Annotated in this window: 53 protein-coding genes, 1 tRNA gene, 2 pseudogenes and 1 riboswitch (1 of these 57 running past the window's edge); of the genes and pseudogenes, 42 read left to right on the forward strand and 14 right to left on the reverse strand. The window is 58.1% G+C overall.

All coding sequences use genetic code 11. From position 1 onward, the window contains the following. The first annotated feature begins 274 nt into the window (after nt 1–274). Complete coding sequence (locus ABRP66_RS06785; protein WP_284850127.1) at nt 275–1006, forward strand: trypsin-like serine protease; 732 nt, start codon at nt 275–277, stop codon at nt 1004–1006. 156 nt (nt 1007–1162) lie between these two features. On the opposite strand, the pseudogene ABRP66_RS06790 reads toward ABRP66_RS06785, so the two are convergent. After that, nucleotides 1163–2386, reverse strand: a pseudogene (locus ABRP66_RS06790) (IS3 family transposase). 52 nt (nt 2387–2438) lie between these two features. On the opposite strand from ABRP66_RS06790, the pseudogene ABRP66_RS06795 reads away from it, so the two are divergent. Continuing rightward, a pseudogene (locus ABRP66_RS06795) lies at nt 2439–2637 on the forward strand (hypothetical protein). Between the two features lie 264 nt (nt 2638–2901). Here the strand turns inward: ABRP66_RS06795 and ABRP66_RS06800 are convergent. Then, nucleotides 2902–3027: a hypothetical protein gene (locus tag ABRP66_RS06800; RefSeq protein ID WP_284850174.1), complete on the reverse strand. Its 126-nt coding sequence runs from the start codon at nt 3025–3027 to the stop codon at nt 2902–2904. Nucleotides 3028–3091: 64 nt separating this feature from the next. On the opposite strand from ABRP66_RS06800, the gene ABRP66_RS06805 reads away from it, so the two are divergent. Then, complete coding sequence (locus ABRP66_RS06805) at nt 3092–3415, forward strand: DDE-type integrase/transposase/recombinase (protein ID WP_349838501.1); 324 nt, start codon at nt 3092–3094, stop codon at nt 3413–3415. Between the two features lie 166 nt (nt 3416–3581). Continuing rightward, complete coding sequence (locus tag ABRP66_RS06810; RefSeq protein ID WP_284796172.1) at nt 3582–3725, forward strand: integrase core domain-containing protein; 144 nt, start codon at nt 3582–3584, stop codon at nt 3723–3725. 116 nt (nt 3726–3841) lie between these two features. Here ABRP66_RS06810 and ABRP66_RS06815 read toward each other — a convergent pair whose 3' ends face one another. Together ABRP66_RS06815 and can are read right to left on the reverse strand one after the other, a co-directional pair. Continuing rightward, nucleotides 3842–4417, reverse strand: a complete 576-nt coding sequence (locus tag ABRP66_RS06815; RefSeq protein WP_284796119.1) for a TetR/AcrR family transcriptional regulator — start codon at nt 4415–4417, stop codon at nt 3842–3844. Between the two features lie 194 nt (nt 4418–4611). Continuing rightward, nucleotides 4612–7428, reverse strand: a complete 2817-nt coding sequence (gene can / locus ABRP66_RS06820; RefSeq protein ID WP_284819495.1) for an aconitate hydratase — start codon at nt 7426–7428, stop codon at nt 4612–4614. 374 nt (nt 7429–7802) lie between these two features. Between can and ABRP66_RS06825 the strand changes: the two genes are divergently transcribed. From ABRP66_RS06825 to ABRP66_RS06835, 3 genes are all read left to right on the forward strand, one after another. Beyond that, on the forward strand, nt 7803–8279 hold the full coding sequence (locus ABRP66_RS06825) for an Rv1476 family membrane protein (RefSeq protein WP_284785140.1): 477 nt from the start codon (nt 7803–7805) through the stop codon (nt 8277–8279). A gap of 1690 nt (nt 8280–9969) precedes the next feature. Beyond that, on the forward strand, nt 9970–11352 hold the full coding sequence (locus ABRP66_RS06830) for an NlpC/P60 family protein (RefSeq protein ID WP_349838502.1): 1383 nt from the start codon (nt 9970–9972) through the stop codon (nt 11350–11352). A gap of 32 nt (nt 11353–11384) precedes the next feature. Beyond that, entirely contained in the window at nt 11385–12458 is a 1074-nt protein-coding gene (locus ABRP66_RS06835; protein WP_284770646.1) for a ferrochelatase, read from the forward strand. 22 nt (nt 12459–12480) lie between these two features. Here the strand turns inward: ABRP66_RS06835 and ABRP66_RS06840 are convergent, their stop codons facing one another. After that, nucleotides 12481–13254 carry an Rv1486c family protein gene (locus ABRP66_RS06840; RefSeq protein ID WP_284770647.1) on the reverse strand — a complete coding sequence of 258 codons (774 nt, stop codon included), beginning with the start codon at nt 13252–13254 and terminating at the stop codon, nt 12481–12483. Between the two features lie 33 nt (nt 13255–13287). Between ABRP66_RS06840 and ABRP66_RS06845 the strand changes: the two genes are divergently transcribed. Beyond that, a complete protein-coding gene (locus ABRP66_RS06845; protein WP_284796123.1) occupies nt 13288–14127 on the forward strand; it encodes a DUF3097 domain-containing protein in 840 nt (279 codons plus the stop codon). A gap of 26 nt (nt 14128–14153) precedes the next feature. Here the strand turns inward: ABRP66_RS06845 and ABRP66_RS06850 are convergent, their stop codons facing one another. The 3 genes from ABRP66_RS06850 to ABRP66_RS06860 form a co-directional block, all read right to left on the reverse strand. After that, nucleotides 14154–14726 (reverse strand): MarR family transcriptional regulator, encoded by a 573-nt coding sequence (locus ABRP66_RS06850; RefSeq protein ID WP_284610219.1) that lies wholly within the window; start codon nt 14724–14726, stop codon nt 14154–14156. A gap of 29 nt (nt 14727–14755) precedes the next feature. Further along, the gene (locus ABRP66_RS06855; RefSeq protein WP_296089361.1) at nt 14756–15496 is read right to left on the reverse strand and encodes a TVP38/TMEM64 family protein; all 741 of its coding nucleotides are present in this window, start codon (nt 15494–15496) and stop codon (nt 14756–14758) included. A 102-nt stretch (nt 15497–15598) separates the two neighbouring features. Then, a tRNA-Leu gene (locus ABRP66_RS06860) sits at nt 15599–15684 on the reverse strand. Between the two features lie 238 nt (nt 15685–15922). On the opposite strand from ABRP66_RS06860, the gene ABRP66_RS06865 reads away from it, so the two are divergent. Together ABRP66_RS06865 and ABRP66_RS06870 are read left to right on the forward strand one after the other, a co-directional pair. Beyond that, the gene (locus tag ABRP66_RS06865; RefSeq protein WP_023022376.1) at nt 15923–16462 is read left to right on the forward strand and encodes a YbhB/YbcL family Raf kinase inhibitor-like protein; all 540 of its coding nucleotides are present in this window, start codon (nt 15923–15925) and stop codon (nt 16460–16462) included. Further along, nucleotides 16462–16854 (forward strand): hypothetical protein, encoded by a 393-nt coding sequence (locus ABRP66_RS06870; RefSeq protein ID WP_005282983.1) that lies wholly within the window; start codon nt 16462–16464, stop codon nt 16852–16854. The genes ABRP66_RS06865 and ABRP66_RS06870 overlap by 1 nt, the downstream gene beginning before the upstream one ends. A 61-nt stretch (nt 16855–16915) precedes the next feature. Here ABRP66_RS06870 and ABRP66_RS06875 read toward each other — a convergent pair whose 3' ends face one another. Next, nucleotides 16916–18031, reverse strand: coding sequence for a quinone-dependent dihydroorotate dehydrogenase (locus ABRP66_RS06875; RefSeq protein ID WP_284852391.1), 1116 nt, complete (start codon nt 18029–18031; stop codon nt 16916–16918). Between the two features lie 3 nt (nt 18032–18034). Continuing rightward, a complete protein-coding gene (locus ABRP66_RS06880) occupies nt 18035–19087 on the reverse strand; it encodes an NHL repeat-containing protein (RefSeq protein WP_284852392.1) in 1053 nt (350 codons plus the stop codon). 66 nt (nt 19088–19153) lie between these two features. Between ABRP66_RS06880 and ABRP66_RS06885 the strand changes: the two genes are divergently transcribed. The 9 genes from ABRP66_RS06885 to ABRP66_RS06925 all read left to right on the forward strand — a co-directional run bounded on the left by ABRP66_RS06885 (nt 19154) and on the right by ABRP66_RS06925 (nt 28888). Further along, entirely contained in the window at nt 19154–20008 is an 855-nt protein-coding gene (locus tag ABRP66_RS06885; protein ID WP_284852393.1) for an undecaprenyl-diphosphate phosphatase, read from the forward strand. 32 nt (nt 20009–20040) lie between these two features. Further along, nucleotides 20041–21279 carry a cysteine--1-D-myo-inosityl 2-amino-2-deoxy-alpha-D-glucopyranoside ligase gene (mshC, locus tag ABRP66_RS06890; protein ID WP_284852394.1) on the forward strand — a complete coding sequence of 413 codons (1239 nt, stop codon included), beginning with the start codon at nt 20041–20043 and terminating at the stop codon, nt 21277–21279. A 24-nt stretch (nt 21280–21303) separates the two neighbouring features. Next, nucleotides 21304–21687 (forward strand): hypothetical protein, encoded by a 384-nt coding sequence (locus ABRP66_RS06895; protein ID WP_284850136.1) that lies wholly within the window; start codon nt 21304–21306, stop codon nt 21685–21687. A gap of 126 nt (nt 21688–21813) precedes the next feature. Continuing rightward, nucleotides 21814–22536 carry an HAD family hydrolase gene (locus tag ABRP66_RS06900; RefSeq protein ID WP_284852396.1) on the forward strand — a complete coding sequence of 241 codons (723 nt, stop codon included), beginning with the start codon at nt 21814–21816 and terminating at the stop codon, nt 22534–22536. Between the two features lie 43 nt (nt 22537–22579). Next, nucleotides 22580–22843 (forward strand): phosphoribosyl-ATP diphosphatase, encoded by a 264-nt coding sequence (locus tag ABRP66_RS06905; protein WP_005279188.1) that lies wholly within the window; start codon nt 22580–22582, stop codon nt 22841–22843. A gap of 43 nt (nt 22844–22886) precedes the next feature. Next, a complete protein-coding gene (hisG, locus tag ABRP66_RS06910) occupies nt 22887–23732 on the forward strand; it encodes an ATP phosphoribosyltransferase (protein WP_284850138.1) in 846 nt (281 codons plus the stop codon). Between the two features lie 111 nt (nt 23733–23843). Next, on the forward strand, nt 23844–25403 hold the full coding sequence (gene aspA, locus ABRP66_RS06915) for an aspartate ammonia-lyase (RefSeq protein WP_284770659.1): 1560 nt from the start codon (nt 23844–23846) through the stop codon (nt 25401–25403). A 360-nt stretch (nt 25404–25763) separates the two neighbouring features. Then, complete coding sequence (locus ABRP66_RS06920; protein WP_284770660.1) at nt 25764–27071, forward strand: anaerobic C4-dicarboxylate transporter; 1308 nt, start codon at nt 25764–25766, stop codon at nt 27069–27071. Nucleotides 27072–27220: 149 nt separating this feature from the next. Further along, nucleotides 27221–28888, forward strand: coding sequence for a formate--tetrahydrofolate ligase (locus tag ABRP66_RS06925; protein WP_284852397.1), 1668 nt, complete (start codon nt 27221–27223; stop codon nt 28886–28888). Nucleotides 28889–28894: 6 nt separating this feature from the next. On the opposite strand, the gene ABRP66_RS06930 is transcribed toward ABRP66_RS06925, so the two are convergent. After that, a complete protein-coding gene (locus ABRP66_RS06930) occupies nt 28895–29716 on the reverse strand; it encodes a RecB family exonuclease (protein ID WP_349838503.1) in 822 nt (273 codons plus the stop codon). A gap of 46 nt (nt 29717–29762) precedes the next feature. On the opposite strand from ABRP66_RS06930, the gene ABRP66_RS06935 reads away from it, so the two are divergent. The 13 genes from ABRP66_RS06935 (at nt 29763) to ABRP66_RS06995 (ending at nt 45054) form a co-directional block, all read left to right on the forward strand. Further along, nucleotides 29763–31016, forward strand: coding sequence for a M18 family aminopeptidase (locus ABRP66_RS06935; protein ID WP_284852399.1), 1254 nt, complete (start codon nt 29763–29765; stop codon nt 31014–31016). A gap of 28 nt (nt 31017–31044) precedes the next feature. After that, on the forward strand, nt 31045–31881 hold the full coding sequence (locus tag ABRP66_RS06940) for a tRNA (adenine-N1)-methyltransferase (protein WP_284852400.1): 837 nt from the start codon (nt 31045–31047) through the stop codon (nt 31879–31881). Nucleotides 31882–31964: 83 nt separating this feature from the next. Beyond that, the gene (gene arc, locus ABRP66_RS06945; protein WP_284852401.1) at nt 31965–33545 is read left to right on the forward strand and encodes a proteasome ATPase; all 1581 of its coding nucleotides are present in this window, start codon (nt 31965–31967) and stop codon (nt 33543–33545) included. After that, nucleotides 33530–35074, forward strand: a complete 1545-nt coding sequence (gene dop, locus ABRP66_RS06950; protein WP_284852402.1) for a depupylase/deamidase Dop — start codon at nt 33530–33532, stop codon at nt 35072–35074. Before arc ends, dop begins: the two co-directional genes overlap by 16 nt. A 31-nt stretch (nt 35075–35105) precedes the next feature. Next, a complete protein-coding gene (locus tag ABRP66_RS06955; protein ID WP_284637330.1) occupies nt 35106–35297 on the forward strand; it encodes a ubiquitin-like protein Pup in 192 nt (63 codons plus the stop codon). A 2-nt stretch (nt 35298–35299) separates the two neighbouring features. Then, nucleotides 35300–36715, forward strand: coding sequence for a Pup--protein ligase (gene pafA / locus ABRP66_RS06960; RefSeq protein ID WP_349838504.1), 1416 nt, complete (start codon nt 35300–35302; stop codon nt 36713–36715). A gap of 35 nt (nt 36716–36750) precedes the next feature. Beyond that, nucleotides 36751–37737, forward strand: coding sequence for a helix-turn-helix transcriptional regulator (locus ABRP66_RS06965; RefSeq protein ID WP_349838505.1), 987 nt, complete (start codon nt 36751–36753; stop codon nt 37735–37737). A 4-nt stretch (nt 37738–37741) separates the two neighbouring features. Then, entirely contained in the window at nt 37742–38695 is a 954-nt protein-coding gene (locus tag ABRP66_RS06970) for a helix-turn-helix transcriptional regulator (RefSeq protein ID WP_349838506.1), read from the forward strand. A 113-nt stretch (nt 38696–38808) separates the two neighbouring features. Further along, nucleotides 38809–39078, forward strand: a complete 270-nt coding sequence (tatA, locus tag ABRP66_RS06975; protein ID WP_284770669.1) for a Sec-independent protein translocase subunit TatA — start codon at nt 38809–38811, stop codon at nt 39076–39078. Nucleotides 39079–39202: 124 nt separating this feature from the next. Beyond that, nucleotides 39203–40312, forward strand: coding sequence for a twin-arginine translocase subunit TatC (tatC, locus tag ABRP66_RS06980; RefSeq protein WP_349838507.1), 1110 nt, complete (start codon nt 39203–39205; stop codon nt 40310–40312). A gap of 21 nt (nt 40313–40333) precedes the next feature. Continuing rightward, nucleotides 40334–43150 (forward strand): DEAD/DEAH box helicase, encoded by a 2817-nt coding sequence (locus ABRP66_RS06985; RefSeq protein WP_284852407.1) that lies wholly within the window; start codon nt 40334–40336, stop codon nt 43148–43150. Nucleotides 43151–43185: 35 nt separating this feature from the next. After that, on the forward strand, nt 43186–44307 hold the full coding sequence (locus tag ABRP66_RS06990) for a M24 family metallopeptidase (RefSeq protein WP_349838508.1): 1122 nt from the start codon (nt 43186–43188) through the stop codon (nt 44305–44307). Beyond that, nucleotides 44308–45054: an SDR family oxidoreductase gene (locus ABRP66_RS06995; RefSeq protein WP_284852409.1), complete on the forward strand. Its 747-nt coding sequence runs from the start codon at nt 44308–44310 to the stop codon at nt 45052–45054. On the opposite strand, the gene ABRP66_RS07000 is transcribed toward ABRP66_RS06995, so the two are convergent. After that, nucleotides 45051–45878, reverse strand: a complete 828-nt coding sequence (locus ABRP66_RS07000; RefSeq protein ID WP_284852410.1) for a precorrin-3B synthase — start codon at nt 45876–45878, stop codon at nt 45051–45053. The genes ABRP66_RS06995 and ABRP66_RS07000 overlap by 4 nt on opposite strands. Nucleotides 45879–45965: 87 nt before the next feature. Here ABRP66_RS07000 and ABRP66_RS07005 point away from each other — a divergent pair, with 87 nt between their 5' ends. From ABRP66_RS07005 to ABRP66_RS07015, 3 genes are read left to right on the forward strand one after another with little or no spacing between them, the layout of a single operon-like run. Continuing rightward, nucleotides 45966–46577: an FxsA family protein gene (locus ABRP66_RS07005; RefSeq protein WP_284852411.1), complete on the forward strand. Its 612-nt coding sequence runs from the start codon at nt 45966–45968 to the stop codon at nt 46575–46577. After that, nucleotides 46578–48095, forward strand: coding sequence for an apolipoprotein N-acyltransferase (gene lnt / locus ABRP66_RS07010; RefSeq protein WP_296089300.1), 1518 nt, complete (start codon nt 46578–46580; stop codon nt 48093–48095). It begins immediately after the preceding gene. Between the two features lie 14 nt (nt 48096–48109). Further along, nucleotides 48110–49009 carry a polyprenol monophosphomannose synthase gene (locus ABRP66_RS07015; protein ID WP_284770677.1) on the forward strand — a complete coding sequence of 300 codons (900 nt, stop codon included), beginning with the start codon at nt 48110–48112 and terminating at the stop codon, nt 49007–49009. 78 nt (nt 49010–49087) lie between these two features. Here ABRP66_RS07015 and ABRP66_RS07020 read toward each other — a convergent pair whose 3' ends face one another. Further along, entirely contained in the window at nt 49088–49465 is a 378-nt protein-coding gene (locus ABRP66_RS07020) for an RNA polymerase-binding protein RbpA (protein ID WP_005279221.1), read from the reverse strand. A gap of 127 nt (nt 49466–49592) precedes the next feature. Here ABRP66_RS07020 and ABRP66_RS07025 point away from each other — a divergent pair, with 127 nt between their 5' ends. The 3 genes from ABRP66_RS07025 (at nt 49593) to ABRP66_RS07035 (ending at nt 52352) form a co-directional block, all read left to right on the forward strand. Beyond that, nucleotides 49593–49934, forward strand: a complete 342-nt coding sequence (locus tag ABRP66_RS07025; protein WP_042403724.1) for a hypothetical protein — start codon at nt 49593–49595, stop codon at nt 49932–49934. Nucleotides 49935–49937: 3 nt separating this feature from the next. Further along, nucleotides 49938–50639: a YceI family protein gene (locus ABRP66_RS07030; protein ID WP_284852414.1), complete on the forward strand. Its 702-nt coding sequence runs from the start codon at nt 49938–49940 to the stop codon at nt 50637–50639. A gap of 807 nt (nt 50640–51446) precedes the next feature. Beyond that, nucleotides 51447–52352 (forward strand): Dyp-type peroxidase, encoded by a 906-nt coding sequence (locus ABRP66_RS07035; protein ID WP_284796137.1) that lies wholly within the window; start codon nt 51447–51449, stop codon nt 52350–52352. A 14-nt stretch (nt 52353–52366) separates the two neighbouring features. On the opposite strand, the gene ABRP66_RS07040 is transcribed toward ABRP66_RS07035, so the two are convergent. Further along, entirely contained in the window at nt 52367–53680 is a 1314-nt protein-coding gene (locus ABRP66_RS07040; RefSeq protein ID WP_349838509.1) for a class I SAM-dependent methyltransferase, read from the reverse strand. Between the two features lie 201 nt (nt 53681–53881). Here ABRP66_RS07040 and ABRP66_RS07045 point away from each other — a divergent pair, with 201 nt between their 5' ends. From ABRP66_RS07045 to ABRP66_RS07060, 4 genes are all read left to right on the forward strand, one after another. Next, nucleotides 53882–55234, forward strand: coding sequence for an NAD(P)/FAD-dependent oxidoreductase (locus tag ABRP66_RS07045; protein ID WP_349838510.1), 1353 nt, complete (start codon nt 53882–53884; stop codon nt 55232–55234). 103 nt (nt 55235–55337) lie between these two features. After that, nucleotides 55338–55431: riboswitch (TPP riboswitch) on the forward strand. Continuing rightward, nucleotides 55419–56243 (forward strand): hydroxyethylthiazole kinase, encoded by an 825-nt coding sequence (thiM, locus tag ABRP66_RS07050; RefSeq protein WP_284770683.1) that lies wholly within the window; start codon nt 55419–55421, stop codon nt 56241–56243. (Overlaps the previous riboswitch by 13 nt.) Beyond that, the gene (thiE, locus tag ABRP66_RS07055) at nt 56240–56869 is read left to right on the forward strand and encodes a thiamine phosphate synthase (RefSeq protein ID WP_284782822.1); all 630 of its coding nucleotides are present in this window, start codon (nt 56240–56242) and stop codon (nt 56867–56869) included. The genes thiM and thiE overlap by 4 nt, the downstream gene beginning before the upstream one ends. Beyond that, nucleotides 56862–57425, forward strand: partial view of a bifunctional hydroxymethylpyrimidine kinase/phosphomethylpyrimidine kinase gene (locus ABRP66_RS07060; protein WP_349838511.1) — the 5' end (the start) only. Its footprint extends 972 nt past the window's final position; the window shows 564 of its 1536 coding nt (coding positions 1–564); the start codon lies at nt 56862–56864; the stop codon falls past the right edge of the window. The genes thiE and ABRP66_RS07060 overlap by 8 nt, the downstream gene beginning before the upstream one ends.

Raw genomic sequence — 57425 nt, forward strand, 5'->3', positions numbered from 1 at the left:
GAACTCACAATGAACATCCTCTCCTACGGACACAAGATCCGTACTAATAGGGTGTCCACTACTCGAGGGTAACCGCACTAGGAAGATTCAAGATGGTTGGGAGAGGAAATTATGTGGAAAAAGCTGTTGGCCACTGTGGGTGTTCTTCTGATGGCGCTTTCCGTTTACGCTAAGTGGCCGTATGTCGTGACGATTGCTCTAGCAATTTTGGTCATTCTCCTCATATTTGTCCCCTATGGGAAGAAATAAAACCTGAGAAGAGGTAGGACTTTAGATGTACCTACCTCTTCTTTATTTTTATGAATTATTAATTATGAAAAACGAAATCACTCCAATAATGAGCCGTGTAGTCCTCTTCTCTTTGGCTAGTGTATTGACAGCAGCCCCGGCTTCATCAGCATCTATTGCGCAGCAGCAGAATTCTGATCCTCTTTCATACATAGAAAGTGGTGACGAGATACAGGTGGGCCCTCCTCAAGGGGCGGTGACATGTTCTGTAACTATCATTTCCCAACGACGGGCCTTAACTGCAGGTCACTGCGGCGAAAAAGCGGATGAGGTATATTCAAAAGGTAGGCGCATTGGAAGTGTTGGCGAAAATTACTTGTTGAGTAGCCAAGGATCGGATGTTTCAGAAATACTTCTTGATTCCCCTACCAATTACGCTCTCCGAGTCGATAAAGTCAGTGATAAAGAAGTCGAAATCCCTTCCACTATTTTTACCAAAACGTTTCTTGGAGGGAGAATTCAGGGGACTATCGACGACAAGAACCTATATTGTGAGGGTGTTTCCCTAGCGGGGAGGAATTTCCAGGCGCGCACTCTTAAAGCTCAAATAGCTTCAATACCTGGGGATTCGGGTGCTCCTGTCTATAATTCTGCGGGGGAATTGGTAGCCCTTATTGAAGGTGGTAATGGTAAAGGTGATACTACTATTACGCCAATTTCCTTTCTAGAGAAAAGCGTTGAAGACTATCCGACTAATGATTGTAAAACAAATAAATAAACTGTATCAATTTATTTTCTGGTCAAGTCCGATGGAGTGGTGTATCTGTCCTTTCTGAATCGGTGGTTCGGGGACAGTGTCAGGGTCGGTGTTGGGGTCCGGCTCGGGGTTGATGTTGGTTCAATTTGAAGCGTCCTGGGTTTGGTTCCGCTTCTTTTACGGCCCTGTGTTGATGGGCTGGGTGAGATAGTACTCGGTTTCTACTTCCAGTGGGGCGGCGTAGTCCAACGCCTCGTGAAGACGTTTGGTGTTCCACCAGTGTGTCCACCGCAGGGTTGCTAGCTCGACTTCTCCCACTGACGTCCACGGGCCTTGAAAATGGATAAGTTCAGCCTTGTAGAGACCGTTGACCGTCTCCGCGAGCGCGTTGTCATAGGAATCTCCGACTGTGCCAACACTCGGCCGGATCTCGGCTTCGGCCAAAGCAGTGGAGTACTTCAGTGACACTCACTGACTTCCCCGATCACTGTGGTGCACTAGCTGGTCTCCATGGATTCGACCGGCAGTCGTTAATGCATGTTCCAGTGCCTCCCATCGGCAGCGCATCGGTGCGCATCGTAGAGCGGGTGGCAACACCGACTATTTTGCTGCTGCAGACGTCAATGACAAATGCGGTGTACGCAAATCCTGAGAGGGTGCGAACATAGGTAATGTCGGCGACCCAAAGTCGCCCAGGTGCTGCTGCCCGGAAGTGTCGCTGCACAAGGTCCGGACGATGATCCGGAACTTTAGGGCTGATCGTGGTGACCGGGGTTTGTCCACGTCGTCGACCGGACACACCTGCAAGTTTCATCAGGCGTGCGGTCTTGTCGCGGCCGATATGAAAGCCTTCACGGTTCATGGCGTGCCACATCTTGCGAATACCGTAGTCCGAGAAGTTTTCCGCATGGACGCGCTGTATCTTTGGGATGATAAGGCTATCGCTTAAGGCCCTGGCGCTTGGGGCGCGGGTGGTGGCTTTACGGTAGCCGCGGGAGGTAATGAATCCACGATCTGCTTGTTTCAGAACACGGCAGATGGCCCCGGGCCCCAAATTGCTCCTTGTACTCGTCGATGTAGGAGATCATCTGGTCGTGGGTCGGTCGAGTTCCGCTGCGAAAAAGCCGAAGCAGTCTTAAGAATCCCGTTTGCTCGTTTCAACTCGCGGTTTTCCCGGCGCAGACGCTTGAGCTCTTCTTCCATGGTTTCGCCATCTGTTGGTGTCGTCTGCTCATGGGCGAGGCTGTCGCGGTACCAGGCGCGTAACGTGTAGTGGGACACGCCAAGGAGCTCAACGACTTCCTCGTACGCGCGTTGCCGTGAGCAGGACTCCAGACGGACCATCTCTAGGACTTGATGGACCGCCTTCTCCTTGAATTCGGCGGAATACTTTCTGGGCATAGTGCCAATCCTTCCTTAGCAGAGGTAGGAACTAAACCCAGGATGCTTCAAAGTGTCCCAGGTTTTGTTCCGTTTGAGTAGATGGGAAAATCTGGAACATGCCAAGAAAATTTGACCAGGATGCAAAGGACCGTGTGGTCCGTCTCGTGGAAGACCGCATCTTGGCGGAAAATATGTCGATGCAAGCCGCATGCCAGGCAGTAGCTCCAAAGTTGGGGGTTTCATGGCACACGGCTCGTCAATGGACTTAAGCCTGCCCGCCGCGTGGGAAACACCCCAGAACCTGTGCCTGAAGATTTGGCCGCCGAAAACGCGTGGCTACGCCGCGAAAATCAAGAGCTTCGAGATACCAACGAGTTGCTGAAGGCCGCGTCAGCTTTTTTCGCCTCACGACCAGGCCCCAAGCCCCGGTTATGATCCGGTTCATCGATAAATACCGGGATTGTTTCTCTGTCGAGTTCATCTGCACTGGCGTTGAAAAATAACCGGGCTGGTGGGTTCATCACCTCGCGTGGTTATCGCCAGTCCAAAGCCCGAGGGCTTAAGCGCTCGTCGCCTTCGTGACGGCCGTGCTGATTGAACGCATTGGTGCCATTCATCGGGATAATGACGGTGTCTACGGTGTGCGGAAAATGTGGCATGCGCTTGACCGTGACGGAATAGATATCGGCCGTGAGCAAACCACCCGGCTGATGCGCCTGGCTGGTGTTTCTGGCACAGGCAAAGGCAGATCACCAATCACAACGCGCACACCTCAACGTGTCGGATCTGCGCCCAGACTTGGTCGAGCGTGAATTCAAAGCCCAAGGCCCGAACAAGCTGTGGGTGGCCGACATTACCTACGCGCGCACGAAGAAAGGCTTTGTGTACACCGCATTTGTCACTGACGTTTACTCCCGGCGGATCGTCGGATGGGCATTATCGGACTCGATGCGCACCGAGGCATTACCGCTGCAAGCACTCAACCAAGCGATTGTGAGCGCGAGGGAAACAACAGGCCTTATTCACCATTCGGATCACGGCTTATAGTACGTCAGCATTGTCTACAACGAGCGCCTTTCCCAACACGGGATCACTGCTTCTACTGGGACAGTTGGCGACTCCTATGACAATGCTCTAGCTGAAAACGTTAACGGCTCCTACAAGAGGCGAGCTGATCCATACTCGCAGGTGGAATGACGTTATCGAGGTAGAAATCGCCACATTTGAGTGGGTGTCATGGTGGAACGAGGTAAGGCTCCACCAAAGCCTGGGATACCGAACCCCAGCCGAGGTGGAAACCGAATTGTGGAAAAAGAACCCGCAACAGGGAATAATAGAAATCAAGGCAAATGCCTAGGAACAAAACTCGGGGCACTTCAGAACGCAGACAAACATAACCTGCCCCTGCACAGGGGCAGAGCTACGAATCCTGGGTGACCTCAAGCGGTACTGCTAACAACGTAATGGGCTCATTTAGCGCTGTGGCGAGCTAGAACTCCGGATCGATTGCTCCACCAGATCGAGGACACGCTCCAGGCCATCCGTATCCCCTAAGGCGAGCCTATTAATAAACCCATCCATGAAGGTTTCCAAATAGCACACCAGGGTATCTATATCCACGTCATCTCGAAGGCGGCCTTGCTCTGCGTTGGATGCGAGACGGGCGCGGATAGCCTCGTCACGAATGGACTGGTGTTCTTTCCACCGCGCGGCAAACGAGGGGTCAGTGCGCAGTAGAGAAGTGATCTCTAGACGCGTGGCAAGCCAATCGTGGCGTTCTGGGTGACGTAACATTTCACGCATGACCTCGACGAGGCCATTATTAGCCACTACTTCTGCCTGGCGTGCGGCATCTTCGCGGGCTAGGGAAAGAAATAGAGATTCCTTGTCCCCAAAGTGGTGAAAAATGGCGCCGCGTGATTTTCCGGTGGCTTGTTCTAAGAGGCGAACCGTCGCACCCTCATAGCCATGTTCGGCAAAGCAACGCCGCGCCCCAACGAGAATTTCGTGCCGCCGCCGATTTAACTCAGATTCACTCACGATTGGCATAGTGAGGTCGTCTCCTTTTAGGAATGATTAATACTTCAAGTTAAGTATGTTCTGAAACGAACATAGAACGACAATAAAGAAACGCGGGGCCGCAGAGCCCTCTACGGGAGAGAGCGGTGCGACCCCGCGTCTTCAAGCTCAGCGACGAGCACTAAGCCCAAAAAGCTTAGTACTTTTCCGTCGCATTAAGTGGCTTAGTTCTTCACCATCTGGCGCAGCACGTACTGCAGGATACCGCCGTGGCGGAAGTACTCTGCCTCACCCGGGGTGTCGATACGTACGTTAGCGTCGAACTCGACGGCGTCGTCAGAGTCCTGCTTGGTAGCGGTGACGTGAACGGTCTTCGGGATGGAACCGTCGTTGAACTCGGTGATGCCTTCGATGTCGAAGGTCTCCGTACCGTCCAGACCCAAGGACTCGTGAGACTCGCCATCAGGGAACTGCAGCGGGATAACGCCCATACCGATGAGGTTCGAGCGGTGGATGCGCTCGAAGGACTCGGTGATAACTGCCTTTACACCCAGAAGGTTGGTGCCCTTTGCAGCCCAGTCACGGGAAGAACCGGTGCCGTATTCCTTACCAGCGATAACGACCAGTGGGATGCCGGCTTCCTTGTAGTTCTCGCATGCATCGTAGATGTATGCCTGCGGTGCACCCTCTTGGGTGAAGTCGCGGGTGTATCCACCGGTCTCGTCCACCAGCTGGTTGGCCAGGCGGATGTTAGCGAAGGTACCGCGCATCATGACCTCGTGGTTACCGCGGCGGGAACCCAAGGAGTTGTAGTCAGAGCGGGAAACGCCGTTCTCGTCCAAGTACTGCGCGGCCGGGGTGCCCGGCTTGATGGCAGAAGCAGGGGAGATGTGGTCGGTGGTGACGGAATCGCCAAGCTTCGCAAGAACGCGAGCGCCCTTGATGTCCTCAACTGGGTCCGGCTCGGTCGGCATGCCCTCGAAGTACGGAGCCTTGCGGATGTAGGTGGAGTCCTCATCCCACTCGAAGGTCTCGCCCTCTGGAACATCCAGGTTGCGCCATGCGTCGTCGCCCTTGAAGACGTCGGCGTAGTCAGCCTCGTACATCTCGCGAGAGATAGCGGACTGGATGGTGTCCTCGATCTCCTGCGGGGTAGGCCAGATGTCCTTCAAGAAGACATCGTTGCCGTCTTCGTCCTGGCCCAGCGGCTGGTTGTCGAAGTCGAAGTCCATGGTGCCGGCAATAGCGTAGGCGATGACCATGATTGGGGATGCCAAGTAGTTCATCTTGACGTCCGGGGAGATACGACCCTCGAAGTTGCGGTTACCGGACAGAACTGCGGTAGCTGCCAAGTCGTTCTCATTGATGGCTGCAGAGACTTCCTCTGGCAGTGGGCCGGAGTTACCAATACAGGTGGTGCAGCCGAAGCCGGACAGGTAGAAGCCCATAGCCTCGAGGTCCTTCCAGAGGTCTGCGCGCTGGAAGTAGCCATCGACAACCTGGGAACCAGGTGCACAAATGGTCTTAACCCATGGCTTGGAGCGCAGGCCCTTTTCGGCGGCCTTACGTGCAATCAAACCTGCACCCACCATGACGGATGGGTTGGAGGTGTTGGTGCAGGAGGTGATGGAGGCAATTGCCACCATGCCGTGGTCAAGGGTGTACTCGCCACCGTTATCAGGTTCAACGGTGATCGGGTTGGAGTGACGTCCCTTAGCACCAGCGGCGGCGGATTCGCCGTGCCCCTCGCGCGACTTGTTCAAACCACCGGTAACGTCCTCATCGCCAGGCGCGCCGCCCTCAGCGGACATGCGCTTTGCCTCTACGGAGGAGTCATCCACGCATACCTCGTCGGTGGTGTAGTTGGACAGGTCCTTACGGAACTGTTCCTTGGCCTCCGAAAGGAGGATACGGTCCTGCGGGCGCTTCGGACCAGCGATGGATGGCTCAACGGTGGACAGGTCGAGTTCGATGTACTCGGAGTACTCCGGCTCCGGAGTGTCCTCTGCCAGCCACATGCCCTGTGCCTTGGCGTACTGCTCGACGCGGTCGATCTGCTCCTGCGGGCGACCGGTGAGCTCGAGGTACTTGGTGGTCTCTTCGTCGATGGGGAAGATGGCCGCGGTGGAACCGAACTCTGGCGACATGTTGCCGATGGTGGCGCGGTTAGCCAGCGGGACGGACTTGACGCCATTGCCGTAGAACTCTACGAACTTCTGGACAACGCCGTGCTCACGCAGCATCTCCGTAATGGTCAAGACGACGTCAGTTGCGGTAACGCCGGTCGGGATTTCGCCGGTGAGCTTGAATCCGACGACCTTTGGGATGAGCATCGATACCGGCTGGCCAAGCATGGCAGCCTCTGCCTCGATGCCGCCAACGCCCCAGCCCAGGATGCCCAGGCCGTTTTCCATGGTGGTGTGGGAGTCGGTACCGATACAGGTATCCGGGTATGCAAGACCCTCGTTGTCAAAGACAACGCGAGACAGGTACTCGATGTTGACCTGGTGGACAATACCGGTTCCCGGAGGAACAACGCGGAAGTTGGAGAAGTTCTCAGCACCCCAACGCAGGAACTGGTAGCGCTCTTCATTGCGCTGGTACTCGATTTCAACGTTCTTCTCAAGAGCGTCGGTGGAACCAAAGGCCTCAACGATGACGGAGTGGTCAATAACCATCTCGGCCGGGTTCAGCGGGTTAACCTGGTCTGGCGTACCGCCAAGAGCGGACACGGCTTCACGCATGGTTGCGAGGTCGACGACACAGGGAACACCGGTGAAGTCCTGCATGAGGACGCGGGCTGGGGTGAACTGGATTTCAGTATCCGGCTCGGACTTTGGATCCCAATTGGCGAGGGCCTTGATGTGGTCCTCGTTTACATTCTTGCCGTCCTCATTGCGCAGCAGGTTTTCTGCCAGCACCTTGAGGGAGTACGGCAACTTCTCCATGCCAGGAACCGTGTTGATGTCAAAGTAGTCGTAAGACTTGCCGTTGACATCAAGGGTCTTCTTGGCATCGAAGGAGTTCAAGCTTTCAGTCACAGGGAGCTCCATTCCTTGTTGATAAACAGTCTGTTCTGTTTTGTACTCGCCGCCTGCTGGAGATGCGGGATAAGCAAAAGGTGCGCGACCACATAGTGGTCGAGACGAAGCCATGGGGCCCGCAGTGCCAAAGACGGCAAAGAACGCGATGGTTCACCTATTTATTGTAGAGGTAAAAACCTTCCGTTGCTCCAATTGTAACGGGACAAGCGTTCTGTTTAAAGCTTTTTGCCGTACTCGGCGCGTTTACTGTGTAGGCGGCGGCGGTAACCTTTATCTTTAATGAAGAAAGACCAAGGAATATGCGCAAGGCATAACCCCCGATCTCGGGTGCACGAGCCCCGGCTATAATTAAGAAGAGGGAAGAGGATTGAATGGTTCCGGGTGAAGTGGACGTCCCGCAGTTGGCTCAGCAGCTCAAGCAGGACGGCGTAGCTTATTCTGCACCCTCGCTGGAATCGGATGCTCAGCTAAATGCACACGTCGCCGAGCAACTGCGTGAGGGCGACGGGATTGCCGTGGTCGATGTTTCTGTTTTCAAGGCCGCCGACGCGCGCGACATTGCACAAGAGCTTTATGATGCTACCAATCTGCACACCGTCATCGTGCAGACCCCGCGCCATGTCTCCTCGGTTAGCGAGAACTATAGCCGCGCGGATATTGAATCTTCCCAAGCGCAATTAAGGCCAGGACTGAACCAAGTCGATCTTGTGCAGCAGTACTATGCAGGGCTTGAGCAAAGCAGCTTTCCGATGGTCGCCGTCGTCGCCGTCGTCGCCATACTCGCCCTCCTTTTCGGCGGCTTAAGTTATTGGCGTGCCTCCCATCATCGCGAAATTCGGGATAAGTAGCGGCCATTAAGGGGGCTCGATCTGGAGAGAGCGGACGCATCAAGGCGTCCAAGCGTATCCAACTTCTAACTATGTTTGTTCGAAAAAGTAGAAGAAAATTTTCCGTTTTCGGCGCTCGGCGCGCCCCAAAACCATCCGTCGAAGCGAGCTAAATTTTACGGCTGCAAGAGCGTCGTGGCGCACCGCACCGAAGGAACTCGCGGTGCCTACCCTGAGATTTATGGAAAATGATGTTCAGACATTGGCGTAATCCATCGGTTCTTTATGGGCGGCCCTCGGGCGACTCCGGGTCGTTGCGAATGAAGAAAACTCCCATTGCCTAAAAGTGTCAGGGGAGCGGGGGAGGGGCAAAAGTAAAGGCTTAGTGGTTGATTTTCACTGGGGGAGTGGTTCTACTGCGGTGAAATGGCCCCGATTTGGCTGCAGCTCATGACGCACGGCCCTCGGAATATAAAAACCAAAGTGGCGAACATCACAATAACGGGTTGGTAACAAAATTATTGCAGGTTAGGTACGAATGTTGCGTCATGTGGTTTAACTTGACTCCACGTAATTAAGTGGAATGTGTGCGAAAAGGGCGTGTCGTGACGTATGGTTCGAGTGTCGACTCAAGAGACGTGAATATCTTCTTGAGTTCATGGGCTTAGCCTTGACGGTCAATTGAAGATTCGCACGGGTATGTGGGGAAGCACGCCTCGCGGGAATCGAGGAATTGGCGGTTCTTGGAAGTCAATGAACCACGAGGGAACTCTCGAACGGGAGAGTAGAAAAACTTTTCACTTGAGCGATGACAATGTTCGAAAAATAAACATCAACCCACCTTCCTTAAAAGTGGTGAGACGAGTTCGCTAGAGCTCCATCGTGTGGGTATGCGGGTGTGGTTCTTTGTCGAGCCCTTCGATAGTGGATTCTCGGTCAAGCGGAATCCAGATACGAGGTTCGCTGAGAAGCGCAGTCGGGTACGTGCAGAATGAGAGAATGAGGGAACCGGAATCACACTAGGGCCAGCATCGTGTGGCCTGTTCATGGTTTGTGGCCACTTGCCCTCGCACGAATGGGTACACGCATAAAGCTGTACCTCCACTGCGCCGCGGCGAGTCGTGCCAAGGATCATAGGGCAGTTCTCACTGTGCCAAGCGCAGCGTGCGAAAGGGTCTGGACTCTGCCAGCTACCTAAATTCACTGCACGTCACAAGTGGAGCTCGATGAAGATGCGCCAATCTGAGATTGGCACTGCGATGGGAGAGTTGTAAATGCTCCCAGTAGCGTTAGAGCGCTCACGTTCACAATGAACCGCGTAGGACACGTGGAGAAAATGCACCATCCTTGTCGCTGGTATGGGGAAATAGTAGCGATTGTTGGACAGCGTGACGTGAGGCTACTGAGCTCAAGCATCAGTTGCATAGAGCTTTAATTGACGTGCGCACTCCCTAGGTGAAGTCTCTACAATTTTCGGGCTCATGTGCCATGTACATCCTGGGGCCGCGGGCTGCCAGGGCGATAACGCATACCCATAAGCCCATAAGCCTTTGGGTGTGAGCTATCGGATTCGGAATATCGCAAAGAAGACTCTGGGCTTGCTGCTGTGCGAAATGCGCAAGCTTCAGTGTCTCGGGCATTCCTATGCCCAAGTGCGGCACATTGCGTCCCATTCTTTAAAAGGGAGGTGGTCCAAACAAGGAGAATTCCAGTGGCCACCATTCGTCTACCGCGCATCCGACATGTTCGTGCAACTATCGCTGCAGTCATAGGTGTCGCAGCGCTATCGCCCCTGACGTCCATCGCTCCTGCCGGAGCAGATGAGCTCCTCGATCCCGCCCAGGCCGGTGCGGTTGAAGAAGTTCCAAGCACCGATGCAGATGACTCCATTGCCCGCGCCGTATCCAACGTTGATGCTCAGCAGCGGGACGTAGATCAGCTGCGCCAGCTGCTCGACCAGGCGGAGGAGCAAGCGGCGGCCGCGACGGAGCGCATCGCCCAGCTTTCGGCTGATCCTGCGGTTGCGGACGACGCGGCAGAGCTTGACCAAGCTTATGCTGAAAAGCGTGCAGCCGAATCGGCAATGGTCGAGCACCGCCGCAACTTAGCCCAGCGGGAGGCTCAAATGAATGCCACCCGCAACTTCGCTGAGGCCTCTTTTGCCCACCAGCAGCAGGCGGTGGAAGTGACCCAGCAGGGCGACCTTCCAAAGGTACAAAATCAAGATAAAAACCTTGACTTTAGGGTAGGTGCGGATGCGCTTTCCGGCGATACCGTCAAGCCGCAAGGCTTGAATAAGGACAAGGCTCAAAACTTTACCGACGAGATTGTTCCGGATGAAACTGCGCTTCCTGAGGTGACGCACGATGACGCCGTCGTAGAGGGGCAGGCGGACGCGGCCACCCCGAAGGCGGAGTTCGGCACCGCACTTAATCAAGGAGCAACGCCGTCTTTTAACACGGTGGACTACGGTACCGGTTCCTCGGCATCGGATGTTATGGACATCGCAGGCGATCTCGCCGCAGCCGTTGATCAAGACGATATGCGGGCACTGATGGACGGATCTGCAGACCTGTTGGGCATTGGCAGCCCGAATACGGCGCCATCGGCAAGCACTGATCCTTCCGCCACCGGTCAAGGGCCTGGAGCGCCATCTACCCCTGCTCCGGGCAATAGCAGCCAGATTGAGGCGGTGATCGCTCGCGCAGAATCTGTCATCGGAACCCCATACGTGTGGGGCGGTGGCGACAACAATGGCCCAACTGGCGGCCTCCGGGACGGCGGCATCGCCGATAGCTTTGGTGACTACGGACGGAGCGGTTTTGATTGTTCTGGATTGACTAAGTACGCGTTCGCCGCGGCCGGCTTGGACCTTCCGCACTACTCCGGTGCGCAGTACCAAATGGGCAATAAGGTTTCGCGTGACAACTTGCAGCGCGGCGACCTCATCTTCTACGGCGCCGGCGGCAGCCAGCACGTTGCGATCTACTTGGGCAATGACCAAATGATTGAGGCCCCGCAGTCTGGCCAGAATGTACAGGTCTCCCCAGTGCGCTGGGCTGGTGCGACCCCGGAGGTCGTGCGCCTTCTCTAATTCTCAGCCTTGTGGTTGCTACTATTTAGGGCATGACTGACGCACAGCATCCTGCCCAAAATTTCGACGCCCTCCTCGTTCTTTCTTTCGGTGGCCCGGAAGGAAATGAGGAGGTCGTTCCGTTTTTAGAGAACGTGACGCGGGGCCGCGGAATTCCGCGCGAGCGCTTAGAAGTAGTGGGCGAGCATTATTACCACTTTGACGGGGTAAGCCCGATCAACGGCCTGAACCGGGAGATTATCAGTAACGTCGAAGGCGAGCTGAAAAAACGCGGACATAATCTGCCGGTTTATTTTGGCAATCGGAACTGGCACCCCTTTGCCACAGCTACCGCAGAGAAGATGGCGGAAGAAGGGATTCGCAGGGTGGCCGTCTTCGCCACCTCCGCTTGGGGTGGCTACTCGGCGTGCCGGCAATACGATGAAGACATTGCTGCGATGCGGCAACACCTTGCAGATAATGGTCTGCCAGAAATCGAGTTCACCAAGATTCGACAATTTTATGATCATCCCAAGTTCATCGCGGAGATGGCCGATGCCGTCGCCGAGGCCTGGCGGCGTATACCCGTCGAGAAAACGGGCAGCGCGCGCATGCTGTTTACGGCCCACTCGGTGCCGAATGCACACGATAATGTCGGTGGTGCAGACGGGGACAAGAACCTTTATTCCCGGCAAGTAGCCGAAGCCTCCCGCTTAGTGGCCGAGCGCGTCGGAATTTCGGATTACGACTTGGTGTGGCAATCGCGCTCCGGTAACCCGAAGACGCCGTGGCTGGAGCCGGACATCGTTGACCACACCACCGCACTTCATGAAAAAGACGGGGTAGGCGCCGTAGTGGTGTGCCCCATCGGTTTTATCTCCGATCACATGGAGGTCATCTGGGACTTGGACTCTGAACTGCAAGCTGCCGCCGATGAGATGGGAGTACAGGTCGAGCGCGCCCGTACCGCTGGCCCCTCCCAGCGGTTTGCGGACATGGTCGTGGATCTGGTGGAAGAACTCGAACAGGGGAAACCGTGGGAGACCAGCGGGAATGTCACCGTACAAGGGTGTACCACCAACGGCGCGCCCTGCGCTGCAGGCTGCTGCGATATTCGCGCCCACTAAAAGTACTCTGGGCGGGCCTGTTCTAGCGAGCGAATTCCGCTGCTGAATAAGCCACTGCCGTCATCCGCGCTTGCCGGATATGGCGCCATAAGCGGAGGAGCTGCGGATCGAGGCTGTGATCGTTGATCCTATCCGTGACGGTTTCGATGATCGCGGCAACGCGGTCCGCGCGAGCAAAGAGTTTCGCAGCCCGGGGCGGGGTGGCCGGTGGCAGGCCGGGCGTGTCATAAAAATCGCTCAGGGTCCCCACCGTGAGCCGGGGATTAGTCAGCGCGGTGGACTGGTAGCCGGTGACCGTAATGAGATCGGCGGATTCATCCGTCGCCTTAGTTAACAAGGCATCCGCTTCGCCGGGGCTCAGCCATGCCGGTGAAGGTGGCGGCTGATCCTCACGAATCACCTGCCATGCCGTGTGAGCTCGATGGGGATGGGGGACAAGGACGAGCGAAACTTCCGGATCGTTGGTGCGCACAACGATGGCGCCCGCTGAACTTTGCGCGGCCGCACGGGCAGATTCTGATCCTGCGGGAAGCGCCGGCGCTTCACCCGGGCCAGATAAAATAAGCCGGAGAAGAGGCTCCCCGCCCGCGCCTGGCTGAGAAGTGAGCTCCTTCGTTTCGGCGCGCAGCAAGGCGAGCAAATCGATGAAGGGAGATTCATCCAAGCATTCGGGGCGCCCGCCCAGCTCTGTCAGGGCATCGAGCAGCTCATCTGTTGTCTCATGTCCCCACAACCACGCAGCTAGCCAGATGGCAGAGTTTTGGAGAGGGGACCAGACTTCGGCGCGCATATCCATGGCGAGCAAGTGTAGTAGATAGACTATCGGGCCATGAGTTTAGATCCTTATGGCGGAGATATTTTTGCTGGGCACCGACGCAGCAAGCCCACCCAGTACCCAGAAGTGCCCGCAGAACCGGGCATGGTGGTAGAAGTGCGCGGTGATGACTTTGTGGGCGCCGTTTTAGGCGTGGATAAGACCGTCTTTGGTGAGGTCGTACGGCTAGAAGACCGCCACGGCGTCGAGCGAGTATTTAACCTCATTAAAGGCGGATTCTTAGTAGAAGGTCAGCCGGTGACGCTGACGAGGTACGTGCCCAAGCAAGCCCCCCGCAAATCGAATTCGGGTTCTAGGCGGGTAGAAAACGTGGAGGCCAAGGTGGCAGCGCCATCGCGCATTTGGGTCGAAGGCGTTCACGATGCCGCCATTGTAGAAAAAGTGTGGGGGCACGATCTGCGCGTAGAAGGTGTGGTCGTGGAATACCTAGAGGGCTTGGACAACCTCGAAGAAAGACTGGCCGAGTTTAAGCCTGGCCCTACTCGCCGGGTAGGCGTTCTCGCAGATCACTTGGTCAAGGGGTCGAAAGAAACGCGAATGACCGAGTCAGTGGGCGAACATGTTCTAGTCACCGGCCACCCCTTTGTCGATATTTGGGCAGCAGTAAAACCGCAACGGGTAGGGCTGAAAGCGTGGCCGGAGGTACCGCGCGGCGAAGACTGGAAGACCGGGATTTGCCGCCGCGTGGGGTGGTCCGATCCCTCCGATGGGTGGCGGCACGTATATAACGCGGTCCATTCATTTAGGGACCTAGACTCGAGCCTTATTGGTGCGGTCGAGCGGCTGGTGGATTTTGTAACCACACCAGAGCTACACAAATCAGACCTTGTCTAACCCACGGCGAGCCGCACCTTCGGGGCTTAGGCTAGATTAGCGCGTTCAATGAGGTTTACCGCCAATTGCCACCCGGCCATCTCAGCGCTCCAGCCCGCAGCCTGCAGCCTTTGGGACATCGCCTGTTTGGAAATGCCCAATTCTTCTGCGGCCTCATTTTGATTGAGCCCTGCCCTTACAAGGGAGGTTGCCTCGCGGCCCTCGATGGTGCGCTTATTAAGGACATATCCAATGAGCGCGAAGGCAGCGGCGATATCGCTTGCCTCCGCGGAACGGCCGCGCTTATTGAGTTTGGTATAGACCTGCCCCATGCGCGCGGAATTTTTCAGCGCCGCGGTGGCCACGTGGCGCGCGCTATCTTCGTCTGCCTGGTTGCCGGGGCTGATGCCGATGCCGATGGCCCAGTCGCCATCGGCAAGCAAGGCCATGACAACCTCACACACTGCGGTGGCGGAATCGACAACGGCGCAGATATCCTCCACGCCGAGGACATGAAACTCGCCGACGCCATCGAGGGTGGATAACGCAGCGGCCGAGCGCTGTACGAGCTCAGCGCGGCGCACGGAACGCCCACGGTAGCGGGCATGGACAGCGAGCACGAGGATCCTCCTTTATCGCGAGCAGTTCGTTACAGTCTACCGTTTAACCTTGACTGGGCGGGAGTCGGCAGGCGCGAATCGAGTATGAGGCCACCGATCCCGGCGAGGGCAAAGATAATAAAGGCAATGATGATCCCGGGGCTGGCGGTGCCAGTCAGGGCATCACCGAAGAAAGTGCCGATGACCGTGGTGGGAATCGAGCCGATCAGCGTAGCGACCGTAAAGTGGGAAACGCTGATGGGGGTAAGTGCGGCGACATAGTTGAGGAGGCTAAAGGGCACTCCCGCGACCATGCGCAGGGAAGCGATGGCCAGCCAGCCGCGTCGCTCCAAGTGAGCATTGATGGTATAGACCGCGGGGTGGGCAAGGTGCGGCCTAATCCAGTCTCCGAGCAGGCTGCGCACAATCAGCAGCGATAATACGGCCGAGATGGTGAGCGCGAATAGCGAGATAGCAAGACCCTGCCAGGGGCCGAAAAGGATGCCAGCTGCAACCGTCCAGATGGTCCGGGGCAGGGGAAATTGCGTAAATATGACATAACCTAGCGTGAAGGCGACCGGAAACCACGCGCCAAGGCGGGCAGCGGCGGCCCGCATCTGGGAGAGGTCGGGGACATCGAGCCGGATAAAAAGCGCAACTCCAGCAAGTGCGAGTACGAAGATGAGTATCCACCGTCGCGGTGACCACGCACGGATTGAGCTCCAAGCAGAGTGGGTGAGTTGAACGCAGAAGCTACCAAAGCTGTGTATCCAATCCCGGAAAGTGGTCATGCGTTTGTATCGTAGTCGGCTGGGCCGGGCTGATAGAAAAGAGCTGTACTTATAGAAAAATCTCGAGACACCATAGGAACGATGTCTCGAGACTTCACAGTGTGCCCGGAGGGGGACTTGAACCCCCACGTCCGTTAATAGGACACTAGCACCTCAAGCTAGCGCGTCTGCCATTCCGCCACCCGGGCAGGGTGTTGACAACCTCTCGGTTGGGCACCCCGAAACTTTATCGTGTTCCGCTACCGGAATACAAATCGCCAGGTAAATCCTCATAAACCGCACGATTTCAAGGCGGGGAAATACATCCTTGTAACTTGGTAGGCCGCAGCGCCTAGATAGGAGCACGGCCTGACACCAGCCGCACGGTTGTGGGGTGAGTGGGAGGGGCATCGACAAGCGCGTGTGATCTGCGGTACAAAGGGGTACATGACTTCTTATGCAGATGACACTCGATTCCCCGGACCTGACCCCTACGCCCCGCTGCGCGATCTCCCCAGCTTCGGGCTGTCTTCTACCGACTTGGTAGAAGGCGATGAGATCCCAGAAAAGCACCGCGCGCCGGAAAGCGTGTCTCCGCAACTGGCATGGTCCGGGCTGCCGGAGGGAACCAAGTCTTTGGCGGTCACCTGCTTTGACCCAGATGCACCGACTGCTTCCGGTTTCTGGCACTGGGCCGCCTTTAATATTCCGACCGATGTCTCCGAGCTGCCCACCAATGCCGGGGCGGCAGAGGACCTTGGCATCGACGGTGTTATCAGCCTGCGCAATGATTCCGGCAACCGCACCCACTTTGGCGCCAACCCACCGGCCGGCCACGCGCCGCACCGCTACCTCTACGCGGTCCACGCCGTAGACGTAGAAACCCTCGATATCGATCCGGATTCTTCCCCCACCGTCCTCGGCTTCAACCTGCACTTCCACGCACTGGGCCGGGCAATCCTCTGGGGTTGGTACGAGGCCAAGTAATGGCGAGTTCTGCTCCTAAAAACCCAGTGACCCCACCCGCAGCGCTGCGGGTGGGCGGTGCTTTTTTGGTCGTCGCTTTCGTGCTGATCCTCTTCGCCTTGATTTCCGTCTTTAGCGATGGATGGGGCGCACCTTTTGTCTGGACCTACAGTAACCTCGCGATCATTATCGCGGCGGTGATGGTGGGTGCCTTCAGCACAATGAGCAAAGAGCATGCCGGAAGCCGCGCGCAGATTATCGCCCTAGCGGTGGCGGTGGCCTTGATTATTGCTAGCCGCTTTCTGCCGCAGCACGATCTCCTAATTCAACAGCAGTATTGGCTGCTCTTTTATGCCGGCATGTCCGCCATCTGTGCCTTAATTTTGCGGCGCAGCGTCATGGCGACCTCCTAAGCGGGCCTATAAATAAGCAATGCCACGTGGTTCTACACGTGGCATTTGTGCTATCTGGCGGCTAGTTTATTGCCTTCCACGGCAGGTTGGAGCCTACGGCCTCAGAAATATTGTTTAGTCCATGGGCGCGAATTTGCTTGGCGATGCCCCTGTGAATATCCCGAATCCAGTCCGGACCACCGTAGATGAGACCGGTATAGCCTTGGAGGAGGCTGGCACCGGCGGCGATTCGCTCCCAGGCTTGTTCCGGGGTGGTAATCCCGCCGACGGAAATCAGGACAAGCTGCGAGCCCACGCGCGCATTCAGGCGGCGGAGTACCTCTAAGGAGCGCTCGGCCACCGGTGGGCCGGAAATGCCGCCGGCGCCAAGGGCTTCTACCTCCGCGCGGGGAGTGCTAAGCCCCTCGCGGGAGATGGTGGTATTGGTGGCGACGATGCCGGCGAGGCTTAGCTCCACGGCGAGATCGGCGACGGCATCGACATCGGCATCCGATAGGTCCGGCGCGATTTTGACCATGACGGGGACATCGGTGGATTCTTGCACGGCGCGCAGGATGGGGCGCAGCGATTCGACCGCCTGCAGGTCCCGCAACCCAGGGGTATTGGGGGAAGAGACATTGACCACCAGGTAGTCCGCCAGACCGCCTAAAACGGAAGCGGAGCGGCGGTAATCATCCACGGCGCGTTCGGCCGGGGTGACCTTGGTTTTTCCAATATTGATACCGATGACGTCGCTGTACCGGCGCTTGCGCAGGTTTTCTGCCACGGCGGCAGCGCCCTCGTTATTAAAGCCCATCCGGTTTAAGATGGCTGCGTCTTCTTTGAGGCGGAAAAGGCGGGGAGTCGGGTTGCCCGGCTGCGCCTGCGCCGTGACGGTGCCCAGTTCGGCGTAGCCGAAACCAAGCGGCGACCAGGCATCGGCAGCCGCGGCGTTCTTATCAAACCCGGCCGCAAGGCCGAGCGGGCGCGGGAAAGTGATCCCGCAGACGTCTTGTTTCAAGACTGGATCATTGACCGGCAGGAGGCGGCCAAGCGCGCGATTGGCAGGCCCTGCCGCGTGCAGACCGTGCAGGCCAGAGTTGATAATGCCGTGGATGCGCTCGGGGCTTAAGCGAAACATCCCGCGCAGCGCCAGCTGATAGGCGCCTTTGCGCAGCGAATCGAAGGTCGAAACCATGGATTAAGACTCCTTTGCCTTTGTCAGGTGTGGATCCGCCACGAACTGCAGCCCCTGGCCGGATGCGGAGGCAACCACGATGGTGCCATTGGAAAGAGCGGAAATATTTTGGGCATCGGCAAGCGTGGCAATCTCGCCGCGGGATTCGGGAACGCCCTTGTCAATGGAATAGGCGTGTGCGATGTTGTTATCGGTGGTGGTAACCCACGCGAGCTCGCGCGAGTCATCCCAGGCCACCGCCCACGGGGTACCGTCGACCACGCCGTATTGGTGCAGGCGGACGACGTCATCGGAAGTATAGACTGCGATCCGGCCGCCCTCGGTATCGGAGGCGAGCACGACGCCGTTATTACCCACCGCGATTTGGCCGACACCCTGGCCAGCGCGCAACCGGCCGCCGGCGCGGTCATTGGGCCAATCGATATTCTGGATCGTGGAATCCGAACGCTGAATGCGCACAATCCCGTCATCGCCATCCGCATTGGGAACGGCGAGCATCTGGTCCGATCCGGCCTCTACGGAGATTTCGCCGTCCCGCGTGCCATCCTTGTACCGGCCCACCACAGCGGAATCGTCTGCGGTGACAAAGACCTCGCCGGTCGAAATCTGGGTAGCGGCGGTGACCTGGAAGTCCTCATCCATGTTGATTTCTTCCGGTGATTCCGGCGCAGAAGGCTCGATGAGCAAGACCTTGTCCTGGCAAGCCAAGACGAATCCAGATTCAGAAGAGCTTAAATCGCCGCAGGTGGAATCGATATCGATGCTCTTAGCCTTGTTGGCCCCAAAGTCATCCTGGCTGCCAATGTGCACCTGGTCTGCGGTGCGAACGGCAATCGTATCTTTTACCGCAGCCAGATCCGTAATGTCTTCATCGAAATCGATGACCGTGCCGGTAGGATCGGTGTCACTGGGAGATGCGGCCGGGGTGGCGTTGCCCTTTACCGCGGTTTCGGGATCACCGCCTACGCCCACGGTGGAATCGCAGGCGGCCAGCGCAGCAGTGGAGAGTGCTAGCAAGCTGGATAGTACGAGTGTGGAGCGGGATCGTGATTTCACGGATACTTATCCTAACAGCGCGCGTTGTGATTTCCCGAAGCCGTGCGCGACGGTAGTGTATGGCGGGTGATTTCTGATACCGCGACCGAAGCAGTTTCTTGGGCACAAGTTATCGTCTTATCCATTGTGCAGGGCCTTACGGAGTTTCTCCCAGTAAGCTCCTCGGGGCACCTGCGCATTGTTTCTGAGCTCTTTTGGGGCAACGACGCCGGCGCTTCTTTTACCGCCGTTATCCAGCTCGGCACCGAGCTTGCCGTGCTGGTTTATTTCGCCCCGATGATCTGGCAAATCTTATCCGGGTGGTTCCGCGGGTGGACCAATCCCGCCTCGCGCGGGCAGGACTGGCGCATGGGCTGGATGGTCATCGTCGGATCCATTCCCATCGGCGTCATCGGTTTGGTCTTTGAAGACGCCATTCGTGGGGCGCTGCGCAACCTGTGGATCACTGCCACGATGCTGATCGTCTTCTCCTTCGTCTTCATCGCCGCAGAGCGCGTCGGCTCCAAAAAGCGCGGTTTTGAGGAGCTGACGATGAAAGATGCCATCATCATGGGTCTGTGCCAGTGCTTGGCGTTGATTCCTGGCGTGTCACGTTCGGGCGGCACCATTTCCGGTGGTCTTTTCTTGGGGCTCGATCGCGAGGTGGCCACGCGCTTTAGCTTCCTCTTGGCCATTCCGGCAGTGCTGGCGTCGGGGCTTTTTTCGCTTCCCGATGCCTTCGCGCCCGAGGCCGGCCAAGCCGCTTCCGGTATGCAGCTGCTCGTCGGTACCGGCGTCGCCTTTGCCTTGGGCTACGCCTCGATCGCGTGGTTGCTGAACTTCGTGGGCAACCACTCCTTTGCATGGTTTGCGGCCTACCGCATTCCCGTGGGCATCATCGTGATGGTTCTGCTTGTCTTGGGAGTCCTACAGCCCATTTAAATCGACCCATAAAGAAGCGTTAGGATAGGTCCATGCATTCTTGGCCAACACCTTCTTTTAGCCCCGTCCCAGGCGATGCGGCACAGCTCTATCTCTACGATTCCGCGAATCAAACCAAGGCCCCCGTGCAGGTAAAGGGGGATACCGCCACCATGTACGTGTGCGGCATTACCCCGTATGATTCGACCCACTTGGGTCACGCAGCCACCTATCTCACTTTTGACCTGATTTACCGGCAGTTCTTGGATGCAGGCAAGAAGGTCAATTACGCGCAAAATATCACCGACGTCGATGACCCACTCTTTGAGCGCGCGGAGCGCGACGGCGTTGATTGGCGCGAACTCGGCACCTCCCAGATTGACCTTTTCCGCTCCGATATGGCGCTTTTATCGGTCATTCCGCCGCAGCACTTCATTGGTGCCATGGAAGCAGTCGATGAGATCGTGGACATGGTGCAAAAACTATTGGATAACGGCGCCGCCTACGTGGTCGATGACCCTGAGTACCCGGATGTATATGCCTCCATCGATGCCACCGAGGAATTTGGTTATGAATCCAACTACTCGATGGAACAGATGCAGGAATTTTTTGCCGAGCGCGGCGGGGACCCCGATCGTCCAGGCAAGAAGCACCCCATGGATGCCCTGATTTGGCGTGCCCACCGCGAAGGTGAGCCGGCGTGGGAGTCTCCCTTCGGTCCAGGCCGCCCCGGCTGGCACATCGAGTGCTCTGCCATCGCCACCAATTACTTGGGTAGCACCTTTGATATCCAGGGCGGCGGCAGCGATCTGAAGTTCCCGCACCATGAATTCTCCGCCGCGCATGCAGAGGCGGCATTGGGCGTTGACCGCATGGCGCAGTTCTATGTCCACACCGGAATGATCGGCCTGGACGGCGTAAAAATGTCCAAGTCCCTGGGCAACCTGGTCTTCGTGCACAAGCTTGTGGAGCAGGGCGAGGATCCCTCCGCTATTCGCCTCGGCGTATTTTCCGGTCATTACCGCGCCGAGCGGGACTGGTCCGATGAGGTGCTCGACCAGGCCAAGAACCGCCTGGCCACTTGGCGCTCTGCCCTCGAAACCCCTGGGTCCCTGTCGGCTGCGGAGGGTGCGGTAGCGGGGCTTCGCCAAGCACTTGCCGATGACCTCGATACCCCCACCGCGCTGCGCGCCATCGACGATTGGGCAGGCAGCGACCGTGGCGAAGACGAGGAAGGCGCTGCAGAGTTGGTGCGTACAGCACTTAATTCGCTGCTCGGCGTGCAGGCCTAGCCAACTTAAGGCAATATCGACAGCATGAGCATTCGCGCAGATTTCCAACCCACCGTTGATGAGTTCATTGCTGATCTTAAGTCCTTTGCCACCGGCGATTACCTCAAGGACGAGGAAAAAGAGTTCTGGGAGGCGCCGTTTGACGCGGCGGTGCTCCCAGAACTTAAAGGCCATCTCGAGCAGATGTTGGATGGGCTGGACGGTTTGCCGGACGATCCTGATGGCGGCCAGCTCGCCGCGGTATTGAATAAGACCGTGCAAAAAATCGCTACCTTTAATCGCAAACAGCACGATGCCGTGGTGGAGCCGGAGGAAAAGGAAGAAATCGCCGAGCTTATGTACAACGCTTCTGCGGCTACCGGTGCCGATGATGAGGCACTCTCACAGATCCCCGAGTTGGACTTCTAAAAACCTTTACGCCTGCAGCCTACTGTGGGTAAATTTCTACGGTGACGTTGATTGATCACCGCGCAGCGCGAATATTTCCTCCCCGTTGGGCCGTAGTTCTATGCCGGAAAAGCCGGTGGAGTGTGTATGACCACAGAAAGTGATTCCCAGCCTTTGTCCCGTCCCGCGGCGATTTTCTGGGATATGGATGGCACCTTGACCAACTCAGAGCCCTTGTGGGGTGAGGCGACGTACTATCTTTCGGAAGTGCTGGGCAAGCGCCTGACACCCAGGCAACGCATGGATACGGTCGGGGCTACCTTTCCTACGACGCTGCGCATTTGCGCTGATAATGCGGGAGTTTCCTTGGGCGAAGGCGACGTCGAAGCCTACCGGCGCAAGATGTTTGATTATGTGAAGACTCTTTTTGCTGGCCGCCTAGAAATCTTTCCCGGAATCCCGGAGCTTTTAACCGCGCTGCACCAAGACGGCATGCCGATGATGGTCACGACGAATACGGATCGCGACGTCGCGGACGCAGCCATCGCGGTAATAGGCCGGGAGTATTTCGTGGACACTATTTGCGGTGATGAAGTCCCCACCGGCAAGCCCGCTCCAGACATGTACTTGGAAGCGGCTTGGCGCCTTCAACTTGATCCAGCTCAGTGCCTCGTATTCGAAGACTCTCCGGCCGGTATGCGCGCGGCCGTTGCCGCGGGGTGCACCGTTATCGGTTTGCCCGAGGATGAAGGCGTGGAAGTACCGGAGGGGGTAGTGGAGATCTCCCGGCTGCGCGATTCTCGCCACCTTGCGGGCGCACGCCATGTAGATGTCTATGAATGGTTCCGGGCTATCCAGGAAATGAAATAAAACCCTTCGCATTGACCGCTTACCTGTGGAACAATAGGTAGCTGTGAAGGATTTTGAGACACTTTTTGCTGAGCTACTGAACAAAGCAGACCAGAAGCCCGAGGGCTCTGGGACCGTCCAGGCGTTGGAGGAAGGCGCCCATCATATTGGCAAAAAGATCATCGAAGAGGCAGGCGAAGTATGGATCGCCGCCGAATACCAGTCCGACGAGGAACTGGCGGAAGAAATGTCGCAGCTTATCTATTGGACGCAGGTCATGATGATCAAGCGCGGCCTGCGGCCTGAAGATATTTATAAATACCTATAACTTGTTGCTCACCTGCGGTGGAGCAGACTTCCTGGAGAACAGTATGATCAAAATTGCAGTACCAAATAAAGGTTCCCTATCAGAAGCGGCTTTAGAAATCCTTGGTGAGGCCGGATACAAGGGACGCGGTCACTCCAAAACCCTAAATGTGGTGGATCTAGACAATGGGGTGGAATTTTTCTTCCTCCGCCCGAAGGATATCGCAATCTATGTCGCCCGCGGCGTGCTCGACCTCGGGATCACAGGGCGCGATTTGGCGCTCGATTCCAACGCCCAATTTAAAGAAGTCCTCTCACTTGGCTTCGGTGACTCAACATTCCGCTACGCCGCACCCCAAGGAGAAGGGTGGGATATCTCTCACCTTGAGGGCAAGCGCGTAGCAACGTCGTACCCGAATTTGGTCCGACAGGACTTGGCGGAGAAGGGGATTTCCGCCGATGTGATCCGTCTCGACGGCGCGGTGGAAATATCCATCCACTTAGGTGTGGCCGATGCCATTGCCGATGTCGTGTCAACTGGTACTACGCTGCGACAGCAGGGTTTGGCCCCTTTTGGTGAGCCCATCGTCAGCTCGGAAGCTGTCGTCATTAAACGCCACGATGCAGAGGTGACGCCGGAAGAGCAGGTTGTCTTGGGCCGCATCCAAGGTATTTTGCACGCTCGCACCTACCTCATGATCGATTACAACATCGCGGAAGAAAATCTGGACAAAGCAGCTGGTGTTACTCCGGGCCTGACTGGGCCGACGGTTTCACCGTTGGCGCGACAGGACTGGGTGGCGGTGCGTGCGATGGTTCCGCAAAAGGAAGCCAACCAGATTATGGATCGACTTTCCCAACTCGGTGCGGAGGCAATTTTGGCTTCCGATCTCCGTATTGCCCGCTTTTAGGGGGAGTATTAAATTCTTGGTCGTCCCAACTGGGGCGAAACGTGGCTACCATTGGCGCTTGAGATTATTCACTCGGACATCATTCTCGACAGGCAAAGGAGCCGCGCCATCATGGCAAAGTCGTCTAAGAAAGAAGAAAAAGACACTAAGTCTGCCGCAAAGCAAGCGGAGGATAAGCAGGAGGATAAGACCACCCATTCTGCACAGCAAAAGGTAGCTGAGCAGAAGAAACCAAAGACGTCGAGCAAAAACACTCGTACGGAAACCGACCTGATCGGTGATTTGGAAATTCCTGCTGACGCCTACTTTGGTGTCCACACCGTCCGCGCGATGGATAACTTCCAGATTTCCTACGTGACCATTAACACCATTCCGCACTTCATCCGCGGCATGGTGAAGGTCAAGAAGGCCGCCGCGATGGCCAACCGTCGCCTGCACGTGCTGCCGAAGAAGAAGGCAGAGGCCATCATCTGGGCATGTGACCAGATCTTGGACGAGGGTCGCTGCATGGACCAGTTCCCTCTCGATGTATTCCAAGGCGGTGCCGGCACCTCGTTGAACATGAACACCAATGAGGTCGTTGCCAACCTGGCACTTGAGCACTTGGGGGAGGAGAAGGGCTCCTACGACATCATCAACCCCAATGACGATGTCAACATGTCCCAGTCCACCAACGACGCTTACCCAACTGGCTTCCGTCTGGGCCTGTACGCTGCCATCGATGACCTCATCGTGCGCATCGACAGCCTGCGTTCCGCATTCCAGGACAAGGGCAATGAGTTCCAAGACATCCTGAAGATGGGCCGTACCCAGCTGCAGGATGCCGTGCCCATGACTTTGGGCGATGAATTCAAGGGCTTTGCTAATAACCTGAACGAGGAGCAGGCCGTTCTGCGCGACGCACAGAGCCGTTTGCTGCAGATCAACCTCGGTGCAACCGCCATCGGCACCGGCGTTAACACTCCAGCCGGCTACCGTCACCAGGTAACCGCCGCCCTGTCTGAAGTCACCGGCTTGGAGATGAAGACTGCAAGCGACCTTATCGAGGCCACCTCTGACTGCGGTGCCTACGTCTTCTTGCACTCTGCCATCAAGCGCGCTGCCATGAAGCTCTCCAAGATTTGTAATGACTTGCGCCTGCTTTCCTCTGGCCCGCGCGCTGGCCTGGGCGAGATCAACCTGCCCGCCCGCCAGGCAGGTTCCTCCATCATGCCGGGTAAGGTCAACCCAGTTATCCCAGAGGTTGTCAACCAGACCTGCTTCAAGATCTTCGGCAATGACCACGTTGTGACCATGGCCGCAGAGGCTGGCCAGCTACAGCTGAACGTGATGGAGCCGGTCATTGGTGAGGCACTGTTCCAGTCCATCCGCATCATGGGCAACGCGGTCGACGCGCTGCGTGAGAAGTGCGTCACCGGTATTACTGCTAACGCTGATGTGTGCCGCCAGTACGTGGAGAACTCCATCGGTATCGTTACCTACTTGAACCCATTTATTGGCCACCACAACGGTGATGAGGTTGCAAAGGAATCCCTCAAGACCGGCAAGGGCGTCAAGGAACTCGTGCTGGAGAAGGGTTTACTTGATGAGGCAACGCTGAACAAGGTCCTGTCGGTAGAAAACCTGATGCACCCAGAATTTCGCGGTCAGCTTTTCCTCGATGACAACTAAGTAAAGTTCGCGATCCGTAGTGCCGCATGAGGTGGGCGATGCCCATCCTCATGGTGGCGCCCACCATTCCGCACACACCGTGTTTACTTCTCCGTGGAAAGCGGAAAAAGTATTCCATGGTGTGTGCGGTCTCTTACGTGAATGCCTGACTGGTGACTCACGGTTCCATAGTGCAGTGGCATGGAAATATACCGAACGGTTTATAACGCGAGGTAGAACACATGTGGGAAGCAGCACAAACGGGCGGAATATGTAAATAAAGCAACATATTCAGGGCAAAATAGAAGTGTAAGGGTGGTCCACGACCGGCAGGCTAAGGCGGGTCCACCACGTGTAGTTGAGAACGTGTGGAGCGTATCCATGGTTATTATTCATATTGTCATCGTTCTCGCGGCCATTATCCTGGGTGCGAGAATTGGGTCCATAGGCATCGGCATGGCCGGCGGCCTAGGCGTTCTCCTTTTGGGCGTTACGGGAGTTCCCGTAACCAGGGAAGACATTCCGTTCGACGTCATCGCCATTATTATGACGGTGATTGCGGCCATCGCCGCCATGCAAAAGGCCGGCGGCATGGACTATTTGGTTCACGTGGCCGAGAAGTTCCTGCGCAAAAACCCCAAAAAGATTACGTTTTACGCACCCATTGTGACCTGGTTGATGACGGTCTTGGCCGGTACCGGGCACACGTCCTTTTCCACGTTGCCGGTCATCGTAGAGGTAGCCAAGGAAGGCAAGGTTCGCCCGTCGCGCCCGCTATCTATCGCGGTTGTCGCTGCGCAGATGGGTATTTGTGCCTCGCCGATTTCTGCTGCAGTTGTCATCCTGGCTGGTCTGCTTGAGCCCATGGGGGTGGGGTACCTCCAGGTGCTCGGAGTGCTGATTCCAGCTACCTTCCTGTCCATCTTCCCGGCAGCTTGGCTTGCCAATAAGTTTGGCAAGGAACTAGAAGATGATCCTGTATACCAAGAGCGCAAGGCCCAAGGCCTGGTCAAAGAACCGATTGGTGCTAGTAAATATGAGCCAAAGGAAGGAGCTAAGTCTTCCGTAGTCATCTTCCTCATCGCCATCGTCGTCGTCATGGCGTGGGCTACCATTTCTTCCGAACAAGTTGGCCTGATTACGGATCCCACGTTGCCGCGCAATGAGGCAATCATGACCGTCATGCTCTCGGCCGCGACGATCATCGTCTTGAAAACCAAGATTCCGACCGGCGACGTCCTCAATACTCCGGTATTTAAATCTGGTATGTCCGCCTGCATCTGTGTGTTGGGCGTTGCGTGGTTGGGAACCACCTTGATCAACCACTACTTGGACGATATTCAAGCGCTGGCCGGCGACGTCATCGAAGCTTCGCCATGGTTGCTGGCAGTGGTGCTCTTCTTCGCCGCAGCCCTGCTGTACTCGCAGGCTGCCACCACCAAGGCGCTCATGCCCGCCGCATTGGCGCTAGGTGTTAACCCGGTTACCGCCGTGGCCGCATTCCCAGCAGTATCTGCTCTGTTCATCCTGCCGACGTACCCAACGTTGCTGGCAGCTGTCGAAATGGATGATACGGGCACGACCAAGATCGGCAAGGCCGTATTCAACCACCCATTCCTTATCCCCGGCGTGGTCAGCATCGTCGGTTCCGTGCTCCTTGGCTACGCACTCGGTGCGGTAATCATTTAGCGAGTCTTCGAACTCGAGGTCCTTGTGGCGTCTTCTCCGCGGAGAGGGCGCCACTTTTATGTGAAAGCTCCACCAAAAGAAATGTTCTGCCTCACAGTTTATACCCCCATGCGACTTGGCTAATGTCAGAAATCGGTAGGGTAGGTGCCATGACTACGCAGCCATCCGATGTTGAAATCGCTCAAGCCCATAACCTGCAGCCGATTGCGGAAATCGCAGACAAAGCAGGAATCCCAGAAGATGCAGTAATTCCTTTTGGTTCCACAAAAGCCAAGGTGGATATCACTAAGGTGGACTACGCCAAGGATAAGCGCGGCAAGCTCGTGTTGGTGACAGGAGTGTCCCCAACACCTGCCGGGGAAGGAAAATCTACGGTCCTCATCGGCTTGACCGATGCGCTGGATCAGATCGAGAAGAAGGCCATCGTGGCCCTCCGTGAACCATCCCAAGGCCCGGTAATGGGTATCAAGGGTGGTGCCGCGGGCGGCGGCTACGCCCAGATTGTGCCGATGGAGGATATCAACCTGCACTTCACCGGTGACTTCCACGCCATTGCCGCGGCTACGAATACGCTTGCGGCCATCATCGACAATCACATTCACCAGGGCAACCAGCTGGGCATCGACCCGCGCCGCGTGACGTGGCAGCGCTGCGTCGACGTGAACGACCGCGCATTGCGCAATGTGGTGACCGGCCTTGGTGGATCGGCACACGGCGTGCCGGCAGAAACGGGCTTTACCATTACGGCGGCCTCCGAGATCATGGCGATTTTGTGTTTGGCGACGAGCCTCGATGACCTCAAGCAGCGGCTCGGCGATATTACCGTCGGGTTTACCTATGACCAGCGGCCGGTGACCGCGCGCGAGCTCGATGCGGAAGGCGCGCTGACCGCGCTGATGCGCGATGCCTTGAACCCGAACCTCGTGCAAACCCTCGGCGGGGTGCCCGCACTCGTGCACGGTGGCCCCTTCGCCAATATCGCGCACGGCTGCAACTCCTTGCTGGCGACGCAGACTGCCCTGCAGTTCGGCGATATCGTGCTGTCTGAGGCCGGCTTCGGCGCGGATCTCGGCGGCGAGAAGTTTATGGATATCAAGTCCCGGTTTGGTGACCTGGACGTGGCCGGCGCGGTGGTCGTGGCGACAATCCGCTCGCAGAAGTACAACGGGGGCGTTGCCAAGGATAAGCTCACCGAGGAAAATGTTGAGGCTCTGCAGAAGGGCATCGTCAACCTTGAGCGCCACGTAGAAAACCTGCGCAAGTTTGGTATCAAGCCCGTTGTCGCGCTGAACCTCTTCTGGTCCGATACGGAGGCGGAGCGCCAGTTTATGCGCGATTGGGCCAAGGACTTCGGCGTGGCCTTGGAAGAGGCCAACGTCTGGGCCGAAGGCGGCGCGGGAGCGACGAAGCTGGCCGAGACCTTGCTGGAGAACCTCGAGGGCGGCGCGCAGCAGCTCTATGATCCTGAAGAAGGCATCGAGGCCTCCATCGAGACCATCGCCCGCGAGATCTACCGCGCGGACCGCGTGGAATACGGCTCAAAGGCTGTGAAGGACTTGCAATACATCAAGGACAATGGCTGGGATAAATTACCCGTGGTCATTTCCAAGACGCAGTATTCCTTCTCGGATGAAGCAACCGCATTGGGCGCTCCGGAAGGCCACACGCTGCACGTGCGCGAGCTACTGCCGCGCACCGGTTCGGGGTTTATCGTGGTGCTTACCGGCAACGTGATGACCATGCCGGGCCTGCCCAAGAAGCCGGCGGCCAATAATATCGACGTCGCCGCCGATGGCACGGTATCCGGACTGTTCTAAAAGGAGTTAATCCGCCGCGGAGCCCGGCCAACCCGGGTACTCCGGCGGCGTGCCGCCAAATTCGGGGCAGATCGCCTGATGCGCGCACCAATTACAGAGCTTGGAGCGTTTCGGGCGAAAATCCCCGGCGCGCCCATCGGCCTCAATCTTGGCCCACAGCTGGCCTAGATCGCGCTCGAAGTATTCGAGTTCCTCCTGGGTAGGGGCTAAAAACATCGAATCCAGCACCTTTAGATACATCAGTCGTAGCTGGTGGGGGATTGTTCCCAACAAGCGCCAATACACTAGGGCATAAAACCGCATCTGGAATTGGGCGCTGTGGGAAAAGCGCGGTGCTGGTTTCTTGCCCGTTTTATAATCCACGACGCGCACCTCGCCGGTGGGGGCGCGGTCCACGCGGTCAATAAACCCGCGCACGGGCACGCCGTTGGGCAGAACCGTGTTGACATACATCTCGGTTTCTTGGCAGTCGAAGCCCTGCGGGTTTTCCATCTGGAAATAGCCTTTGAGCAGTTCGCGGGCGGCGACGAAGAAATCATACGTCTCGTCTTCGGGCACGAGCTCGAGCAATTCAGCGTCCTTTTCTGTCATCGCGGCCCAGCTTGGCTTAATCATCTTTACTGCGGCTGGGTAAGTGCGCTCTTCGCGCGGGAGTTTATGCGTTTCTTCTAGGACCGCGTGGACCAGGGTTCCCTTAACTTGGGCGATGGTCTTGGGCTCGGGAATCTTGTCGATGGCCCGGAATCGATAGAGTAGCGGGCACTGCTGGTAGTCGGAGGCCCGCGAGGGCGACAGGGCAAGAGGGCGGGGAGTAGATGAAGTAGCCATGGTGTATCTAGCCTATCGCTGATAGTTTCGTGGCAAGCTAGAAGGTATGAGTTATACCGATAAGTTCCTTGATTTCTTGGCGGCTTCGCCGTCGTCGTACCACGCCGCGCATGAGGTAGCGCGCCAGCTGCAAGAATCTGGTTTCCATGTCCAGGATGAGTGCGAGGACTGGTCGGCGGCACCGGGCGGGCACGTGATGGTCCGCGGCGGTGCAGTTGCCGCGTGGTACGTGCCGGAAGGCGCCGATAAGAACTCCGGTTTCCGCGTCGTTGGCTCGCATACTGATTCGCCGGGCTTGGCGCTTAAACCCACGCCCGATTTTTCCGCTGCGGGCTGGCAGCAGGTAGCGGTGGAAATCTACGGCGGCGCCTTGCTGCACACGTGGTTTGACCGCGAACTTACCGTCGCCGGCCAGGTCGTGACCACGGATGGGCGCCAGCACCTCGTGAATACGGGCCCAGTCCTGCGCCTTCCTTCGCTGGCCATTCACTTGTACCGCAAAGATGAGTTCAAGCCGGACCGCCAAAAGCACATGCAGCCGGTGCTGACAGTTGGCGATGAAGAGGCGTCGATCCTGCAGGTGGTGGGGGAGCAGGCGGGCATCGCCAAGCAGGATATTGCTTCCTTCAACCTGATTACGGCCGATGCCGCCCGGGGTGCCGTCTTTGGCGCGGGCGAAAAGTTCATCGCGGCTGGCCGCATGGATAACCTGTCCTCGGTGCACGCCTCGCTGGAGGCTATGCAACGTGCCGCGCAGGACTATGATGGCTCCGATATTTTGGTCATGATGGCCTTTGACCACGAGGAAGTGGGCTCGAGCTCCCGCTATGGTGCCGCCGGGCCGATCCTGCAGGACGTGCTGACTCGCACCGCCCGCGCGCTGGGGGCCAATGAAGAGGAGCGCTTCCAGATGTTCGCGCGTTCTAGCTGCGTGTCTGCCGATGCCGCGCATTCGGTGCACCCCAATTACGCGGATAAGCACGACCCCACCCACCAGCCGATCATTGGGCAGGGCCCAGTGACCAAGATCAACGGCAACCAGCGCTACGCCTCCGATGCACAGACGATTGCGCTGTGGGAGACCGCGTGTGCCAAGGCTGGGGTGACGGTGCAGCGTTTCGTGGGCAATAACGATGTGCCGTGTGGCTCGACCATCGGCCCGATTACCGCAACGCGGCTGGGTATCGACACCGTCGATGTGGGCGTGCCGATGCTGTCGATGCACTCCGCGCGCGAGATGGTGGGCGAGCAGGACCAAATATGGCTCTCGCGGGCGCTTGAGGCATACTTGAAGGGTTAGTACCCACAACCTCGAGGAGTTTTGCGGCATGGCTTATTCTGGCCCCTTTTCCTATGGCGACCGCGTGCAGCTGACGGACGCCAAGCGGCGCCACTACACGGTCATTTTGAAAGAAGGAGGCCAGTTCCATTCCCATAAAGGCATAATCAACCACGATGACATCGTGGGGATGGATGAAGGTTCCGTCATCGAGTCCACCTTGGGCTCGTCCTTCCTGCTCTTCCGCCACCTCATGGTGGATCACGTCCTCTCGATGCCGCGCGGCGCCGCCGTTATTTATCCCAAGGACGCCGCGCAAATCTTGGTCGAGGGCGATATTTTCATGGGCGCCCGCGTGCTGGAGGCCGGTGCCGGCTCCGGCGCCTTGTCGATGTCCCTCCTGCGCGCCGTGGGCCCCGAAGGCCACGTCTATTCCTACGAGATCCGCGACGATCACTTGGAGTACGCGGTCGATAACGTCGAGGAATACTTTGGCAGCCGCCCCGAGTGGTGGTCGCCGCGCCTAGGGGATCTTGGCGAAGTTACCGCTGAGGACCTCGGTGGCCCCGTTGACCGCATCATCTTGGACATGCTTGAGCCCTGGGAGAACTTGGAGACCGTACGCGATCTGCTGATCCCCGGCGGCGTGTTCATGACCTATGTGGCAACGGTCCCGCAGCTGATGAAGGTCATGGAGGGGATCCGCGAGCTGCAGTGCTTTACAGAGCCGAAGGCATGGGAGTCCCTGGTGCGCGAGTGGAAGGTAGAAGGCCTGGCCACCCGCCCAGAGCACCGCATGAATGCGCATACCGCATTCCTCATTTGGACCAGGCGGCTTGCCGATGGCGTCACCCCGCCGCGCCCCCAGCGCCGCGCCCGCAAATAGTATGCGCACTATTTAAGTACACGGATGTAATTAATTGCTAAAGTGGCCTCGCTCATACCTTTTCGCGCGTTAAAGTGGTGTGCATGGATGAAGCCACGGATAATAAGCGGCAACTCAGCCAGCTTGCTGCGCGCAATCAAAAGCTGGTGGAGCTTTTACAGAAATCGCGCGCCGAGCTTGAGCAGTTATTTGCTGAGGTCAATGCACTTGCAGAGCCTGCCTCTACTTACGGTGTCTTTTTGGCCTACTCGCCGCACCAAAGCGAGGTAGGAACCACCGCGGAGGTCTATACCAACGGCCGCGTCATGCAGCTCAAGGTCTCTCCCAACGTGGAGTCGGGCAGCCTGCAGGTGGGCCAACAGGTCCGGCTGGGCGATGGCTTCGTGGTCGTCGAAGGCTGCGCCCCCACGAGCACTGGCGAGCTTGCCACCGTGGTCGAGCGCTTGGACCAGCGCCGGGCCGTCGTGGCTAATTCTGCGGGGGATAACCGCGTCGTTCTCCTCGCACAGGCGCTGCAAGAAAGCGTGCGCGCGGGCGAGGTCGTGCTGTTAGATACCAAGGCCTCCGTGGCCGTGGAAAAGGTGGATCAAGCAGAGGTATCCCAGCTCTCGCTGGAGGAAGTGCCAGATGTGCGCTACGAGGATATCGGCGGCCTAGACGAGCAAATTTCGCAGATCCGTGATTCCGTCGAGCTGCCCTTTATCCACCCAGAGCTCTACAGGGAATATGGACTGCAACCACCCAAGGGTGTATTGCTTTATGGCCCACCGGGCTGCGGAAAGACGCTCATTGCTAAAGCAGTGGCGAACTCTTTGTCTACCCAAATGGGGGGAGATGGATCCAGCTACTTCCTCAATGTTAAGGGCCCAGAGCTGCTGAATAAGTACGTCGGCGAAACAGAACGCCGCATCCGGCTGATCTTTGAGCGCGCACGCGAGCTCGCCCAGGCCAGCGAGGATCGCCCGGTGGTCATCTTCTTTGATGAGATGGAATCCATTTTCCGCACCCGCGGATCCGGGGTCTCGTCCGATATGGAAACCACCGTCGTTCCACAGCTGCTAACGGAGCTCGACGGCGTGGAGGGCCTCAGCAATGTGGTCATCATCGGCGCCACCAATAGGGAAGAGCTCATTGACCCCGCCATCATGCGCCCGGGTCGGCTGGATATGAAGGTGCGTATCAACCGCCCCACCAAGCGCGGCGCGCGCGAGATCTTCGCCCGCCACTTCGATCCGTCCATTCCGCATGTGGGTGATATTGACGAGCTCATTGGCGATGCCGTGGATGAGCTGTATAGCGATAGGCCGTTTGCACAGCTGCACTTTAGCAATGGGCAGCGCCAGGTCCTGCACTACCGGGATTTCGTCTCTGGCGCGATGATTGCCAATATTTTGGCCCGGGCTAAAAAGCTGGCCATCAAGGAAGCTTTATCGCACCACGGGGCGGAGCGCGCCGTGGAGGAAGGCACTGGGGGCGTTGAAGGGGGCATCGGCAAGCAGCACCTGCGGGCAGCCATCGCCGCTGAGCAGGAGGAATCGGAATACATGCCCACCTCAACCAACCCCGAGGAATGGAGCAAGATTGTCTCCACGGATCACAGCGGTTCGCGCGTGACCAGTGTGGAACTTTTAAGCGGAAGGAGCTGTACGTGGCCCGCGTGCTAGGAACGGAAACGGAATACGGTATTTCTACGCCTGATTCGCCGGAGGAATCCCCAATCATTACCTCGACCCATGCGGTTGTGGCCTATGCCGCGCTGTATACGGGGGCGCGTTCGCGCTGGGATTTTGCGGAGGAACACCCCTTGCGGGACTCGCGCGGTTTCGATCTCAAGCGCTACGATACGGTTCCCGTGGTAGACCCCAATGCGGTGGGGGTAGCCAATGTTGTCACCCCGAGCGGGGCGCGGTTCTATGTGGACCACGCCCACCCCGAATATTCGGCTCCGGAGTGCACGAATGCTTGGGAGGCGACGCTCTACGATGCCGCCGGCGATTACACCCTGCTGCAGGCACGGGATGCCGTGGCGGAGCTGACGGCACAGGGAAAGTCCGTCTTGGCGGACCGGCAGCCGTGCCCGCCGCTACGGTTGTATAAAAACAACGTCGATGGCAAGGGTGCCAGCTACGGTTCGCATGAAAATTATCAGTATGCCCGCAGCACCGATTTTTCGGTCATGGCCCAGGCGTTGATCCCCTTCTTCGTGGCCCGGCAGGTCGTCATTGGTGCTGGGCGCATGGGGCGCGGTGAGTTTGGGGAGGAACCGGGGTTCCAGATTTCCCAGCGCGCGGATTATATTGAGCAGGAAATTTCCCTGGAAACCACCCTCAATCGCGGCATTATCAATACCCGCGACGAGCCCCATGCCATCCATGATGATTTTGGCCGCCTGCACGTCATCATTGGCGATGCGAATATGTCGCAGACCTCGACGCTGCTGAAATTGGGCATGACCTCGCTGGTGCTCGATGCCATTGAGGCGGGCACGGACTTTAGCGACCTGCGCTTGGCCGATGCCGTCGCGGAGGTCCCCCTGGTAAGCCGCGACCTTGAATTGCGCCACCGGCTCACGCTTGCCGATGGCCGCACATTCACCGCCCTCGAGCTGCTCAACGAATACCGCCGCCGCCTTCAGCCGGAGACCGACGCCGATCACAAGGTGCTGGCGGCCTGGGACGAGGCAGTAGAGCTGCTTGCCGATGACCCCCTCAAGGCCTCCCACCTCTTAGATTGGGTGGCCAAGTACCGGTTGATCAAGAGCTACTTGGACCGCGGCATTGCCCCAGATGATCCCAAGCTGCGCCTTATTGACTTGCAATATGCAGAAATCGATCCGGAGAAGTCGCTGCACCATGCACTGGTGCGCAAGGGCCAGATGCGCCAGCTCTTTAGCGCCGAAGATTTGCACCGCGCTGCGGCCGAGCCGCCCGCTGGTACGCGGGCATATTTCCGCGGGCGCATAACGCAGAAATTCGGCGAAGATATCATCGCTGCCAGCTGGCAAAGCCTCACCCTGCGCCGTGGTGATAAGGACGGACACGCCCGAAACGGAGTCTGGGCCACCGTGGCCATGGATGATGCCCGCGGGCTCACCCGCGCGGACTGCGAAGACATCATCGATGACGCAAGCAGCGTAGAAGAGTTGCTCGAAGGCCTTGCTGCCATCGGTATCCAGCCCGAGTATCGTAAGTAATGATCACCTAATACGACGAAAGGATGACATCGTGTCCAATTCGAATCGCCAGGTCACTAGCAATAACGGGGGAAATGACCCCGAGTCAGAGGAAGAATTTACCGCAACCCAGCTCAATATCAACACCTCCGGCACTGATGATCTCCTAGATGAGATCGATGGCCTGCTGGAAAATAACGCGGAAGAATTCGTCCGCTCCTACGTCCAAAAGGGCGGACAGTAGGCATGGAATCCACCCGTCCCGTTTTTGCCCGGCGCATCATGGGTATCGAGACCGAATATGGCCTGTCCACGGCGACGCCGAAGAGCCAGCGGGCATTAAGCCCGGATGAGGTTGCGCGCGTGCTCTTCCGGCCGATCGTCGAAAAATACGCCTCGTCCAATATCTTCGCGACCAATGCCAGCCGCCTATACCTCGACGTCGGCTCGCACCCTGAGGTAGCTACCGCCGAGTGCGATAGGCTTAGCCAGCTGATCGCCTATGAATGCGCCGGTGACCGCGTGATGAACCGCCTTGCGCTGCAAGCGGAAGATGCGTTGGCCGCAGAAGGAAACGAGCGGCCGGTCTACCTGTTTAAGAACAACGTGGATTCCGCCGGGCACTCCTTTGGCTGCCACGAGAATTACCTCATTAGCCGCCATATGGTGCTCAAAGATCTGGGCGTAGAGCTCTTACCCTTTTTGATTACCCGCCAACTTATCTGCGGAGCGGGAATGGTGCAGCCTGCCAAGGGCGATCAACCCGCGCAATTCCTCTTATCCCAGCGCGCCGACCAGGTATGGGAAGGCGTCTCGTCTGCAACCACTCGGTCCCGGCCCATTATCAATACCCGCGATGAGCCGCACGGGGATTCCAAGCGCTTCCGCCGGATGCACATCATCGTCGGCGATTCCAATATGGCAGAGCCCACCATCGCATTGAAGGTCGGCTCCACCCTGCTCATGTTAGAGATGCTGGAGGCAGGCTTCGAGCTGCCCGAACTCGAGATCGCGGATCCCATCCACCACATTCGCACCATCGCGCGAGATGTGACAGGCTCTACACCGCTGCCGCTTGTTAGCGGGGGAACCATTACCGCCCTAGAAGTCCAGCAGCAGCTCTGTGCGCGGGCGCGCGATTGGCTCGCTCACCGCGAGGATGCCGGCACCCCCACGTCGGAATTGGAGCGTGTGGTTGACCTGTGGGAGCGCATCCTGCGCGCCATTGAGACCGGAGATTTCTCCGGCGTAAACCGCGAGATTGATTGGGTCATCAAGTTCGAGCTGCTCGAGCGCTACCGCTCGCGCTTGGGCGGTGACTGGGCGCATCCGAAACTTACGCAGGTTGATATGACCTATCACGATATCCGGCCCGGGCGAGGTTTGTATGACGTGCTGCTGCGCCGCGGGATGATCGAGCGCTGGATTGAAGATGAAGACATCGAGCGTGCAGTATCGACCGCGCCGCCGACCACGCGCGCGGCCTTGCGCGGCGCGTTCCTGACTGCCGCCGAAGACTGCGGCGCGCACGTGACCGTGGATTGGACGCGGCTGAAGGTCAACCGCCCCGAACCGCGCACCGAGGAGCTGCTGGACCCTTTCGCGTCCACCGATCCACGCATTGAAGCATTGCTAGACTATATGCACGATAATCACGCCTAAGGCGTGCACATTGAGCACAGGGGAGAGTAGACAACGTGGTGGCATCACGATCCACGCCGAGCCGGCAGGATGCGGCGGTAGAAAGGCTCACCAACCTATCCTTTGCGCTGCAAGGAGCGGCGAATTCGGGTGGTTCACCGGACCGTTCCGCGGCGTGGATTCGCAGCCACGTCGCAGGCTATAGCGATAAATCCGACGAGGCTTTTACCAAGGCCCTGGCGCGCGATATCGCCACTTTGCAACGCGCCGGAGTCCCCATCGTGCACACCGGTGGGGAAGACGGCGCCTCATACCGCCTCGACCAAAGCAATTACCAGCTCCCACCGGTGGAATTTTCGCCGGAAGAAGCGATGGTGCTAGGTATCGCAGGGGGAGTGGGAACCCCGGGTGGATTGAGCGATTTCTCCCTGTCCGGGTGGACCAAGATCGCCGCCTCGGGCGCTTCTCGCAACCTGGAGGGCGCGCCCGTCTATACCGCGGTCAATGACATCACCCGCCTTGCCCCCGAGGTCATCACCTTCGTCCTCGCCGCCGTGCGAAATAAAGTCCGCATTACCTTTGCCTACCGCCCCCACCCGGCAGCAGAGACAGTGCGCCGCACCATGGATCCCTGGGGAGTGGTCAACCATCAAAGCCGCATCTATATCGTTGGCTTTGATGTGGACCGCGCCGCCCCGCGCGTCTTCCGGGCCTTAAGGCTTTCCGATATCAAAAGGTCGCACCAACCGGCTGAGCATATCGAGCCGACGGTGGACATCGACAAGCTCGTCAAAGAGGCGCTACAGCGCGGCGAAAAGGTGGATGTGACCCTGCATATCCCTGAAGGTCAAGCCCAAGAGCTAGAAAGCGCGGGGGAGCGCACCGCCGAAGGCACCGTAGTGCTGACCGGGGTCCAAAAAGATTGGTTGGTGCGCACCGCAGCGGTCTATGCCCCAGAAGTAAAAGTGCTCGATCCCCCTGAGGTGCGCACTGACATCATTAACCTTTTGCGCGCAGCCGCCAACCACAACGGAGCTGAGTAAACCAATGGCCGATGGATCTCATAAACTGCAAGCGCTCGTCCGGTCGCTCAACCTCATCCCGTATTTTCAAAACCATCCGGATAAAACCCCGATGGAGGCGGCCGCGGATTTGGGGATGGACCCAGGAGAGCTAAAAGATGCCGTGGACCGGCTATTTTGCTCTGGGACCGGCCGCAATACCGAAGAGCTCATCGATCTCTCTTTCAGCTACCGCGATGGGGTCACCATCTACAATGACCAAGGTCTGGGACAAGCATTGCGGCTTACGCCGACCGAGGCGGGCGCGCTCTTACTTACCCTTGAGTCCCTCGAGGCTATGCCTGGGCTGTTGGATGCGCGGGCGATTAAGTCTGCCGCGGCGAAATTGCGCTCCATTATGGATGAACGCACGCTGAGCATCTATGACACGTTATCGACGGTGGACCCGCAAGAATCCGACATCCAGGCAACTTTGAACCGCGGGCTTAATGAAAAACGGCGCATCCGAATGCGCTATTGGAGTGCTTCATCTAATAAGGAAACCGAGCGTCTAGTTGATCCGGCCCGGATTTTCATCGTGGATGCCGAGCCCTATCTTGCGGCGTGGGAAGAAGAAAAGCAGGGGCACAGGACCTTTCGTATTGACCGCATCAAGCATGCCGAGTTGACCGAGGAGACTGCTCATCCGCGCCTTAAAGAGCTGGATTTCGACGCTGCAGCACCCTTTAATTTAGGTACGGCGGATTCCGTGGAATTAATCATTCATGAAGAATTCACCTGGCTTGCAGAATACTACGATATGCAACTAGGCAAGCGATTAGAAAACGGCAGCATAGCTGCAACGATGCAGGTGGGGTCCGTTGATTGGCTGGTTCGTTTTGCGCTCGGTCAGGCCGATAGGTTACGCGTTACAGCCCCTCAATCTATTGTGAATCTCATTGCGAAACGCGGAAATGCCGCGTTGAAGGGCTATACTTAAAATTCAGTTACTGCACGCACATGCGTCTTAAAATTGCCTCGCGAATTTTCCCGCGAAGTCAGGGAGCGCGGCGGCCATCTGGCGCAGGCAAAGAAGAACCGAAAGAGGATCTTATGACCTTAGGACCATTGGAAATCGGCCTGATTGTTCTCGTCATCATCTTGCTATTTGGCGCGAAGAAATTGCCGGATCTTGCTCGTTCCATGGGCCGCTCGATGCGCATTTTCAAATCTGAGGTCAATGAAATGCAATCGGAGGACACCAAGCGCTCTGAGACCCAAGCTCAACTGAGCCAGAAGCGCCAGCAGTCCGATGAGGAGTTCTGGAACCGCCCAGATATGCAGCCTGGCCACCAGCAGGGAAACTCTTCCTCCCAGAATTAACGCCTGCCAGCTAAAAAGGCGAACACGCTCTGCCTATGCACTCGTCGGCCGTGTCGGAGACCGGCCCTCAGAAATCGAGTGGGCAGGGTAGTGTTCGCTCTTGTGCGTTGAAAGAGCCAAATTGATGTCCTCACAGTCCAACCCTGCCGGTGAACACGGATCCCGCGTGCGCCGCAAGCGGCGAGGTTTTTCACGCAAGCCCAAGAACCCAACGGGCGAGATGACCTTAGTGCAGCACCTGCAAGAGCTGCGGCGAAGGATCATTATTTCCTTGCTTGCCTTGGTTATCGGCGCGATCATCGGTTTTATTTGGTACCAGCAGGCGCCCTTCCGGATTCCACCGCTGGGAGAAATCCTGCGCGAGCCTTATTGCTCATTGCCGGAAGATAAACGAGCCAACTTCAATAACGATGGCGAATGCCGCTTGCTTGCCACCAGCCCCTTCGAGATGCTCATTTTGCGCCTGAAGGTCGGTGCGTTGGCAGGTACGGTTATTTCGTCCCCAGTCTGGCTCTACCAGGTGTGGGCATTCATCGTGCCAGGCCTGCATAAGAATGAGCGCCGCTACACCTTGAGCTTCGTCGTTGTAGCCGTCTCCCTCTTCTTGGCGGGCGCCATCTTGGCCTACTTCATCTTGTCCGTGGGCCTAGAATTCCTCATCGGTATCGGCGCTGAGTATCAAACCGCAGCATTAACTGGTGAGCGGTATTTTTATTATCTTTTAGCGATGTTGCTCATCTTCGGCATCAGCTTCGAGGTTCCATTATTGGTCGTCTCACTCAACCTCATCGGTATCTTGGAGTATAACCACGTCAAGGATAAGCGCCGCATCATCATCGTCGTGGTGATGATCTTCGCTGCTTTGGTGACGCCAGGCCAAGAACCGTTCAGCATGCTGGTCTTGTCCGCCTGCCTGATGCTGCTTATTGAGATTGCCTTCCAGTTCTGCCGCATTCACGACAAGCGCCAGAACCGGCAGCGTCCTAACTGGATGGATCTTGATGATGAATCCGCGTCTGCGCTAGACGAAAGCCCCACTGGCGTGGGCGGGCCCGCGCCTGTCGATGCCCCGTCGGGCGTATATGCCTCGCCTAAGCCTGCGGCAGCTGGGGCGTCATCGCAGACCGTCCGCACGGAAAATCGGGCTTCGGATAGCACTTCCCAACGGGCTGAGGATCGCAAGGGTCCGCAGCGACCTACCGATGAAGGCGGCTTTTTCGGCGATGTGCTTTAAGCACGGGTAGCCTTGTGAGATATGACTGAAACTCACCTGGATACCTTCGCCGCCGGCCTCCCATACCCCTTGGATGAGTTCCAGGTGCAGGGGTGTGAGGCGGTAGAAAATGGCCAAGGGGTGCTCGTTTGCGCCCCAACTGGTGCAGGTAAAACCGTCGTTGGCGAGTTCGCCGTTTCTTTGGCCTTAAGCCGCGGCACGAAGTGCTTTTATACCACCCCGATTAAGGCGCTGAGCAACCAGAAATACCACGACCTCGTCGCTGAGCACGGCGAGGATGCCGTCGGTCTGCTTACTGGCGATGTCTCCATTAACGCCGATGCCGAAATCGTCGTCATGACCACCGAGGTGCTGCGCAATATGATCTACGCGGATTCTCCCGCGCTGGATAGACTTACTCACGTGGTCATGGATGAAATCCACTTCCTTGCAGATGCCTCCCGCGGCGCGGTCTGGGAAGAAGTCATCTTGAACTTGGCGGACCACGTATCCATCATTGGGCTGTCTGCCACCGTGTCCAATTCCGAGGAATTCGGTGAATGGCTCGCCACGGTCCGCGGCGATACCTCTGTCATTGTGACCGAACACCGGCCGGTCCCGCTCGATCAATGGATGATGCTGGGCCGCAAGATTTACCCGCTCTTTGAGCCGGAATCCGGCGGCCAGGTCAATTCCGAATTAGAGCGTCGCATTCAGCGCTTGGAGGCAGGCGATAGCGATGATGGGCGCGCGGACTATAAATCCGGCAAGGGTTTTCGCGCGAGGGCGCGCCACAAGAGCGGCGGGCGCAGCGAATTTCATGGTAAAGCGGGCGGGCGTTCCGGTTCCTCCCGGCCGCAAGATCGCTACCGCCCCTTAGGACGCCCTGAGGTGCTGAAGGTGCTGCAATCGCAAGATATGCTGCCCGCGATTACCTTCATCTTTTCCCGCGCCGGTTGCGATGGCGCGCTCTATCAGTGCCTGCGCAGCAGGATGGTGCTGACGACGCAAGAGGAAGCAGAAGAGATCAAGACCATCGTCGATGCCGGCGTTGAGGGCATTCCGGAAGAAGACTTGCAGGTCTTGGATTTCCGGCGGTGGCGCGAAGCGCTCTCCCGTGGTTTTGCCGCCCACCACGCAGGGATGCTCCCGGCGTTTCGCCACATCGTAGAAGATCTCTTCGTCCGCGGTTTAGTACGCGCGGTATTTGCTACCGAGACTCTTGCCTTGGGCATTAATATGCCAGCCCGCACGGTGGTGCTCGAGAAGTTGATCAAGTTCAATGGCGAAGCACACGTGGATCTCACGCCAGGCCAATACACGCAGCTGACCGGGCGCGCCGGCCGGCGCGGAATCGATACCCTGGGCAACGCGGTCGTGCAGTGGGCACCGGCTATGGATCCGCGTTTTGTCGCCGGTTTAGCTTCAACGCGCACGTATCCGCTCATTTCTACGTTTGCGCCGGGCTATAACATGGCCATCAACCTGCTGGGCATGCTCGGCTTTGAGGACTCGCTGCGGCTACTGGAAAAGTCTTTCGCGCAGTTCCAGGCCGATGGTTCCGTGGTGGAAGAAACCCGCGAATTAGAGCGCGCGGAGCATCGCGTGCGCGAATTGCGTGAGCAGCTTGACGATGCCGTGGATGCCCTCGCACCACCAGCCAAGGACGGCGAGGATCCCGCCGAGGTGCTCATGGATTATATCCGGCTGCGCCGCGAGTTGACGGCGGAAGAAAAGCAATCCAAGGTCGATAAGGAACACCAGCGCACCCAGGAAGTAGTCGCGGTGCTAGGCCGCCTGCAATTGGGCGATGTCATCGCGCTTGCCGGAAAGAAGCGGCCCACTCTTGCCGCGGTGGTCACCCCGGCCAACCAGACTGAGGATCCTCGCCCGTGGGTGACCACGGAGTCTGGGTGGTCAGGGCGCATCGATGCCACTGGTATTAGCAATCCGCCGATTCAACTGGGCCGTATTAAGATCCCGAAGCCGGTGCGGAAGAATCCGCGGCGCAGTACCAAGTACATCCAGGATGTCTTCCACCGCGAAAAGTTTGACCGCCCAAAGCGGATGAAGTCGAAGCCGCGCCTGCGACCCAATAAGCGGGTAGGCGAGTTGCGCGATGCCATTCGCGAGCACCCTGCACACGACTGGCCCGCCACCGACAGGGAGCAACTGGCCGGCGTGGCGCAGAAGTTGGCGCGCCGCGAGCGCGACCTCGAAAAGCTGCAGGCCAAGGTGAATAAGGCGACCGATACATTGGGCCGAACCTTTGAACGCATCGTGGATCTGCTCGCGGAGATGGACTATGTCGAGTTCTCTGGTGCCGGCAATGATCGCACGCCGGTCATCACTGAGGAAGGCGAGCGCCTGGCAAAGATTCATAGCGAATCCGATCTGCTCGTTGCCCAATGCCTGAAGCGAGGCATTTGGGATGAGCTGGATCCGGCGGAATTGGCCGGCGTTGCATCTCTGTGCTGCTTTGAAAATAGGAAGGCCACTGGGGGCCAGCCGGAGGCGGCAACGGATCGCATGGCCGATGCCATGAATGCGACCTGGCGCATCTATACCGAGCTCGGCGCCGATGAACGCCGCCACCGCCTGCCCCCAACGCGCGAGCCTGAAGCCGGATTTGCGCTGGCCATTCACCAGTGGGCTGCGGGTGCGCCCTTGGGCTATTGCATGGCGGCGGCCAATGAAGCGGGCGCGGAGCTTACTCCCGGTGACTTCGTGCGGTGGTGCCGCCAAGTTGTGGACCTCCTGCAGCAAATCGCCAAGACTGGCTACGATGGCCAGATTCAGCGCAACGCGCGCCGCGCAATCGACGCCATCCAGCGCGGGGTCGTCGCGATCGGGGCTTAAGCTAGCCCGTCCTACTGGCTAGTAGACTGTGGGCCATGACTACTCAGGCTTTTTCTCCCGAAGTATATTCGCGCCGGCTCTCGGCAGCGCAGGAAGCGGCCGCCCAGCAGGGCATTGACCTTTTGCTGATTGGCACCGGCCCTGATTTTGCCTACCTGACCGGTTCGTGGGTCTCGTCCCACGAACGCCTGACGGTGTTAGCCGTTCCCCAAAGCGGTACGCCGTGGATAGTCTCGCCGAATACGGATATTAAGGATATTAAATCGGCGCCCGTCGGCAAGCTCGATGTGGAACTGCGCGGGTGGAATGACGGCGATAATCCCTACGAGCTCGCCCTCAAGGGTGCTGCGTCGATCAAGAAGGTCGCGCTGGGACAATCCCTGACGGCAGACCATATTCTGCAGTTCCAGGCGCGCGTGCCCGAGGCGGATTATGTCCTTGCCACCTACGCGCTCGCGGAGCTTTTCACCCGCAAGGATGAGGCGGAAATCGCGGAGCTGCGCAAGGCCGGCCAGGCTATCGACGCCGTGCACGCCCAGGTTCCTGAGCTCCTGCAGCCCGGCCGCACCGAGGCCGAGGTAGCGCAGGAACTGGAAAAGCTCATCCTCAAAGAGCATTCCATCATTGACTTTGTCATCGTAGGTTCTGGCCCGAATGGCGCCAATCCGCACCATAGCTTCTCTGACCGGAAGCTGGCTGCGGGCGAGCCCGTTGTCGTGGATCTCGGGGGTACCTTGCCCTCCGGCTATCACTCCGATTGCACCCGCACCTACGTCGTAGGCGGCGATCTCAGCCAGGCGCCGCAGGACTTCCAAGACGCATATGCCGTGCTTTACGATGCCCAAGCGGCCGCCCGCGCCGCCGCCAAGCCCGGCAGCACGGCTGAAGAAATCGACGGGATTGCTAGGAAGGCTATTGCCGATGCCGGCTGGGGCGATAAATTCGTCCACCGCACCGGCCACGGAATTGGCCTTTCGACCCACGAAGAGCCCTTCATCATGGAGGGAAATGACCTGCCACTGGAAGAGGGCATGGCCTTTTCCATTGAGCCAGGCATTTACCTAGAAGGCCAGTGGGGCATGCGGCTGGAAGACATCGTGGTACTTACCAAGGATGGCTACGAGTCCCTCAACGTCGTTGAACGCGAAGTGCGTTAAGTGGCTGGCGTACTGATCCTGGGCGGGCGCAGCGATATAGGCGGTGAAATCGCCCGTCGCGTGGCCCGCGGCAACGACATCGTCCTCGCCGCCCGCGGGACCCACGGGCTGGAGGAGATTACCGCCCAGCTTAAGGCCGCAGGTGCACGCAGCGTCCACCAGCTGTCCTTTGACGCGGAGGATTTCTCCCAACACCGCCAGATCTTTACCGAGGCCAAGGAACGCGTCGGCGCCATCGAGCTGACTGTGGTCGCCTTCGGAATCCTAGGAGATCAAGATAAGGCGGAAACTGATCCGTCCCACGCAGCACAGATCGCCACTATCGACTACACCGCCCAGGTCTCCGTGCTCACGGTAGCGGCGCAGTCGATGCCGCGCGGCCATATCGTGGCCTTTTCCTCCATCGCTGGGTGGCGGGCCCGCCGCGCCAATTATGTCTACGGTTCCACCAAGGCTGGGCTGGATGCTTTTTGCCAGGGCCTTGCGGACAGACTGCACGGCAGTGGGCTCGGGCTGATTACCGCGCGCCCCGGGTTCGTCATTGGGTCCATGACCCAGGGGATGACACCGGCCCCGCTATCGGTGCGGCCAGGCGATGTCGCCGATGCCGTCGTTGTCTGCATAGACAACGACGACCGCCGCGGTCAGGCGCGCAGCCACACCCTGTGGATCCCGAAGGCCCTGCAAGCCTTGGCCTGGGTCATGCGGCTCGTGCCCCGGCCCGTGTGGCGGCACATGCCGCGTTAGCCGGCCTCGCCCTCCCGTAGCAGGGGCGAATTGATATCGAAGATGAAACCGCGCGGGGCGAGCACGCGGAGGACGACCTCGGCATCGCCCTCTGCGATGTCGTGAAAGACTAGGCCTCCCCACGGGGTGACCGTGATGTCCACTTCTAGCTGACCGATAAGCTGCGCGAACTGCGCCGGGATGGCGCCTTGGTAGACCCCCGCACCAAGGTCGACCACGCCTTCTGCCTGGTGCTCATCCAACCAGCCAATGGGGCCAGGTTCTGCGTTAAGCTCCGCGCCACTTGCCCCAGTGCCCTTCGCCCGAGTGCCCTTCGTCTCGGTGCTTTGTGCACCGAGACGTTGAAGGTGGGCTGCGGCATCGGCAAGCGAGAGGCCCGCGGTAGGCCGGTCAGAGGTGGGGGACTGGGTGATGTTTAAGGTGGCATCGTCAAGCAGCTGCATACTAACCTGCGCGGCAGAAACCGGTAGATCGTCGGCGGCAGCGGTAATCGCGAGCGACTCTAAGCCCGGCTGTTCGGTATTCAGGTGCGTGGTCAGCTGGCGCGCGGCTTGCTTCGCCGCGGCAGAAAGGGGAGAGGCCAGCACAGGAATGTGGAAGCTTAGCAGCTCTAATTTATCCAGCTCCGCCGCAAGCTGGGCCTTGTCTGTAACTCCCCGCAACTCGATGGCGGAATTGGGGCGAATATAAACGCTGCCATCGGCCCAGTGCGCCGCGCAATAACCCAAATGGATCCAATCATTAGGGCTGGTAAAACCGCCCACAACGTGCAGGCGCAGGCAGGTGCCGGACTCGGGATGCTGGAAAAATTTGGGGTAATGCATAGCTTGCCAGTGTAGCCGGTGAGAAGCCCTGCGCCGGGATCGAGTGTTGCCAGCATATCGTCAGCTTTGCTCGTTAAACTGGAAGCTATGCCGTTTTTATATCTCGTCCTCTATATGCTGGCGGAAACCCTAGCGTTTTGGGCCGTCGCCGAGTGGATTGGCGTCTTTTGGGCGCTCATTGCCCTGTTCATCACCATGTTCTTTGGTATGTCCATCGCCGGCATCGAGGTGCGCCGGTTGATGGGTAAACAAGTAGAGCAGGCCGGTGACGGGACCTACTACGTCCGCGATAACGATATGGGCAAAACCGCCGGGAATGTGGGCCTCACCCTGGCCGGTGGCATGCTGCTGTCCCTGCCCGGATTTTTGACTAGTTTTATGGGGATCCTGCTCATCTTCGCCCCAACGCGGTCGCTCTTTCGAAAGTTTATGGCCGTATCCATCTACCGCAAGGTAGAGAAGATGGGTGTGCGCATCTACGAGGCATCGCCCATGGCGCAGCAGCACGATAGCTATGGCAATTTTGGATCCTTTGGGCAGGCCTCGGGGCAATCTTTTGGACAGGCTTTTGGGCAATCGTCTGGTCAGAGCGACTCCCACGAGGTAATCGACGAGGAAGAGCTGCGCAACTGGTCCGAGAACCTAGATCCTGATGACTTCGGTCCCCGCGGCGATGATAATTCGCAGGATGGAAAATAAGTGGCCATATTTTTCGCCCGCTTGGTCATAGCGGGCATCTCTGGTGCGCTGACCTTTACCGCTGTTGAGCCGCGCGGCTGGTGGTGGGGCGCGATTATTGGCATCGCCCTGCTGTATGTGAGCCTGATGCCGTGGCGTGACCGGCAGGTGCGCGGTTCCTTAGGCGCCCTGTTGGCGGTGACACACGGGCTGATCCTGTACCTGCTGAGCCTGCCCTGGATTGGCGAGTTGGTGGGCACCGTTCCCTATGCGGCGCTTGCTATCTGGCTTTCGGTATATGCGGTCCTTTTAGGGATATTCGGGGCCGCTGTGGCGCGGTGGCGATACGGATTCCTGGTCTTTCCCTTCGTGTACCTCGCCGTAGAGGTCCTGCGTTCCTCGGTGCCCTTTGGCGGCTTCCCTTGGGTCAAACTGGCATGGGGACAAATTGAAGGGCCCTTAGCCAATCTCGCGCCGTGGGGCGGGACCTCGCTGATTACGGTGGCAACGGCATTGTGTGCCTGCGGCCTTGCCGGCTTATTGCTGCGCGGTGGGCGGGTAAAGATCGCTGCTGGCGCCGCGCTCATCCTCCCGCTCGTTGCGGGACTCGCGGCTGGGCGCGGCATCGATCCCGCAGATACCAAGGTTGGCGATACCAAGGTAGCGGCCATCCAAGGAAACGTGCCGCGCAGCGGTTTGGACTTCGCTGGGCAGCGTCGCGCGGTCCTGAATAACCACGTCCAGGAAACGGAGAAACTCGCGCGCCGCGAAGACGATATAGATCTGGTGATCTGGCCGGAAAATTCTTCCGATATCGATCCTTTCCGCGACGGCGAAGCAGCCCAGGCCATTAGCGGTGCCGTCGATGCCATCGACGCTCCCGTGTTGGTCGGTACCGCCACCCGCGATGAGGTGGGCGCGCGCAATACCATGCAAGTCTTTGCCCCCGGCCACGGTGTGGGCGATCACCACCATAAGAAGTACCTGCAACCGTTCGGTGAGACCATGCCCATGCGGGACTTCTTCGCGCATTTCTCTGACTACGTTGACCTTGCTGGTGATTTCAAGGCAGGGGACGGGCCCGGTGTGGTCTCCATGAATTCCGTCGCGGTAGGTGTGGCGACCTGCTACGAGGTCTCCTTCGATAATGCCTTCCACGAATCCATCAAAAACGGCGCGCAGATTCTTACGACGCCAACCAATAACGCCACGTTCGGCTTTTCCGATATGACGTACCAGCAGCTGGCCATGAGCAGGCTGCGGGCGCTTGAAACCGACCGCGCCGTCGTGGTTGCAGCCACCTCTGGAGTCTCCGCACTCGTGCACCCAGATGGTAGCGTGAGCCAATCCACGGAGCTATTTGAGCCCGCGACACTGGTAGAAAGCCTGCCTCTAAAAACCGGTGAAACATTTTCGGTGCGCTACGGTTCGCTCATGCAGTGGCTGATGGTTATTATTGGTACCGTCTGCGCACTCGTTGCCGTGCGTACCAACCGATTGGGTCGTACACCTCGCGGTGTCGGCGCTAAAGAAAAGTAGGAGCATTAATTACTGTGAGCACTCTTGATTCTGCGACGCTGGTTATCATCCCAACGTATAACGAGATTGAAAACCTTCCCCTGATTACCGGCCGTGTCCGCGAGGCGCTGCCAGAGGTTCACATCCTCGTTGTGGATGATAATTCCCCCGACGGCACCGGCGAGAAAGCCGATGCTTTCGCAGCAGAAGATGACCACATTCACGTGCTGCACCGCGAGGGCAAGGGCGGTCTCTTGGGCGCTTATATCGCAGGCTTTGAATGGGGACTGGAGCGCGACTACCAGGTCCTTTGTGAAATGGATGCTGATGGCTCCCACGCCCCAGAACAGCTGCACCTGCTGCTGGAAGAGATTGACAAGGGCGCTGACCTCGTTATCGGTTCCCGCTACGTGCCGGGTGGCGAGACCGTCAACTGGCCGGCATCCCGCGAGTACCTGTCCCGCTTGGGCAACCTCTACATCTCTTTCGCGCTCGGTACCGACCTGTCCGATATGACCGCCGGCTACCGCGCCTTCCGCCGCGAACTCTTGGAAGACATCGACTTTGATGAGCTGTCTAAGGCCGGTTACATCTTCCAGGTGGACCTGGCCTTCCGCGCAGTCAAGGCTGGATACGATATCCGCGAGGTACCCATCACCTTCACCGAGCGCGAGTACGGCGAGTCCAAACTGGATGGTTCCTTTGTCAAGGACTCTCTCTTCGAGGTAACCAAGTGGGGCGTGGCCCACCGCGCGGAGCAGGTGAAAGATTTTGCCGGCGAGATGTCCAAGCTGGCGGACCACGAGGTCAAACACGGCTCCGTTCACAATGCTGGCCAGAAGGCGCGCAACGGTGTGGGCTGGGCCACCAATTTGGCCAATGAGCTGGGATACTTGGTCAAGCACCAGGTGGGCCAGCTGACCAAGAAGAAATAACCTAGGCAGCTAAAAAGCCCGTACCCCGTGCCAATATGGCAGCCAGGGTACGGGCTTAAATTAATTCCGCTTGAGCCTTTAAGACTTCTTCTGCTGTTCTTGCTCCTTGAGGAGGCGAGCAGCGGTCCGACGGCGGGAGCGCAGGTGGTTAATGCGCTCTTCCAAAAGCTCATCGAGTTCCTCGATGGAACGGCGCTCCCGCAGCATATCCCAGTGGGTGCGAGGTGGCTTGATGGGCTTAGCTTCCACGCCTTCGCCCTCTACGAGGTGGCCCAGCTTGCCATTCTTGCACATCCATTCTTCAGGGATTTCTGCCTCATGTGCAAAGGGCACCTCATAAATTTCACCATCGTCCGTGCGGTATTTCACCATCTGGCGCGGTGCGAGGTCGTGGTCGCGGTCAGTTTCGTAGCTGACTGCACCCATACGGCTGCCACGGAGTACGCGATCTGCCATGCAACATCATCCTTTTCAAAGAGATCCCTGATTGACGGCGATAGTTTCGCCTAAGAGCTATTTATTATAACGAACACCCACGCGGTATTGTTCCCAGCCCGCCGTTTAATGGACTAAAGTGTATCTAGTGATCCGTACAGCTAGTCGTGAAAGCAATGTCGGTTCCTGCCAATGGTGTGGAAAGGATATTGACCAAGGCGGTAGGGGACGACCACGTAAGTTTTGCAGCGCCTCGTGCAAACAGCGTGCTTATGAACAAAGAAACAATGTTAGTGGCACGGATATTCCTGCCGATGCAGTAATCTTAAGCCCAGATAAAGTGCAAGGTTTGCGCGACGGCCTTTTTGAATTGCGGTGCTCCGCAGAAGACATTCAAACCGCCGCAGAAGAAGGCGCGAGCGCGGAAGAGCTTTCCAGTCTGTGTGAGGAGCTTATTTCGCTGGCTCGGCGTTTAGAAGGACTTCGATAGTAGATGAAAAAGCTTTTTTATAACCGGAAACTCGTCGTTTCCATCTTCGTGGTTTTAATCCTCGTGCTTACCGCCGTAGCAATCGGCCCGATTGTGTACTCGCTTTTCAAAAGCGGCGGCGTCAAGACGGAGCCCGTGACTGCCGATGGTGCCAAGGCAGCCTCAACGCCGCTCGACGGCTCCTGGTCCGTGGCCAAGGGCCGCGCCGATAACCACACCTCGGTGGGCTTTACCTTCGACGAGGTTCTACCGGCGGAAAGGACGTCCACCTCTGGATCGACCACAGAGGTTACTGGACAGGCGGAGATTTCCGATTCCAGGCTGGAATCAGCCACCATTACGGTCAATATGGATGCCCTCACCACGGACAAGAAGGTCCGCGACCAAAACATGAAGTCCAAGCTCTTTAAGACTTCAGACTTCCCAGAGTCTTCCTTCACACTTACTAAGCCCGCCTCGCTTGCCGATGTCCCCGAAGACGGCACCATCGGCTCCGTTAAGCTCACTGGTGACCTCACGATCAAGGATAAAACGCAGGAAATCACCCACGAGTTCGATGTCCTGCGCGACGGTGACGATATCGTCATTGGCGGAGACGTTCCGATCAACCGCCTGGACTACAACGTGGAGACGCCAGACATGCTGGCGGCAAAGGTTGCCGAGGACGGCGAGATCAACCTGCGCATCTCCTTGAATAAGGACTAGACCGTGAATTCTCGACGTTTAATTTCCGTACTGTGGTTCCGCCTCGTAGTCGTCATAGCTTTCTCGATTTTCGTTGCGGTTCAACAGATGTGGCTAGTCACGGCGTTTGCAGCATTGCTAGCCGTATTAACCATCTGGCAGCTGTGGAGCGCCTACAAAAACCAATAATGTTCCTCTTGTTTTAACGTCACTGTGACTAAATGCCGGGGTATAAGCCCATCTGGGCCCAATGGCAGGAAAGGCCCGCCTGAAGCGAATCTGCGCCCAATCGGATGTCCGAGCCGTCCGAGGTCGTGGCGTGCCGCTTGCCAGACACCCCACACGAGCCTCGCCGAAGCGAATTCTCAAGCACGGCTCACTTCAAGTGATTCAAACTCTGGCCGCTGAGGAGCCGGGCCAACTTGGCCACAGAACCTTCGAGTCTCTCAAGGTCTTAGCGCGCGCCAACAGGTGGGCTAGCCAAGCCCCGGACCGAATCCACGAGCCTAAGGGATTATGCTCAAACCACCCTCAACTTAACCTCCATATCTCCATTATTGTCCGATAATGTACATTATGTCATTTTAGATCCATGAACGCCCCTCCCATCGTGCCAAGGCCTTTCATCCAAGAATGGCAAAGCCACTCCGGGCGCAGTTTGTTCTAAATTTACAAATAGTGCCCTTCGAAACGCCCAAATCGGCTCGCTATTTGCAAAAACGCATCACGCCATGCCAACGCCTCACGCCTGCAAGCCACGCCTGCAAGCGGCGTCAGCACACAACACCAAACGTGCACCGCCGAAAGCCAACACATATGCTGGAACTCATGACTATTCAACGCGTTGTCACTAAGCCTTCCCGCGCCGCCCTGTTCCTGGTCTTGGACATTGCGGAAGGCGGCGAGCAAGCCACTCGGGACATGCTCTCCGCATTTGGCGATACCTTCAAGTCCGTCAATTTCCGCCACAATGAGGGCGAGCTGTATACGGTCGTTGGCATCGGTGCGTCCATGTGGCCACGCCTCACCAGCGCTCCCCGGCCGGACAAGCTCAAGGAGTTCGAGCCGCTCGAGGGCGCGTACAAGGCGCCTTCCACGCCCGGCGATATCCTGCTGCATTTCCGCGCGAATACTTATGACCTCTGCCACGAGATGGCGCGCCAGGTCTTGCGTCAGCTGGGCGATGCCGCCACCGTCATCGATGAGACCCAGGGCTTCAAGTACCTGGACCAGCGCGATCTCCTGGGCTTTGTGGACGGCACCGCTAATCCCCTCCCCGAGGAAGCCCTAGAGACAGTGCTGCTTGCCGATGACGCCGATTATCCCCGCGGCTCCTACGTCACTGTGCAAAAATACACGCATGACCTAGATAAGTGGAGCGGCATCAGCACCGAAGAGCAAGAACGCGTTATCGGGCGCACCAAGGCCGATGACGTGGAGCTCGATGAGGATGCACAGCCATCAAATTCCCACGTCGCTCTCAATGACCTCGAGGAAGATATCTACCGCGAGAACATGGTCTTTGGTTCCTTTGCCGCAGGTGAGATGGGTACTTACTTCATCGGATATGCCAAGGACCCAGAAGATATCAACGAGCGTTTGCGCAATATGTTCATCGGCGATCCCGAAGGCAATTATGACCGAATCCTGGACTTCTCCACCGCCCTGACTGGAACGAACTTTTTCGTCCCGAGCGTCGATTTGCTAGACGAATTCGACGAGCTTCCGCACTAAAAGCACTAGAAAGCCTAACGGCGCCCGCCGCGATTGCGGTGGGTCAGGCCGAATTGGACGGAATCGATCATTCCGAGGGTCATGAGCGCCTCGCGAAGTGCGAATTGGAAGGTCCATAACCTGCGGAAAACCGGATCAAAGCCGGCAGCGGCGGCCTCGCGAAGGTGCCCATCAAAAAAGGATCGCTGCTGGCGCAGGGATTCAATATAGTGGCTGCCCACGTGCGTTTCGGACACGATGCGCAGGTGAGAGTTCTTATCTACGAGCCGGTGCACGTCCATAGTCAGCGGATAGTCGAGTCCTGGCCAGATATAGGCCCGCATGGCCTGCAAGGATGCTCGGGCAGCCTCCGACATGGACTCGGTGGCCACGATCGATTGAAAAGCCGCCCGACCGTTTGCGGTAAGGAATCGGTCGAGGACTCGGATATAGGCCTTGCGCTCTCGCGGGCTTAATTGCTCGAACTTTTCCACGCTGATGATCGCATCGTAGTGCCCGCGCCATTGCTTCGGGCTCGGAACAGAATCCGGAATCCGCTCTACGTGGATAGAGTCCTCCGTTCCGGCGAAGACAAGCGCCTCGCGCATCTGGGTGATTTGTTCAACATCGCTGGTCAGGACATCGACAGTGGCGCGGCGTTTGGTAGCGCGTATCGCGGCCTGCATTCCGGCCGCGGGATAGACCAGAAGGTGGGTGCCGGCGCCGGTGCGGGTGGCATCGAGAAGCCAATCCGCCGCCCTACGCTGCGCCTCGCCCAAGTCATCCCGGTCTACGTTGGTGGGTTCGCTCACCGTGGTGACATCGACAAAGTGGCTCTTCGGTTCCCTGCCGCCGGCCTTTGGACTAAAGCTTTCGACCGTTTCCCGGATCGTCGTCGGCACGCCGCTGGAGAAGATCCCGCCAACGTGGCTTAGACCATCGCCAGCATAGAGGCGCACTAGGTCGAGAGGCAGCTCCCCTGGCTCAGAATCGCGCACGCTTACCCCTTGCGGTTTGGGAAGATACCCCACCTGCAGGAGTTTGCCTAAAACTTTCACTAATTGGGTGGAGGATGAGACGGTCCACTCGCCTGCCATATAGCTTTCGGCGAAGCCTAACCATCCGGTGGCGGCGATTCGCTCGAATAATGCATCGTGGCCTATCTTCAAATCGGGGCCGCCAGCAGCATCGAGTTCCAGTTCCAAGCCGGCATTATCGCAGGCCTTGGCGAATTCTGCCTCGGCCCGGCGGGATTTTAGCGCCGCCCAGCGCTGCGATGGCACGGTCGCGATATTGGGCCATGCCTCCGCGTCGATGGAGCGTAGATGCTCGGGGGTGGAAAAACTCATGGTTTGGGGAGCGCTCCTGGGTGCAAGGGTCACGGTTGGGCTTATTTTAGCCAGATTCTGAGCGGTTTCGGTTAAGGCGCTCCGCATGAAAGGAAACCTGAAACGCATGTAAATGGGTATCAAGTATGCACGTTATGTAACGAGCGTTTACACTATACGGGTACTTAAATAAGCTTTCTCGAGGAAGGTCGCATTAATTCCATGACTGATACCCCTTATCGTCCAAACGGAAGCCGTCACCACGTCGTCGTGGTTGGCGGTGGATTCGGCGGTCTTAACACTGTGAAGAAGTTGAAGAACGCCGATGTTGAGATCACCCTCATCGATAAGAAGAACCACCACCTGTTCCAGCCAATGCTCTACCAGGTGGCTACCGGCATGATTTCCGCTGGTGAGGTTGCCCCCTCGACCCGCCAGCTGCTGCGCAACCAGGATAATGTGGACTTTGTCAACGGCAACGTGACCGACATTAACCTGGAGGACCAGACGGTTACCGCCGAGCTCGATGACTTTTCGCGCACCTACTCCTACGACTCCCTCGTGGTTGCCGCTGGTTCCAGCCAGTCGTACTTTGGCAACGACCACTTCGCGGAGTTTGCCCCTGGCATGAAGACCTTGGATGATGCCCTGGAGCTGCGTTCCCGCATCATTTCCGCCTTCGAAAAAGCTGAGCTTACCGATGACCCCGCTGAGCGCGAGCGCCTCCTGACCTTCATCATCGTCGGTGCCGGCCCGACCGGTGTGGAGCTCACCGGCCAGATCGCTGAGTTGGCTAACCGCACGCTTAGCGATGTCTACTCCACCTACGGCACCTCCGCCGCCAAGATTTACCTGCTCGACGGCGCGCCGCAGGTACTCCCTCCGTTTGGCAAGCGCCTCGGCCGCCGTGCTCAGCGCACTTTGGAGAAGGAAGGCGTCAACGTTCGCCTGAACGCCATGGTGACCAACGTCAACGAAGACTCCGTGACCTACAAGAACATGAAGACCGAGGAAGAGGTCACCCTCGAGGGCGCGACCAAGATCTGGTCCGCTGGTGTTTCCGCTTCCCCACTGGGCAAGATGGTCGCTGACCAGGCCGGAGTCGAGGCTGACCGCGCGGGCCGCGTTTCCGTCAACGATGACATGACCGTTGGTGACTTCAACAACGTCTACATCATCGGTGACATGATGTCCCTGAACCGCCTGCCGGGCTTGGCACAGGTGGCAATTCAGGGTGGCGAGCACGTCGCCAAGCTCATCGAGACCAAGGTGGACGAGGAGTCCACGGCCGATGAAAAGGAACCTTTCGAGTACTTCGACAAGGGATCGATGGCCATCGTGACCCGCTTCAATGCCGTTGTGAAGCTGGGCAAGACCGAATTCTCCGGCTTCCCAGGCTGGTTGGCATGGCTGGCCTTGCACCTGACCTACGTCGTTGGTCTACGCAGCCGCTTGGCTGTATTGGTCAACTGGGCGGCTAATATCCTCTCCCGCAACCGGGGCAACCTGGAGATTACTACCCAGCAGCGCATCGCCCGCATCCTTATCGATGAGGCGGAAGAAGAAAAGAACTAAATCCTCCTCGGTACCAGCCGCCGTCCTACTACCCTGCTGCGGGGCTGTGGGCGGCGGCTTTCGTTGTTTTCGTTCCTATTTTCCCATTTTTGTTAGGCTTGGGCATTACAACATGGGGTGCCACGCAGTGGCTGAGATACACCCATTGAACCTGCTCTCAGTTAGAACTAGCGAAGGCATTGTTGTGGATTGTTCATTTCTCCGTGCCCACGATGCGGTGCGCGATACCGCTCCACTTATTCAGTGCTTGACCAATAAGGTCGTCAGCAATATTTCTGCCAATGCGCTATTGGCCATCGGCGCCAGCCCAGCAATGGTAGATACTCCAGATGAGTCGCAAGATTTTGCGAAGATAGCCAGCGGCGTGCTTATCAATTGTGGAACCCCGAATTCCGAGCAATACGGCGGCATGCGAGAGGCAATCGCCGGTGCGACCGCGGCTGGAAACCCGTGGGTCCTCGATCCCGTTGGCGCGGGTGGTCTGCACAAGCGCACCGAGTTCATGCACGAAGTCCTGCCGCAGCGCCCGACGGCGATTCGCGGTAATGCTTCCGAGATCATAGCCTTGGTCGGAACCGGAGCCGGCGGGCGCGGCGTGGAGTCCACCGATGGCGTGGAGGCGGCTCTGGAACCAGCGCTCAAACTGTCCCGCGATACTGGAGCCGTAATTGCCGTGTCTGGTCCCACGGATCTCATCGTGCAGGCAGGCGAAACGCCGCGTGCGGTAAGCCTCGAGTCTGGACACCCGATGCTGCAAAACGTCATCGGCACGGGTTGTTCGCTGGGCGCCATCTGCGCGGCTTACCTGGCAGCGTGGGAGGATCCATTCACAGCGATCATCGCAGCGCATGCGCATGTGGGGGCCGCAGGCAGCGTTGCCGCGGAGAAATCCACGGCGCCCGGCTCCTTTGCGGTTGCCTGGCTCGATGCGCTGTATGGGCTGTCCACCGATGCAATCGAGGAGCGCATCTCTGCCTCCGAGGTCGCCGACATTGCGGAGCTGTCATGAGCATCGATTGGACACTGTATCTCATCACCGATCCTGAGCTCGCCGGCGGGCGGGACAAGGTCGTTCCCATCGTGCAAGAGGCGGTACGCGGCGGGGCTACCGTCGTGCAATTGCGCGATAAAGAAGCCAGCGACGAGGAGGTCGAGGCTACCGCCCGCGAACTCATGAAGGTCTTAGGCGGCGTACCGCTTTTTATCAATGACCGCGCCGAGGTAGCGGCCAAGGTAGGCTGCCACCTGCACATTGGCCAAAACGATATGGATTTTAACCAAGCACGGGAGCTGCTTGGCCCCGATAAGCTCATCGGGCTTTCGGTGGGCACGCGGGAAGAGCTGGACGCCATTGACCCGCAGGAGGCCCCCGATGTCATTGGCATCGGCCCGGTTCACTCGACGGCGACCAAGAAGAATGCGCCAGCGGGAATCGGTGCCGAGGCCGCCAGGCGCCTTGCCACCGCGGCGCGCGAACGCGGCATCGAGTCCGTCGCCATCGGCGGCATCAAGGCACACAATGCCCACGAACTTTCTGCAAGCGACTTCGCAGGGATCTGCGTGGTCAGCGACATTATGGCTGCCGATGACCCGGCAGCGGCAGCACACAACCTAAAGGAGGCCTACTGTGGCTAAAGGAACCTACCCCCGTATTCTCTCGATTGCTGGAACCGATCCCACAGGCGGAGCCGGCATCCAGGCCGATTTGAAGTCCATCGCCGCCGCGGGCGGGTATGGAATGAGCGTGGTCACCGCGCTGGTGGCCCAAAATACCCAGGGCGTGCGCAGCGTCCACGTCCCGCCGCTGGATTTCCTCCAAGAGCAGCTGGATTCCGTCCGCGAAGACGTAAACATCGATGCCATCAAGATCGGCATGCTTGCCGATGCCCCCATCACCGACCTCGTATCCACGTTCCTCGACCAGATCGACCCGTCCGTCCCCGTGGTCTTGGACCCGGTCATGGTGGCCACCAGTGGCGACCGCCTCTTGGACCCCGCGGCGGAAAAGGCGGTGCGCGAGCTGTGTTCCCGCGCTGATGTCATCACGCCCAACCTCAAGGAGCTGGCCGTCCTGACGCAGACGGAGGAAGCTACGGACTTGGACCGTGCCATCGAGGTGGCTAAGACGTGGGCCGCTGAGGCGGATACGGCGGTCATCGTCAAGGGCGGGCACCTTGACTCGGCGATTGCC

The organism is Corynebacterium sp. KPL2680 (assembly GCF_040225675.1).
Taxonomy (GTDB): domain Bacteria; phylum Actinomycetota; class Actinomycetes; order Mycobacteriales; family Mycobacteriaceae; genus Corynebacterium; species Corynebacterium rhinophilum.

Excerpts from the sequence above, each read along its gene's own strand:
- ABRP66_RS06785 (WP_284850127.1), top strand. The coding sequence starts at position 275 with ATGTACCTACCTCTTCTTTATTTTTATGAATTATTAATTATGAAAAAC.
- ABRP66_RS06800 (WP_284850174.1), bottom strand. The coding sequence starts at position 3,027 with ATGCCACATTTTCCGCACACCGTAGACACCGTCATTATCCCGATGAAT.
- ABRP66_RS06815 (WP_284796119.1), bottom strand. The coding sequence starts at position 4,417 with ATGCCAATCGTGAGTGAATCTGAGTTAAATCGGCGGCGGCACGAAATT.
- ABRP66_RS06825 (WP_284785140.1), top strand. The coding sequence starts at position 7,803 with ATGGTTCCGGGTGAAGTGGACGTCCCGCAGTTGGCTCAGCAGCTCAAG.
- ABRP66_RS06835 (WP_284770646.1), top strand. The coding sequence starts at position 11,385 with ATGACTGACGCACAGCATCCTGCCCAAAATTTCGACGCCCTCCTCGTT.
- ABRP66_RS06840 (WP_284770647.1), bottom strand. The coding sequence starts at position 13,254 with ATGGATATGCGCGCCGAAGTCTGGTCCCCTCTCCAAAACTCTGCCATC.
- ABRP66_RS06845 (WP_284796123.1), top strand. The coding sequence starts at position 13,288 with ATGAGTTTAGATCCTTATGGCGGAGATATTTTTGCTGGGCACCGACGC.
- ABRP66_RS06855 (WP_296089361.1), bottom strand. The coding sequence starts at position 15,496 with ATGACCACTTTCCGGGATTGGATACACAGCTTTGGTAGCTTCTGCGTT.
- ABRP66_RS06865 (WP_023022376.1), top strand. The coding sequence starts at position 15,923 with ATGACTTCTTATGCAGATGACACTCGATTCCCCGGACCTGACCCCTAC.
- ABRP66_RS06870 (WP_005282983.1), top strand. The coding sequence starts at position 16,462 with ATGGCGAGTTCTGCTCCTAAAAACCCAGTGACCCCACCCGCAGCGCTG.
- ABRP66_RS06875 (WP_284852391.1), bottom strand. The coding sequence starts at position 18,031 with ATGGTTTCGACCTTCGATTCGCTGCGCAAAGGCGCCTATCAGCTGGCG.
- mshC (WP_284852394.1), top strand. The coding sequence starts at position 20,041 with ATGCATTCTTGGCCAACACCTTCTTTTAGCCCCGTCCCAGGCGATGCG.
- ABRP66_RS06895 (WP_284850136.1), top strand. The coding sequence starts at position 21,304 with ATGAGCATTCGCGCAGATTTCCAACCCACCGTTGATGAGTTCATTGCT.
- ABRP66_RS06900 (WP_284852396.1), top strand. The coding sequence starts at position 21,814 with ATGACCACAGAAAGTGATTCCCAGCCTTTGTCCCGTCCCGCGGCGATT.
- hisG (WP_284850138.1), top strand. The coding sequence starts at position 22,887 with ATGATCAAAATTGCAGTACCAAATAAAGGTTCCCTATCAGAAGCGGCT.
- aspA (WP_284770659.1), top strand. The coding sequence starts at position 23,844 with ATGGCAAAGTCGTCTAAGAAAGAAGAAAAAGACACTAAGTCTGCCGCA.
- ABRP66_RS06920 (WP_284770660.1), top strand. The coding sequence starts at position 25,764 with ATGGTTATTATTCATATTGTCATCGTTCTCGCGGCCATTATCCTGGGT.
- ABRP66_RS06925 (WP_284852397.1), top strand. The coding sequence starts at position 27,221 with ATGACTACGCAGCCATCCGATGTTGAAATCGCTCAAGCCCATAACCTG.
- ABRP66_RS06930 (WP_349838503.1), bottom strand. The coding sequence starts at position 29,716 with ATGGCTACTTCATCTACTCCCCGCCCTCTTGCCCTGTCGCCCTCGCGG.
- ABRP66_RS06935 (WP_284852399.1), top strand. The coding sequence starts at position 29,763 with ATGAGTTATACCGATAAGTTCCTTGATTTCTTGGCGGCTTCGCCGTCG.
- ABRP66_RS06940 (WP_284852400.1), top strand. The coding sequence starts at position 31,045 with ATGGCTTATTCTGGCCCCTTTTCCTATGGCGACCGCGTGCAGCTGACG.
- arc (WP_284852401.1), top strand. The coding sequence starts at position 31,965 with ATGGATGAAGCCACGGATAATAAGCGGCAACTCAGCCAGCTTGCTGCG.
- pafA (WP_349838504.1), top strand. The coding sequence starts at position 35,300 with ATGGAATCCACCCGTCCCGTTTTTGCCCGGCGCATCATGGGTATCGAG.
- ABRP66_RS06970 (WP_349838506.1), top strand. The coding sequence starts at position 37,742 with ATGGCCGATGGATCTCATAAACTGCAAGCGCTCGTCCGGTCGCTCAAC.
- tatA (WP_284770669.1), top strand. The coding sequence starts at position 38,809 with ATGACCTTAGGACCATTGGAAATCGGCCTGATTGTTCTCGTCATCATC.
- tatC (WP_349838507.1), top strand. The coding sequence starts at position 39,203 with ATGTCCTCACAGTCCAACCCTGCCGGTGAACACGGATCCCGCGTGCGC.
- ABRP66_RS06985 (WP_284852407.1), top strand. The coding sequence starts at position 40,334 with ATGACTGAAACTCACCTGGATACCTTCGCCGCCGGCCTCCCATACCCC.
- ABRP66_RS06990 (WP_349838508.1), top strand. The coding sequence starts at position 43,186 with ATGACTACTCAGGCTTTTTCTCCCGAAGTATATTCGCGCCGGCTCTCG.
- ABRP66_RS07000 (WP_284852410.1), bottom strand. The coding sequence starts at position 45,878 with ATGCATTACCCCAAATTTTTCCAGCATCCCGAGTCCGGCACCTGCCTG.
- ABRP66_RS07005 (WP_284852411.1), top strand. The coding sequence starts at position 45,966 with ATGCCGTTTTTATATCTCGTCCTCTATATGCTGGCGGAAACCCTAGCG.
- ABRP66_RS07020 (WP_005279221.1), bottom strand. The coding sequence starts at position 49,465 with ATGGCAGATCGCGTACTCCGTGGCAGCCGTATGGGTGCAGTCAGCTAC.
- ABRP66_RS07030 (WP_284852414.1), top strand. The coding sequence starts at position 49,938 with ATGAAAAAGCTTTTTTATAACCGGAAACTCGTCGTTTCCATCTTCGTG.
- ABRP66_RS07035 (WP_284796137.1), top strand. The coding sequence starts at position 51,447 with ATGACTATTCAACGCGTTGTCACTAAGCCTTCCCGCGCCGCCCTGTTC.
- ABRP66_RS07040 (WP_349838509.1), bottom strand. The coding sequence starts at position 53,680 with ATGAGTTTTTCCACCCCCGAGCATCTACGCTCCATCGACGCGGAGGCA.
- ABRP66_RS07045 (WP_349838510.1), top strand. The coding sequence starts at position 53,882 with ATGACTGATACCCCTTATCGTCCAAACGGAAGCCGTCACCACGTCGTC.
- thiE (WP_284782822.1), top strand. The coding sequence starts at position 56,240 with ATGAGCATCGATTGGACACTGTATCTCATCACCGATCCTGAGCTCGCC.